The sequence below is a fragment of the Ideonella sp. genome, assembly GCF_044358605.1.
In the GTDB taxonomy this organism is placed as follows: Bacteria; Pseudomonadota; Gammaproteobacteria; order Burkholderiales; family Burkholderiaceae_C; genus Ideonella.
The window spans coordinates 1-50347 of the sequence record NZ_JBIKNQ010000037.1 but is presented as its reverse complement, the minus strand read 5'-3'; the positions used below and the strand labels follow the sequence as shown (position 1 = coordinate 50347).

Annotated in this window: 48 protein-coding genes, 1 rRNA gene and 1 pseudogene; 35 read left to right on the top strand and 15 right to left on the bottom strand. The window is 64.5% G+C overall.

All coding sequences use genetic code 11. The features are described from left to right. On the top strand, positions 1–438 hold a 438-nt coding region (locus ACIQ3Q_RS13995; protein ID WP_396269735.1), incomplete at its 5' end, for a CYTH domain-containing protein. Here ACIQ3Q_RS13995 and ACIQ3Q_RS13990 read toward each other — a convergent pair. The 4 genes and pseudogenes from ACIQ3Q_RS13990 to ACIQ3Q_RS13975 all read right to left on the bottom strand — a co-directional run bounded on the left by ACIQ3Q_RS13990 (position 439) and on the right by ACIQ3Q_RS13975 (position 5822). After that, positions 439–1041, bottom strand: a pseudogene (locus ACIQ3Q_RS13990) (DUF6159 family protein). It lies immediately after the preceding gene. 362 nt (positions 1042–1403) lie between these two features. Further along, a complete protein-coding gene (locus ACIQ3Q_RS13985; RefSeq protein WP_396269734.1) occupies positions 1404–3149 on the bottom strand; it encodes a methyl-accepting chemotaxis protein in 1746 nt (581 codons plus the stop codon). Between the two features lie 121 nt (positions 3150–3270). Continuing rightward, positions 3271–5145 carry an ATP-binding protein gene (locus ACIQ3Q_RS13980; protein WP_396269733.1) on the bottom strand — a complete coding sequence of 625 codons (1875 nt, stop codon included), beginning with the start codon at positions 5143–5145 and terminating at the stop codon, positions 3271–3273. Next, positions 5127–5822: a response regulator gene (locus ACIQ3Q_RS13975; RefSeq protein WP_396269732.1), complete on the bottom strand. Its 696-nt coding sequence runs from the start codon at positions 5820–5822 to the stop codon at positions 5127–5129. The genes ACIQ3Q_RS13980 and ACIQ3Q_RS13975 overlap by 19 nt, the downstream gene beginning before the upstream one ends. A 122-nt stretch (positions 5823–5944) precedes the next feature. On the opposite strand from ACIQ3Q_RS13975, the gene ACIQ3Q_RS13970 reads away from it, so the two are divergent. Beyond that, positions 5945–6910: a hypothetical protein gene (locus tag ACIQ3Q_RS13970; protein WP_396269731.1), complete on the top strand. Its 966-nt coding sequence runs from the start codon at positions 5945–5947 to the stop codon at positions 6908–6910. Here the strand turns inward: ACIQ3Q_RS13970 and ACIQ3Q_RS13965 are convergent. The 3 genes from ACIQ3Q_RS13965 to hutC form a co-directional block, all read right to left on the bottom strand. Next, the gene (locus ACIQ3Q_RS13965) at positions 6882–8375 is read right to left on the bottom strand and encodes an amidase (RefSeq protein ID WP_396269730.1); all 1494 of its coding nucleotides are present in this window, start codon (positions 8373–8375) and stop codon (positions 6882–6884) included. The two genes, ACIQ3Q_RS13970 and ACIQ3Q_RS13965, sit on opposite strands and share 29 nt — an antisense overlap. Beyond that, positions 8372–9361: a Bug family tripartite tricarboxylate transporter substrate binding protein gene (locus ACIQ3Q_RS13960; protein WP_396269729.1), complete on the bottom strand. Its 990-nt coding sequence runs from the start codon at positions 9359–9361 to the stop codon at positions 8372–8374. Before ACIQ3Q_RS13960 ends, ACIQ3Q_RS13965 begins: the two co-directional genes overlap by 4 nt. Before the next feature lie 128 nt (positions 9362–9489). Beyond that, entirely contained in the window at positions 9490–10206 is a 717-nt protein-coding gene (hutC, locus tag ACIQ3Q_RS13955; protein ID WP_396269728.1) for a histidine utilization repressor, read from the bottom strand. 286 nt (positions 10207–10492) lie between these two features. Between hutC and ACIQ3Q_RS13950 the strand changes: the two genes are divergently transcribed. Beyond that, entirely contained in the window at positions 10493–10804 is a 312-nt protein-coding gene (locus ACIQ3Q_RS13950) for a hypothetical protein (RefSeq protein ID WP_396269726.1), read from the top strand. Here the strand turns inward: ACIQ3Q_RS13950 and ACIQ3Q_RS13945 are convergent. Beyond that, positions 10771–11823 carry an asparaginase gene (locus ACIQ3Q_RS13945; RefSeq protein WP_396269725.1) on the bottom strand — a complete coding sequence of 351 codons (1053 nt, stop codon included), beginning with the start codon at positions 11821–11823 and terminating at the stop codon, positions 10771–10773. The genes ACIQ3Q_RS13950 and ACIQ3Q_RS13945 overlap by 34 nt on opposite strands. Before the next feature lie 281 nt (positions 11824–12104). On the opposite strand from ACIQ3Q_RS13945, the gene ACIQ3Q_RS13940 reads away from it, so the two are divergent. The 7 genes from ACIQ3Q_RS13940 to arsB all read left to right on the top strand — a co-directional run bounded on the left by ACIQ3Q_RS13940 (position 12105) and on the right by arsB (position 17727). Next, positions 12105–12983, top strand: coding sequence for an EamA family transporter (locus ACIQ3Q_RS13940; RefSeq protein WP_396269724.1), 879 nt, complete (start codon positions 12105–12107; stop codon positions 12981–12983). Between the two features lie 28 nt (positions 12984–13011). After that, positions 13012–14067: a recombination-associated protein RdgC gene (locus ACIQ3Q_RS13935; RefSeq protein WP_396269723.1), complete on the top strand. Its 1056-nt coding sequence runs from the start codon at positions 13012–13014 to the stop codon at positions 14065–14067. Positions 14068–14152: 85 nt separating this feature from the next. After that, positions 14153–15094 carry a ProQ/FINO family protein gene (locus ACIQ3Q_RS13930; RefSeq protein WP_396269721.1) on the top strand — a complete coding sequence of 314 codons (942 nt, stop codon included), beginning with the start codon at positions 14153–14155 and terminating at the stop codon, positions 15092–15094. Positions 15095–15175: 81 nt separating this feature from the next. Beyond that, entirely contained in the window at positions 15176–15532 is a 357-nt protein-coding gene (locus tag ACIQ3Q_RS13925) for an ArsR/SmtB family transcription factor (protein WP_396269720.1), read from the top strand. Position 15533: 1 nt separating this feature from the next. Further along, positions 15534–16115 (top strand): ArsI/CadI family heavy metal resistance metalloenzyme, encoded by a 582-nt coding sequence (locus ACIQ3Q_RS13920; protein WP_396269719.1) that lies wholly within the window; start codon positions 15534–15536, stop codon positions 16113–16115. A 3-nt stretch (positions 16116–16118) separates the two neighbouring features. Further along, positions 16119–16625 (top strand): arsenate reductase ArsC, encoded by a 507-nt coding sequence (locus tag ACIQ3Q_RS13915; protein ID WP_396269718.1) that lies wholly within the window; start codon positions 16119–16121, stop codon positions 16623–16625. Positions 16626–16635: 10 nt separating this feature from the next. After that, positions 16636–17727: an ACR3 family arsenite efflux transporter gene (gene arsB, locus ACIQ3Q_RS13910; protein ID WP_396269717.1), complete on the top strand. Its 1092-nt coding sequence runs from the start codon at positions 16636–16638 to the stop codon at positions 17725–17727. On the opposite strand, the gene ACIQ3Q_RS13905 is transcribed toward arsB, so the two are convergent. The 3 genes from ACIQ3Q_RS13905 to ACIQ3Q_RS13895 form a co-directional block, all read right to left on the bottom strand. Beyond that, positions 17713–19560 (bottom strand): diguanylate cyclase, encoded by a 1848-nt coding sequence (locus tag ACIQ3Q_RS13905; protein ID WP_396269716.1) that lies wholly within the window; start codon positions 19558–19560, stop codon positions 17713–17715. The genes arsB and ACIQ3Q_RS13905 overlap by 15 nt on opposite strands. 79 nt (positions 19561–19639) lie before the next feature. Next, positions 19640–20059, bottom strand: coding sequence for an EF-hand domain-containing protein (locus tag ACIQ3Q_RS13900; RefSeq protein ID WP_396269715.1), 420 nt, complete (start codon positions 20057–20059; stop codon positions 19640–19642). Positions 20060–20157: 98 nt separating this feature from the next. Next, the gene (locus ACIQ3Q_RS13895; RefSeq protein WP_396269714.1) at positions 20158–21234 is read right to left on the bottom strand and encodes a M14 family zinc carboxypeptidase; all 1077 of its coding nucleotides are present in this window, start codon (positions 21232–21234) and stop codon (positions 20158–20160) included. A 140-nt stretch (positions 21235–21374) separates the two neighbouring features. Between ACIQ3Q_RS13895 and ACIQ3Q_RS13890 the strand changes: the two genes are divergently transcribed. The 18 genes from ACIQ3Q_RS13890 to ACIQ3Q_RS13805 all read left to right on the top strand — a co-directional run bounded on the left by ACIQ3Q_RS13890 (position 21375) and on the right by ACIQ3Q_RS13805 (position 38765). Further along, complete coding sequence (locus ACIQ3Q_RS13890) at positions 21375–22844, top strand: AMP nucleosidase (protein ID WP_396269713.1); 1470 nt, start codon at positions 21375–21377, stop codon at positions 22842–22844. A gap of 238 nt (positions 22845–23082) precedes the next feature. After that, entirely contained in the window at positions 23083–23289 is a 207-nt protein-coding gene (gene hemP, locus ACIQ3Q_RS13885; protein WP_396269712.1) for a hemin uptake protein HemP, read from the top strand. Between the two features lie 65 nt (positions 23290–23354). Then, positions 23355–23825 (top strand): hypothetical protein, encoded by a 471-nt coding sequence (locus ACIQ3Q_RS13880; protein ID WP_396269710.1) that lies wholly within the window; start codon positions 23355–23357, stop codon positions 23823–23825. 7 nt (positions 23826–23832) lie between these two features. Then, positions 23833–25104 (top strand): DUF2325 domain-containing protein, encoded by a 1272-nt coding sequence (locus ACIQ3Q_RS13875; RefSeq protein ID WP_396269709.1) that lies wholly within the window; start codon positions 23833–23835, stop codon positions 25102–25104. Positions 25105–25186: 82 nt separating this feature from the next. After that, entirely contained in the window at positions 25187–25876 is a 690-nt protein-coding gene (locus tag ACIQ3Q_RS13870; RefSeq protein WP_396269707.1) for an energy transducer TonB, read from the top strand. Positions 25877–25881: 5 nt separating this feature from the next. Continuing rightward, entirely contained in the window at positions 25882–26646 is a 765-nt protein-coding gene (locus ACIQ3Q_RS13865; protein ID WP_396269706.1) for a MotA/TolQ/ExbB proton channel family protein, read from the top strand. Between the two features lie 14 nt (positions 26647–26660). Next, entirely contained in the window at positions 26661–27080 is a 420-nt protein-coding gene (locus ACIQ3Q_RS13860) for an ExbD/TolR family protein (protein WP_396269704.1), read from the top strand. 201 nt (positions 27081–27281) lie between these two features. After that, positions 27282–29585 (top strand): TonB-dependent receptor, encoded by a 2304-nt coding sequence (locus ACIQ3Q_RS13855; RefSeq protein WP_396269703.1) that lies wholly within the window; start codon positions 27282–27284, stop codon positions 29583–29585. Positions 29586–29597: 12 nt separating this feature from the next. Continuing rightward, positions 29598–30290 carry a Fe2+-dependent dioxygenase gene (locus ACIQ3Q_RS13850; RefSeq protein WP_396269702.1) on the top strand — a complete coding sequence of 231 codons (693 nt, stop codon included), beginning with the start codon at positions 29598–29600 and terminating at the stop codon, positions 30288–30290. Positions 30291–30298: 8 nt separating this feature from the next. Beyond that, positions 30299–31399 (top strand): alpha-hydroxy acid oxidase, encoded by a 1101-nt coding sequence (locus tag ACIQ3Q_RS13845; RefSeq protein ID WP_396269700.1) that lies wholly within the window; start codon positions 30299–30301, stop codon positions 31397–31399. Continuing rightward, a complete protein-coding gene (locus ACIQ3Q_RS13840; protein WP_396269699.1) occupies positions 31392–32597 on the top strand; it encodes an imelysin family protein in 1206 nt (401 codons plus the stop codon). The genes ACIQ3Q_RS13845 and ACIQ3Q_RS13840 overlap by 8 nt, the downstream gene beginning before the upstream one ends. Positions 32598–32602: 5 nt before the next feature. Continuing rightward, complete coding sequence (locus tag ACIQ3Q_RS13835) at positions 32603–34024, top strand: di-heme oxidoredictase family protein (RefSeq protein ID WP_396269698.1); 1422 nt, start codon at positions 32603–32605, stop codon at positions 34022–34024. After that, complete coding sequence (locus ACIQ3Q_RS13830; protein ID WP_396269696.1) at positions 34021–35079, top strand: imelysin family protein; 1059 nt, start codon at positions 34021–34023, stop codon at positions 35077–35079. The genes ACIQ3Q_RS13835 and ACIQ3Q_RS13830 overlap by 4 nt, the downstream gene beginning before the upstream one ends. Next, positions 35063–36142, top strand: coding sequence for a DUF1513 domain-containing protein (locus tag ACIQ3Q_RS13825; protein WP_396269695.1), 1080 nt, complete (start codon positions 35063–35065; stop codon positions 36140–36142). Before ACIQ3Q_RS13830 ends, ACIQ3Q_RS13825 begins: the two co-directional genes overlap by 17 nt. A gap of 243 nt (positions 36143–36385) precedes the next feature. After that, a complete protein-coding gene (locus ACIQ3Q_RS13820; protein ID WP_396269694.1) occupies positions 36386–36973 on the top strand; it encodes a hypothetical protein in 588 nt (195 codons plus the stop codon). A gap of 401 nt (positions 36974–37374) precedes the next feature. Continuing rightward, the gene (locus tag ACIQ3Q_RS13815; protein ID WP_396269693.1) at positions 37375–37545 is read left to right on the top strand and encodes a hypothetical protein; all 171 of its coding nucleotides are present in this window, start codon (positions 37375–37377) and stop codon (positions 37543–37545) included. 54 nt (positions 37546–37599) lie between these two features. Then, a complete protein-coding gene (locus ACIQ3Q_RS13810; RefSeq protein ID WP_396269692.1) occupies positions 37600–37845 on the top strand; it encodes a hypothetical protein in 246 nt (81 codons plus the stop codon). Positions 37846–37919: 74 nt separating this feature from the next. Beyond that, a complete protein-coding gene (locus tag ACIQ3Q_RS13805; protein WP_396269690.1) occupies positions 37920–38765 on the top strand; it encodes an HDOD domain-containing protein in 846 nt (281 codons plus the stop codon). Between the two features lie 431 nt (positions 38766–39196). On the opposite strand, the gene ACIQ3Q_RS13800 is transcribed toward ACIQ3Q_RS13805, so the two are convergent. From ACIQ3Q_RS13800 to ACIQ3Q_RS13790, 3 genes are read right to left on the bottom strand one after another with little or no spacing between them, the layout of a single operon-like run. After that, positions 39197–40150 carry an esterase/lipase family protein gene (locus ACIQ3Q_RS13800; protein WP_396269689.1) on the bottom strand — a complete coding sequence of 318 codons (954 nt, stop codon included), beginning with the start codon at positions 40148–40150 and terminating at the stop codon, positions 39197–39199. Beyond that, positions 40150–41814 carry a GMC family oxidoreductase N-terminal domain-containing protein gene (locus tag ACIQ3Q_RS13795; protein WP_396269688.1) on the bottom strand — a complete coding sequence of 555 codons (1665 nt, stop codon included), beginning with the start codon at positions 41812–41814 and terminating at the stop codon, positions 40150–40152. The genes ACIQ3Q_RS13800 and ACIQ3Q_RS13795 overlap by 1 nt, the downstream gene beginning before the upstream one ends. A 13-nt stretch (positions 41815–41827) precedes the next feature. Further along, on the bottom strand, positions 41828–42334 hold the full coding sequence (locus ACIQ3Q_RS13790) for a hypothetical protein (RefSeq protein WP_396269687.1): 507 nt from the start codon (positions 42332–42334) through the stop codon (positions 41828–41830). Between the two features lie 134 nt (positions 42335–42468). Here ACIQ3Q_RS13790 and ACIQ3Q_RS13785 point away from each other — a divergent pair, with 134 nt between their 5' ends. From ACIQ3Q_RS13785 to ACIQ3Q_RS13755, 7 genes are all read left to right on the top strand, one after another. Then, positions 42469–43164, top strand: a complete 696-nt coding sequence (locus ACIQ3Q_RS13785) for an FFLEELY motif protein (RefSeq protein WP_396269686.1) — start codon at positions 42469–42471, stop codon at positions 43162–43164. A 93-nt stretch (positions 43165–43257) separates the two neighbouring features. After that, entirely contained in the window at positions 43258–44967 is a 1710-nt protein-coding gene (locus ACIQ3Q_RS13780) for a long-chain-fatty-acid--CoA ligase (protein ID WP_396269685.1), read from the top strand. Then, on the top strand, positions 44964–45920 hold the full coding sequence (locus ACIQ3Q_RS13775; protein ID WP_396269684.1) for an MBL fold metallo-hydrolase: 957 nt from the start codon (positions 44964–44966) through the stop codon (positions 45918–45920). The genes ACIQ3Q_RS13780 and ACIQ3Q_RS13775 overlap by 4 nt, the downstream gene beginning before the upstream one ends. A 173-nt stretch (positions 45921–46093) precedes the next feature. Continuing rightward, positions 46094–47131: a hypothetical protein gene (locus ACIQ3Q_RS13770; RefSeq protein WP_396269683.1), complete on the top strand. Its 1038-nt coding sequence runs from the start codon at positions 46094–46096 to the stop codon at positions 47129–47131. Between the two features lie 71 nt (positions 47132–47202). Continuing rightward, a complete protein-coding gene (locus tag ACIQ3Q_RS13765) occupies positions 47203–48555 on the top strand; it encodes a cytochrome P450 (RefSeq protein WP_396269682.1) in 1353 nt (450 codons plus the stop codon). After that, positions 48552–48896 (top strand): hypothetical protein, encoded by a 345-nt coding sequence (locus ACIQ3Q_RS13760; protein WP_396269681.1) that lies wholly within the window; start codon positions 48552–48554, stop codon positions 48894–48896. Before ACIQ3Q_RS13765 ends, ACIQ3Q_RS13760 begins: the two co-directional genes overlap by 4 nt. A 332-nt stretch (positions 48897–49228) precedes the next feature. After that, complete coding sequence (locus ACIQ3Q_RS13755; RefSeq protein ID WP_396269680.1) at positions 49229–50146, top strand: alpha/beta hydrolase; 918 nt, start codon at positions 49229–49231, stop codon at positions 50144–50146. Positions 50147–50232: 86 nt separating this feature from the next. On the opposite strand, the gene rrf is transcribed toward ACIQ3Q_RS13755, so the two are convergent. After that, positions 50233–50345: ribosomal RNA gene (rrf, locus tag ACIQ3Q_RS13750) — 5S ribosomal RNA — on the bottom strand. Positions 50346–50347: the final 2 nt, after the last annotated feature.

Genomic DNA, 50347 nt, shown 5'->3' with positions numbered 1-50347 from the left:
CGAATTCCTCAACGCGCCCTCAACCACCAGACCCCCATCGAGGCCCTGAAAAAATGGCACGCCTCACACCCCAAGCTCTTCACAAAACGTGTGAATGATCTCCCGGGGCTTGATACCTTTCTGACCATCAAGGGCCTGACCCAAGGGGCGACGCGGGCAGAGTTTGAGTACCCCATTCCGTTGGTGGATGCACAGGCTTTGCTGCAACTCTGCGAAGGGCCGCTGATCGAAAAGACCCGCTATGTGCTGCAGGTGGGCGCCACCACCTGGGAGGTGGATGAGTTCCACGGCGAGAACGCGCCCCTGGTGGTGGCCGAGGTGGAGCTGCCCTCAGAAGACGCGGCGTTTGAGCGCCCCGACTGGCTGGGCGAAGAAGTCACGCATGATGCGCGTTACTTCAACGCCAGCCTGTCGCAGCGGCCGTTTCAGCGCTGGTGATCACGCGGCCTTGGGCACAAACTGACTGGGCAGATCGATCTCCACAAACGCGTCGGGCACCTCGCCCAGGCGGGCATAGCGGTAGAGCACCGTGTTGAAGGTTTCTTGGAAGAAGGCGCCCAGCACCCAAGAAGCCAACATGATCATCACGGCGCCATTCATCAGCGTAGGCATGGCCAGCACGGGGGCTTGCACCAGGCCCCAGCCCAGCCAGGCCAACATCACCAGCATGGTGAGAAGGCCCAGCACCAAGCCGCTGCTGACCGTGGCCACGAGGTTTTCACCCCAGGTGCGCTTGAACAGGCTCACGCTCTAGGCCAAGCCCTCTTGCCAGGTGGCTTCTTGTCGCATCACCAAGGCGGGGATGGTCAGGGACGTGGCCAAACCCCAGAGCATGGCGGCCACATTGCTCAGGATCTCGCCCAACCAGCCAAAGCGCTGGCGCAACTGCTCTAACAGCATGCCCACCACTGAGTGGATAAGGCTGAGCCAGAAGATGGCTCCCAGGTGGCGAACAATGGCCTCCCAGGCGTCCCAACCCGAGGGGCGATGGCCTTCCAAGCGGGCGGTGGCGAGCCCCGCTACTGAAAATCCAAAGCCCATGCGCAACAGGTTCAGGGCCATGTAGACACCCAAGGTCTGCAGCAGGCCCATATTGAGCGCGGTCTCATCGCCTTGCTTGGCCGTGCTGATCATCCACTCAATGACCGGCCCAGAAAGCGGCCACCAGACCGCCCACACGAGGGCGATCCAGAACACGCCATAGCCCCAGAGCCAAGGCGTGCCAGACCATAAGCGCAAGGTGGCGCCAAGCAGGCGCCAACTCTGTTGAATGCGAAACATCCGCACCATCCTTTTCAAACTGCCTGAAGGGTTTCGGCGCGGACTATAGGGCGCGGGACGCGCATGTGCGGCCCAGCAAGCCCACGCGGGCGTGATGCATTGCCCAACCCAGGGCGGTATGACTAGAAGGTCTCCCAGTCGTCCGACGCCCCCGCAGTTGCCGGAGCAGGTGCAGGCGCCAGGGGTGCAGGCGCCAGGGGTGCGGGCGCTGGCCGTGGTGCCATGGGCTTGGCGGCCACCGGCTTAGGGCTGTGGACTGCTGCGGCCACGGGTGCCGAGGATGCGGCGGGCTTCATCGATGCAAACGACGGCGTGCGAACCGGGCCTGCCGCACTCAGTTGAAACACAGACACGGCCTGAACCAGTTGATCCGCTTGGGTCTTGAGGCTGCCCGCCGCAGCGGCCACCTCTTCCACCATGGCGGCGTTTTGCTGGGTGGACTGGTCCATTTGGCGCACGGCGTCGCCAATCTCCTCCACGCCGGCACGCTGTTCGGCACTGGCATGGCTGATCTCGCTCATGATGTCGGTCACGCGCTTGATGGCGCTGACCACTTCGCTCATGGTGGCACCCGCTTGATCCACCAAGGTGGTGCCGCTTTCCACGCGCTCCACGCTGGCAGTGATGAGTTGTTTGATCTCTTTGGCCGCGTCGGCGGAACGGCCAGCCAGGCTGCGCACCTCGGCCGCGACCACGGCGAAACCACGGCCTTGCTCACCGGCACGGGCGGCTTCCACCGCAGCGTTCAGCGCCAGGATATTGGTTTGGAAGGCGATGCCGTCGATCACCGAGATGATGTCGGAGATCTTGCGGCTGCTGTCGTTGATGCCCTTCATGGTTTCAACCGCTTGGCCGACGACCGATCCGCCACGCTCAGCGACTGAGGACGCGGCCATGGCCAAGCTGTTGGCCTGCTGAGCATGCTCGGCGTTGTGGCGCACGGCCTCGCCCAGGTTGGACATGGTGGACGCGGTTTGTTGCAAGGCGCCCGCCTGCAGCTCGGTGCGCTGGCTGAGGTCCAGGTTGCCAGACGCAATCTGCGCACTGGCCGAGGCCACGCCTTCCGCGTTGCGTCGCACGGCACCCACGGTCTGGGCCAATTGACCCTGCATCTCGCACAGCACGGTTTCCAGCGCGCCGATGGCGTCTTTGCGTCGAACTTGGGTCAGCTCGCACTGGGTCAGGTCACCACTGGAAATCTTGCGGGCCATGCGGGTGCAGCGTTCTACGGGCTGCTCAATACTGCGCAAGACCCAGCGGGCCAATAGCAACACCAGCGCTACCGCCGCCAACGCCACCATCAGTGCAGTGGTGGAGGAACGCTTCTGGGTTGCTGCAAAAGCCTCCATGGACGAGGCCGCAAACGCATTGCCGGCCACCACGGTTTCATCGACACCGCCCCGGTGGGCCAAGTAAAGCTTGTGCACGTCTGCCAAGGCTTGCTTGGCCGCATCGGCTTCACCGGCTTGCAGCTTGGCAATCACTTGGGTCTGGGCCGCGGCAATAAAGGTCTTGGCCGTCTCGTGCTGACGACCCAGCAGTTGCTTTTCCAGACCATAGGGCGGGTTTTGCGTCCAGAAATCTACCCGGGCTTGGTACTCACTGGCTAAGCGATCAACTTGCTTCTTGGCTTCGGCCACGTCCAGCGAGCCTTCGACTGCTTGGGAGAGCACCAGCCGCATTTCAATCAGGTACATCGGCGGCGGCAGGATGTCGGCCACCACATCCTTGGCCACAAAGGCCGCACCGGCGTTCTGGCTCATGTGCTGCTGCGTCCACAGCCCCTGGCCGAACACCATGAGAGAAGCGACAACACCCACGGCGCCGAGAGTGGCGATGGACCAACGCAATGAATGGAGTAAGCGCATGGGGCTTCCCTTGAATCGACAAATAGACGGACTTCGAAGGGATTTTCGGCCGCAGGCTGCCAAAGCTAAGGCCTGAATACCGGCCGCGACGGGCATCATTTCGCCAAGGAAGCGGCCGCCATCAAGGGATAGGCCAGCGCATACCCAGAACAGCGCCGCCCTCATCACCCGGCGTCAGGGTGAGCGTCGCGCCCAGCGCCTGAGCCCGGGCCTGCATACTGGGCAGGCCCAGCCCCGGGTGGGTGCTGGCCTGAGGGTTCAAGCCCACGCCGTTGTCGATCAAGCGCAGCCAAATGGTGGGCTGGGGCGCCGCCTGCCAGCGGGCCTGCACCACCACCCGGCTGGCCTTGGCATGCTTGATGACGTTGGTGAAGCCTTCGAGCAAGATGCGCTGCACCTGCAGGATCTGCGGGGGCTCCAAGCCCGGAATGGGCGGCAGGGTGTCCACATCCCACTGCACCTCGATACCCGCGGCCTTCAGCCGAGGCTGCAGGCGGTAGCGCAGTGTGGCCAGCACGGCGGTGAGATCGCTTTGCATGGGCTGCAGAGAGTCCACTGCCATGCGCATTTCGTCCAGGGCTTGGCGGACCTGTTCTTCCAGCACCACAGGCTGAACCGGCTCTTGCCGCACCAGGCTGAGCAAGCCCACCAGTTGGGAGCCAATGCCGTCGTGGATCTCGCGCATGATGCGCTGGCGCTCGCCCAGCACCGCCCGCTCTTGCTGCTCTTGGCGCAAGGCCTCAAAGGCGGCGCGCAATTGCTGCTCTTTGTCGGCCACACGCTCGGTGAGTTGGTCGTTCAGCGCTCGGTAGGCCTCGGCCGTGCGGCTGAAGCGCGAGACCACCAAGGCCGCCAAGAACAGCACAAACACAAACATGGCGTGCGGTGTGAAGGCAAAAGTGGAGCCGCCCCACAAACCCATGCGCACTCGCAGCAGGTCGTGGGTGCCGGCCAGCAGCGTCACGCCGCCCGCCGCCAGCAACCACCAAGCCGCCCGGCGCCGCCGCTGCAAAGCTTCCTGCAGCACCACGCCAAAGCAGGCCAAGCCCACCACCTCTAAGAGCACCAGGGCCAAGGTCCACAGCGCGGGTATGCCCATGGAAAACGACAACACGACCAACACCACCATGCTGGCAATCACGAGGTGAATGCCGCGCACCAGCCAAGGGATGTTGCGCTCCAGCGCCAGCAATACAAACCGCGCCATCAGGCCCAACTGCAGGCCGTAGGCCATGGCCAACACCGCGCCCCACCAGGGCCAGGGCAAGGGCGTGTGTTGCAGCCATTGGTCCAAGGGGCGCACCGCGCCACACAAGGCGGCCAAGCTGAAGCAGCCAAACAAGGTCTCACGTTGCTGCCACCACAAGCCCGCCGCCAAGCCGCCCATCAGCAACAAGCAGGCCGCATAGGCGGCGGCCGGGCCTTGGGCCCAAAACTGCTGTCGCTCCTGCAAGGCCGACACCGTCGGCAGCGGGCCGACGACCACCGGGGACAAGCCGCCGCCACGCAAGGCTTGGGCGTGCAGCTCGATCACCAACACCTGCGGGCCAGGGCCTTGCAGCAAAGCAGCGGGCAAGGCCAAGACGCGGCTGAACTTGCTGGCGTCATACACGGTGGAGCGCGGCTCACCCCACTGCTGCAGCAACACCCCGTTCAAGGTGACCTGGGCTTGGTTGCCCACGCGCCCCAGGTACAAGCCCAAAGCAGGCTCTTGGGCCACGATCTCAGGCGGCAAGGTGAAGGTGTAACGAGCCTGGCCGCTGCGCCCCGGAAAAGCTTTGTCCCATCGGTGACGCAGGCTCACCTGAGCGCGCTGCGCAGGCATGCCGTCGGGCTGCAACAACGCGTCGGCCTGGGTGAAGGTGTGAACAGCGGCCGACTCGGTGGGGCTCCACTGCCAGCCCATGCTCCAGGCCAGCAGCAAACTGAAGCCCAGCAAGAAGGCCGCCGCGAGACTGCCCAGGAACAGCGCCGGCTTTAGGTCAGCAAGCCGCACTGGCGCGCCTCAAAAACAGCCTCGGCCTTGTTGTGCACGCCCAGCTTGCCGTAGATATTGCGCACATGGGTTTGCACGGTGGAGATGGACACGCCCATGCGCTCGGCAATTTCTTGATAGATGAAGCCACGCGCCACCAGGTCCAGCACTTCAGATTCGCGCGGTGACAAACCCTCAACTTTGCTGGGCTCTCCCGACAGGCTGCGCGCCGTGGCGCGGGGGCTGGGCTCTGTGGGTGCAGGGACGGGCCGCACCGCCTGCCAGCGCGCCAGGAGTTGGCGCGCAATGATGGGCGTCATGGGTGAGCCCCCAGCGTGCAAGCTTTGCACATGGCCGGCCAAGTCGGCCTCGGTACCGTCTTTCAGCAGGTAGCCTCGGGCACCGGCTTCAAAGGCGGCCAGCATGCTGGCCTCGTCACCAAACATGGTGATGACCATGGAGGAGCAACTGGGCTGCAACAGCCGGGCTTCGCGGATGACCTCCAGGCCCGAGCGATCGGGCAGGCCCAAATCCACCAGCAGCACATCGACCGCATGGTCGGCCAACCAGGACAGCACTTCGGCGGCTGTGCCTGCCGCAAACAATAACTTCAGGGAGGGCGCTTGTTGGATGACTTGGACCAGACGGTCGCGGATGCGCACGTCGTCCTCAACCAAGGCCACGGTGATCAGATTCATGGCCCGCATCTTGGCACGAGCTGAGGCCCCGCTGCATGCGTGCGTCTCCCATGAACTGAGGAGGCGCGCCCCTTGGCAAGGGTGGCGCTTGGCCGCAGCATCGGGGCCTCCGAGGAGCCCCCATGTCGATCAAGATTGCCTTCACCTCCTGCTGCGATGCTGTGCGCGACCCCGAGCAAAGCACTTGGGCGACGCTGGCCGCCCAAGACCCCAGCCACATCGTGCTGCTGGGCGACAACATCTACATGGACTACGGCCTCGGTGACCACCTCGGCAACGGCAAAGCCCTCTATTTGCCCTTGGCGGAGTTTTCGCAGCGCATGCATGGTTACTACGCGCAGCAGTGGGCGGTGCAGCACTTTCGGCAAGCGCTGGCGGGCCGGCAAGTGCATGCAATTTGGGACGACCATGACCTGGGCTGCGACAACGGCCGTTGCCTGGAGCCGCACACTGATGAGTTCACCGACAGCCGCTATGTGCCGCCGGCCTACCGGCAGTGCGCATGGGTCTTGTTCGAACAGTTCCGCAACACCCTGAAGACCCAGCCGCTGCAGTACCCCGCCAACCCTGTGCCCAACGGTGTGGCCGCGCAGGGCCTGGGCAGCATCGCCCAGACAGTGGACCTGGCGCCGGGCTTGCGCCTGCACCTGACGGATGGCCGCAGCTTCCGCCCTGTGGCGGGCTCGCAGGCCAGCTTGCTGGGTGGGGCTCAGCGAGAAGCCTTGCAAGCCGCGCTGCTGCCCGAGCCCGGTATCAACTTGGTGGCCAGCGGCACCACGCTGAACGACTGGAAGATGTACTACCGCGACTTTGTGTGGCTGCGCGCGCAAGCTCGGCAACACCGTATCTTGGTGCTGAGCGGCGACATCCACGAGCCCGATTTCCGCGAGCGCGGGCGGCTCTACGAAGCCACCGCCAGCGCCATGGCCCAACCCGCCAGCATCACCGCTCTAGTGGGCAAGAAATCGGGCGTGTTTGCGCTGCTGACACTGGAGGAAGCGCAACTGACCCTGCAGTGGTGGGTCGAGGGCCAGCCGCAAGCCACCCTGACCCAACACATCAGCCGAGCTGACTGGCAGGTGGCCTGAGCGCGTACAAGGCCGGTGCGATGGCCTCAAAACCTGCGGCCGCGCGCAGCAGGTCGGCATCGCCGCGCGGCTTTCCAATGAGCTGCAAACCCAAGGGCCAGCGGCCATTGGCATGAAAGCCAGCCGGGATGCTGACGGCCGGTAAGCCCGCAAAGGTGGCGTAGATCGTGCACTCCATCCAGCGGTGGTAGGTGTCCATGGTGCGGCCTGCAATCTGCTGCGGCCAGCGCTCGCCCACTGCAAAAGGCCAGACCTGTGCCGTGGGAAGCGCCAACACATCAAAGTGCTCAAACTGCTGCACCATGGCCTGCAAAAAGCTGCTACGCACCACGGCCGCGCGCTGGAATTCCATATACGACAAACCTTGTGCGTTGTCGTGCTCCCACAGCACCTCAGGCTTGATCTGTGCCCGGCACGCGGGGTTGGCTTGCAGCATGGGTGCAACGCGGGGGCCGACCAAGGCGCGCCGCCACATCAGCCAAGCGTGCCAGACGGCGTCGAGGTCGCTGCCCAGGCGGGTGGGCTCGACCTGGGCGCCGGCCGCGACCGCCGTTTGCAAATGAGACTCCAACCCCGCGAGGATGCCGTCCTCACACGCCAAGTGGCCGCCCATGTCTCCCAACCAACCGATGCGCAAGCCCTTCAAGCCTTCGGCAGCTGCGGGCAGGCCCGCCAGCTGGGCCACGTCAGCAATGTCGTCCACCGGGTCGGTCAAGGCCAGCGGCGTGCGCGGGTCGGGGCCAGATTGGGTGGCCAGCAAACGGGCAAGGTCGCGCACGCTGCGCGCCATCGGTCCCTCGGTGCCGAGCTGGTTCACCCAGACATCGGGCACGGGGTAGAAGGGCACGCGACCCTGGCTGGGACGAAAGCCCAGCACATGGTTCCAGCCGGCCGGGTTGCGCAAAGAGCCCATGAAGTCCGAGCCATCGGCCACGGGTAGCAGGCGCAGGGCCAAGGCGACGGCCGCGCCGCCACTGGAGCCCCCGGCTGAGACGGCAGGGTCCCAGGCATTGGGCGTGGCCCCAAATGGCGTGTTGAAGGTGTGCGAGCCCAAGCCGAACTCGGGCATATTGGTTTTACCGATGACGATGCAACCGGCAGCCTTCATGCGGGCGGTCATCAGGTTGTCTTCGCGCGGCATGCTCTTCAGCATCAAGGGCGAGCCGAAAGTGGTGGGAAAACCCAGCGCATTGGACGCGTCTTTGATGGCCTGCGGGATGCCATGCAACCAGCCCCGGCTTTGGCCCCGCGCCAGCTCCGCATCACAGGCCGCCGCCTGCGCCAGCAGGGCCTCATCCGGCGCCAAGTTGACCATGGCCACCGCCTGCGGATTGAGCCGGTGAATGCGGGCCAGATAGGCCTGCATCACTTCGGTGCAAGAGACTTGTCGGGCGTGGATGGCCGCCGAAAGCGCGGTCGCATCGAGGTCGGTCAGGTCGCTGCTGGAGCCAGTCATCATGCTCATTGGGGCTGCAGGTTCAGGCCCTTGGCAATGGCTTGGTAGCGCGCAATCTCAGCCGTGTAGAGCTTGCCCAACTCCGCCACCGACATGGGCTTGGCCACATGCTGGCCCGTGCCTTCATAGGCCTTGCGCACCTCAGCGTTTTGCAGGGCTTCGTACACGGCCTTGTTGATCCGCTCCACTGCGGCATCCGGCGTGGCTTTGGGAACCACCATGCCGGCCCAGAGATCGTATTCAAAGCCGTCCAGGGCTTGTGAGGACGCGAGCGTGGGCAGTTGAGGGAAGCCTGGGTGCGGTTGGCGCGAAGCAATGCCCAAGACCTTGACTTTGTTTTCCTTGATCAAGCCCACCACCGGCCCTGCCAAGGGAATGAAGACCATGTCGATTTGGCCCCCCATCAGGTCGGTGAGGATGGGGGCCGCCCCCTTGTAGGGCACGTGCAGGCACTTCACACCGGTCTGCTTGGCGAACACTTCGCCCATCAGGTGGTACATGGAGCCGCTGCCCACGCTGCCATAGCTCAGCTCCTTGGCACCGGGCTTGCGGGCCATCGCCACCAGTTCGTCCACGGTGTTGGCCGGCATGTCCTTGCGCACCAGCATGATCATCTCGGCGCGCACGATCAGGGCTGCCAAGCGCATGTCTTCAGGCTTGTGCTTGACCGCCGCCATGGCCATGGGCGACTGGATCAGCTCCATGGGCGAAGCCAGGGTCATCACATGGCCATCCGCCGGGGCTTGCAGCATTCTTTGGATGCCTAAGGCCCCACCCACCCCACCGACGTTCTCGACAATGATCTGTTGGCCCAAGAGGCGCTGCATCTCGCCCTGCGCGGTGCGCGCCACAAAATCGGAGCCGCCACCGGCCGGATAGGGCACCACCACCGTCAACAGCTTGCTGGGAAAGGCCTGCGCCCACGCCGGCCCAGTCACCGCCGCCCCCAAGCAACCCAGTCCCAACCCAGACACCACATGGCGACGACGAATCATGAGCGCACCTCAAACTAGCTAGCGGATGAAGAAGGCCCGATCATGGGCCCGCCCCTGACGAGGCACTAGTGCAAATCAGCAAAAACGGGCTGGCGTTTTCCCGAGTTCCGTCGCGCAAAGTCCGCCAATCAGGGTTCGAACTGGCCTTCCAGCAGATAGCGGCTGCCAGGGTGGACCAAGCGGGCCAAGGTGATGACGCCGTTGCGGCTCATGGTGCGGCGGACCACCACCAAACAAGGGTCTGCGGGGCCAATGCCCAGCCACAGCGCTTCTTTTTTAGTCGGCAAGCAGGACTCGATGGTGTACTGAGCCCGCCACAGCGCCGTGGCTTCAAACAAGTAGTGAGTGGGCGTGGTCTGGCTGAAGTCTTGGCCCAGATAGTCTGGGGCCTCCGCCGGGTTGACATAGCGGTCTTCTACCTGCAAGGGCACGCCATTCTCCAGATGAACAATGCAGGTGTGAAAGACTTGGTCGCCTGGGCTCAGCCCCAACTGCGCAGCTAAGCCCTTGGTCGCCGCCTCGGCGGTCTGCAGATGGACCTGGGCTTGGTGCACATGGCCACGCTCGGCGATTTCGTCGTGCACGTCTCGCAGCCGGAGCATGGACGACACCTTGTGCAGAGGCGCGGCAAAACTGCCCACACCTTGGACTCGGTTGACCAGGCCCTCGGCCTGAAGCTCCTTCAAGGCTCGGTTGACGGTCATTCGGCTGACGCCGAACTGGGCCACCAGCTCAGACTCCGAGGGCATCAAGGCCCCGGGGGCCCACTGGCCTTGTGCCAATCCGTCCTTGAGGTGTTGTTTGACCTGGGCATAGGGCGCCAGGTTGCGCGCTGAAACTTTCATGCCGCGATGCTAGCTGTTTGTGAACCGCCCGAGCGCAGCGCAGGACAGGCAACAGAAGGCGCATTTGTGCCGCTTTGATTTGCTTTTTGGCATCAGGGCCGTGTATGCCATCACGAGCCCTTTAAGTGATTGCGCACTACACGTTACCCCCCTACCTGTTGAAGTGCGCGGCGCAGCCTCAATGGTTGCAAACTGTAACCGCACCATTTCGGGCAGCAGAATTTGCAGCCTGACATGAGGAGGTCTCTCTCACTTGGTGTTGTCATCAACTTCACAGGAGCAACCCATGAACCACTTCTTCCGAGCCTTGGTCACCGCTGCCACCGTCGCCCTTTTGGCCGCCTGCACCACCACCGCTCAATTCAGCTCTAACCCACCCGGCGCCGAGGTGGTGTATCTGGACAAGGTGATTGGCGTCACCCCGTTTCAATACGATGTGCAGGACCAGTTTGGATGGTTCAGCGTGTATGAGTTCAAGGCCACGCGCGCCGGCCACAAGCCCAAGGTCTTGAGCTTTGCCGAACGCACGCCGCTGGACCACAACAATGTGGTCCCCAAGGCGATTCACTTTGAGCTGGAAGCCGACGCCAAGAAGTGAGCCTCGGGTTGGAGGGCACCCACCCTCAGACCCCGCCAGTTGCTCAACACAGGGTTGAGCAAGGGGGCCAGTGCATCGGCGTCGTCTTCGGTGCGCTGAACCCATTGGGCGATCAGGGCTGCCATCGCCACCTCGGCGGCGCGCGCGTTGTTGCCGTCGTCCATCTTCAGCGCCACGCCCAAGCCCTGCTCTGGAAAGGCTGCGCAATAAACGCCCTCGGCTCCCACTTTGCAAAACACCCGCTCGCCAAAGTGCTGCATCACGCGGGTGTCAAAGCGGCCCGTGCCCGCCACCATGAAGGGCTGCCGCGCCACCGCTTGGCGCAGGCGCAGCGCTGCGCGGGCCTGGTCGGCTGACAGCCCCAAGCCAGTGGCCACACGGGCAAAACCGAGGGCGAGGTGCCGCAGCGGAATGCCAAAGGTGGGGATGGAGCAGCCATCAATGCCGACCGGCGCGTCGCGCAGGGCAAAGCCAGTAGCAGCTTCTAGAGCGTGGCTGACGGCTTGCATCACCGGATGATCGGGCTGCACATAGCCACTCAAAAAGCCCCGAAACTCCTGGCCCTGCCCCTTGGCCAGCCAACAGCCCAGGCAGGCAAAGCCCGCATGTTTGCCCGAACAGTTGTTGTGCAGCGGATGCGGCTCTTCGCCCGTGCGCGCCAGCGCCAGCTTGGCCGGCTCAAAGCCAGGCCAGTGGGCACCGCACTCCAGGACCCGCTCATCCAGGCCCAGTTGCGCCAACACCCGGCCAGCCACCGCCACATGCTCGGGCTCGCCGCCATGTGAGGCACAGGCCAGCGCCAGCGCGGCGTCATCCAAACCAAAGTGATCGGCCGCGCCTGAGGCTACCAAGGGCAAGGCTTGTAAAACCTTGACGGCTGAGCGCGGAAAGATGGGCCGCTCAATGTCGCCCCCACTGGCAACGACCGTACCCGCTGCATCCACCACCGCCCAAGCGCCGCGATGAAAGGACTCCACGTGCTCGCCGCGCAGCACCTCCACCAATACAGGATTTGTCATGGGCGCGGATTATCCTAGAAGCGGTAGTTGGACACGGTCGAAAGTGCCGTGATGCGGTGCGCCAGCAAGGCGCGACGACGCAGCGGGCACCTGCCCGCAAGGAGAAGCAACGCCGCTGGCGAGCCGCAGGGCGGTGCTTGCGACCGTGTAGCGCGCTCACCCAAACGGTGAGTGTGATCGTGGCCTGTTTTCTTCATCGTGAGATGGACTCGCATGCGGAATGAAGCGGTCAACTGCCTCTTCTAGGATTTGAGGCACGGTCGCCATTGCACAATGCCCGCATGCCTTTGACCGCTCTGGCCCTGGTGTTGGTGGCCGCACTCCTGCATGCCACCTGGAACCTAGCCGCCAAGAAGGCGGGGGGTGATCATCACCTGGTGCTCTTCAACTGCCTGCTGATTGCCCTGCTCTGGGCCCCGCTGGGCGTGTGGGCAGCCTGGGATGCTTTACCCGCTTGGGGTGGGCTGCAATGGGGATTGGTGCTGGCCAGCGGCCTCATCAACCTGCTCTACCTCCATGTGCTGTTGAAGGGCTATCGCGTGTCTGATTTGACGGTGGTCTATCCCGTCGCCAGAGGCTCCGCACCCCTCTTCATCCTGCTGGGAGCCATGCTGTTTCTGGCGGAGCCCCTGCGCTGGGCGACGCTGGCGGGAGTGCTGTGCATTTCCGCAGGGATCTGGCTGATTGCGGGCGGCCCACAACTGCTCAGCAAGGCCCAAGACCCGACCCAGCGTCAGCGTGTTCACGCAGGCTTGGCCTGGGGTGGCCTGACGGGCTTGCTGATCGCTACCTACACCGTGATCGACGGCTACGCCGTGAAAGTGGCCTTGGTCTCACCGATCTTGCTCTTTTACCTCGGCAATCTGCTGCGCCTGCCCTTCACCCTGCCCCAGGTTTGGCAGGACCGCGCACGCCTTGCGCAAGCCTGGCGCACGCAATGGCGCTACGCCTTGGTGATGGCGTCCCTCGCCCCACTGGCCTATGTGCTGGTGCTGTATGCCGTGCAGCAAGCCCCTCTCTCCCATGTGGCCCCCGCGCGCGAGGTCTCCATGCTCTTCGCCGCCCTGCTGGGGGGCCGCCTCTTGGGTGAGCAAGACCGGGGCGCGCGATTGGCCGGTGCGGCGGCCATGGCGCTGGGCGTGGCCGCGCTCAGCCTCTGAGTCACAATCGCGCCCCTTGCCCAGATCCATGAGCAACTCCTCAGGGAACCCAGCCATCGTGTTCAAGAATCTCATCATCTATCGCTTGATCCCTGAATGGGATCCCACCTTGTCCTCGGCCCAAGAGGCGGCCTTCAAGCAACGCTTTGCACCCTGCGGCAAGTCTCAGCCACAGTCGCTGGGTTGGGTGCCGCCTCGGGGTGAGGCCGAAGCGCCGTTGATCGAGGTGGTGGGCGGTCATTGGCTGATGCGCTTGCAAGTGGAGCAAAAGATGTTGCCCGGCTCGGTGGTCAAGCGCCGGGCTGAGGAGATGGCGCAGCAGGTTGAAGCCAGCACCGGCCGCAAGCCCGGCAAGCGCGAGAGCAAAGAGCTGCGCGAGCAGGCCACGCAAGAGTTGCTGCCCCAGGCCTTCACCAAGATGGCCGGCGTGTCGGTGTGGATCGCGCCCAAGCAGAAGTTCGTCTGCGTGGACGCGGGCAGCACCAGCCGCGCCGAGGTGGTGATCACCATGCTCGTCAAGACGCTGGAAGGCTTTGGCGTGCAGGCTTTGCAAACTGCCTTGTCACCCGCGTCGGCCATGGCGGGCTGGCTGGAAAGCGGCGAAGCGCCGCCCTTCTTCACCGTGGACCGCGACTGCGAGCTCAAGGCCGTGGACGAAATGAAGTCGGCCGTGCGCTATGCCCGCCACGCGCTGGATGGCGAAGAGGTGCGCGAGCACATCCGCATGGGCAAGCGCCCCACCCGTTTGGCCTTGACCTGGCACAGCCGCGTCAGCTTTGTGCTGACCGAGCAGTTGCAGGTCAAGAAGATCCAGTTCGAAGACGGCGTGTTTGAAGGCGCCGGCGCCACCAAGGCCGAGGACGGCTTTGATGCCGACGCAGCCATCGCCACGGGCGAATTGATCCAACTGCTGCCCGACCTGATCGAGGCCCTGGGTGGCGAGCAGCCCTTGGGCGCTGTGCCCGGCGTGCTGCCCAACGCACCCGCGGCAGCACCAACGGCACCGGCCCCTGCCTCTGCGCCCGCCCGTCCTCAAGGTGCCTTGCCGGCCACGACGGCGGGCGACGACTCCCCACCGTGGTGAGCCCATGAGGAGCTGAGTACTGCGCAACAGGCACAATCGAGGTTTTGCTTTCGCGCCCAAGCTCGGCTTGGCCACTCTTGCGACCATGTCTGACGCTCCCAAGCCCGATCTGCCTGACACCCCAGCGGCTGCGGCCCCACAAGAAGCAGCAACCCCTGCGGCCAGCACCGGCCCTGAGGCCGCGCCCGCCGCCCAGGCTGCGAGCGCCAGCCCGGCCCAAGCCAGCACGCCGGGCACCCCAGGCATGACCGCAGCAGACTGCGCCCAAGAGCTGAAGCAGCGCTTCCCGGCCTTGTTTGCGGGCTCGCCCAAGCCCCTGAAGCTGAAGATCCAAGCGGACATCCAAGAGCGCGCGCCCGGCGTGTTCAGCAAGGCAGCACTGTCAGCCTTCTTCCGCCGCTTCACCGGCAGCACGTCTTACCTGATTGCACTGACCCGTGCGCGTCAGCGCTTTGACTTGGACGGCCAGCCCGCCGGCGAGCTGGCCCAAGAGCACCGCGACGCCGCCGAGCAAGAGCTGACCCGCCGCCGCAACATCACCCAAGAGCGCCGCGCGGCCGAAGAAGAGCAGCGCCAGCAGCGCCAGCGCTTGCTGCGCGACTTTGAGCGCACCACGCTGACGCTGGCCAACTTCTGCGCCCTCAAGGGCCTGACGCCCGAAGCGCTGGAAGAGACCCTGGCCCAGGCCCGCGTTGAAGCCGTGGAGATGGCCGCCGCACGCCCCGCCTTTGCGCCCCAAGGCGAGCGCCGCCCACCGCAAGATCGCCGCCCAGGCGCCGGCCCACGCCGCGATGGCCCTGGCGGTGACCGCCCCCGCCACGCCGGCCCTCGCAATGGCCCCGGCAACGGCCCCAGCAACGGCCCCCGTGGCCCACGCCGCGAAGGCGATGCGCCGCGCAATGGTCCGCGCCGAGAAGGCGATGCGCCCCGCCACAGCCCCCGTCGCGGGGATGACCGCCCTGCGCGGCCTGCCCCCCAAGCCGCAGCCGCCCCCGCTGCTGCCAGCGACGACCACAAGGAAGATTGAGGACGCGAGGGTTCGGTGCGCTCGCACCGAACCCACAAAAACAGCTTGCGGTCGCCCCAATATTTCCATTAAACTGGAATTATGGAAGAGCAAGACGTGATTCGCGCCCTCGCTGCGCTGGCCCAATCGGCCCGGCTGCAGGTGTTCAGGGCTTTGGTGGTGGCAGGGCCAGAGGGCCTGACGCCCGGCGCCTTGGGCGAGACCTTGGGCCTGCCGGCCTCGACCTTGTCCTTCCACCTCAAAGAGCTGACGCAGGCGGGCTTGGTGACGCCTGAGCGCGCGGGCCGGAACTTGATCTACCGCGCCGGCTTTGAGCGCATGCAGGGCCTGCTGACTTACCTGACCGACAACTGCTGCGCCGGGGCCCCGTGCGCGCCCACCACCGCTGGGGCCCTGTGCTGCCCCACCCCGCCATCCATTCCCAAGAAGGAGCCTTGAGATGAAGCGTTTTCATGTTCACCTGCATGTGGCCGATCTGGCCCAGAGCATTGGCTTTTACGCCAAGCTGTTTGGCGCTGAGCCGACCCGCCATGAGAGCGACTATGCCAAGTGGATGCTGGAAGACCCGCCGGTCAATTTCGCGATTTCAACCCGTGGCCAAGGCACGGGCATTGACCACCTGGGCATTCAAACCGACAACCCCGACGACTTGGCCGAGTTGAAAGCCCGCGCCGAGGCCGCCGACATGGCCATCTTGGACGAAGGCGCCACCACCTGCTGCTATGCGCGCAGTGAGAAGCACTGGGTCACCGACCCGCAGGGCATTGCCTGGGAGCACTTTCACACCCTGGGCAACATCCCAGTCTTCCGTGAAGGGGGTGACGCCGCCAATGCCTGCTGCACACCGTCGCCTGCAGAGGTGGCCCAAGCGGTCAGCGCCACAGACAGTGCCGACTCGTCTTGCTGCACCCCAGCGCCTGCCGCTGCCGCTGCCGCCGCTGCCGCCGCCGCTTGCTGCCCGCCCACACCGCGCGGCAAACCCATTGGTATTGCCGTCAAGAGCAACACAGGCTGCTGCTGAACCATGAGCTTCCATGTTTTGATTTTGTGCACGCACAACTCGGCCCGCAGCGTGCTGTCTGAAGGCATGTTGAACCACCTGGCGCAACAGCGCGGGCTGGACGTGAAGGCCCACAGCGCGGGCAGCGCGCCCAGCGGGCGGCTCAACCCCTTCGCACTAGAAGCTCTCAATGCCGCGGGCATTGACACCCAAGCCTATCGCTCCAAGAGTTGGGACGAGTTCACCGGGCCTGATGCGCCGCCCTTGTCGGTGGTCATCACCGTGTGCGACAGCGCGGCGGCCGAAACCTGCCCGGTGTTCTTCGGCGGCGAGGGCCAGCAGCCCGTCAAGGTGCATTGGGGCTACCCAGACCCGTCGAACGCCGAGGGTGGCGACGAAGGCAAACGCCGTGCCTTTGAGTTGACCCGCCAAGCCATTGGCTACCGCATGTTGCAGTTATTGGCCTTGCCACTGGGGCAGATGCAGCGCGATGAACTGCAGGCCGCTTTGACGGCCATTGGCCAAAGCTGAAGGCGCCGACATGAACCAAGCTGACTGCGCGGCGCCCTCACCCGCGCCCATGAACCTGTTTGAGCGCTACCTCACATTGTGGGTATTTTTGTGCATTGCTGGGGGCATTGCGCTGGGCCAAGTGCTGCCCGGCCCCATCCAAGCGATTGGCCGCATGGAGGTGGCTCAGGTCAACCTGCCGGTGGGGCTGCTGATCTGGGTGATGATCATCCCCATGCTGCTGAAGGTGGACTTTGGCGCCCTGCATCAGGTCAAAGCGCATTGGCGCGGCATTGGCGTGACGCTGTTCATCAACTGGGCGGTCAAGCCCTTTTCGATGGCGCTGCTGGGCTGGTTGTTTGTGCGGCATGTGTTTGCGCCCTACCTGCCCGCAGACCAAGCCGACAGCTATATCGCTGGGCTCATTTTGCTGGCTGCAGCACCCTGCACGGCGATGGTGTTTGTGTGGAGCCGCCTGACCAATGGCCACCCGCTGTTCACGCTCTCGCAAGTGGCGCTGAACGACACCATCATGGTGTTTGCGTTCGCGCCCCTCGTGGCGTTGCTGCTGGGGCTGTCTTCCATCGTCGTGCCATGGGACACGCTGCTGACCTCGGTGCTGCTCTACATCGTGCTGCCCGTGCTGCTGGCGCAATGGTGGCGCAAGCACTTGTTGGCCAAGGGCCAAGCCCACTTTGACGCTGTGATGGCGCGGCTGGGGCCACTGTCCATCACCGCGCTGCTGGCCACCTTGGTGCTCTTGTTTGGCTTTCAGGGCCAGGCCATCTTGAAGCAGCCGCTGGTGATCGCCATGCTGGCCGTGCCGATCTTGATCCAGGTCTTCTTCAATGCGGGGCTGGCCTATTGGCTGAACCGCCGCGTGGGCGAAGCGCATAACGTGGCTTGCCCCTCCGCGTTGATTGGTGCCAGCAACTTCTTTGAACTGGCGGTGGCGGCTGCCATCAGCTTGTTCGGTTTTGAATCGGGTGCAGCCCTGGCCACGGTGGTGGGCGTGCTGATTGAAGTGCCGGTGATGCTGCTGGTGGTGCGCTGGGTCAATGCCAGCAAGGGCTGGTACGAAGCCGGGCGCGCCACGGCGACGGATGGCTCAAGCGCTGGCTGATTGCGGGGCGCTCAGGCCCGCGCTGCGGACCTGATTACGCCCGCCTTGCTTGGCGGCATAGAGCTGGGCATCCGCATCGTTGAGCAGGTTGTGGGCCACCGGGTCTTCGGCATCACCCGCCACGCCGATGCTGACGGTGATGTGTTTGAGGTCGGGGTGCAGGTCTGAGAGGTCCAGGTCGGCGATGCGCTGACGCAGCTTTTCGCAAACGGCGATGGCCGCCGTCAGCGGGGTCTCGACCAAGACCACCACAAACTCTTCTCCGCCATAGCGGCCGACGATGTCGCCACTGCGGCAGGTGTCGCGCAGCAGGCGGCCCACACGGCGCAGCACCTCGTCGCCCACCCGGTGCGAGAAGCGGTCGTTGACCGACTTGAAGTGGTCGATGTCCACCATGGCCACCGAGAGGCCATGCCGATAGCGCCGCGCACGCTCGCGCTCGCGATCGAGTTGGGCGTCGAGCCAGCGGCGGTTGGCCAGGCCGGTCAGACCGTCTTCGCGGGCCAATTGGCGCAGCATGTCGGCCTGCTGCGAGAGCTGGGCCAACAGCTCTTGCTTTTGGCGCTCAGATTCGCGCGCTAGCCCTAAGGCCAAGGCCAGCTCGTCGCCGCGTTTGCGCTCATGCTCCACCTGAAGATGCGCCCGCTCCAGCTCGGCCCGGCCCAACAAACCCCGCACGCGGCGCTGGGTTTCTTGGCCGTGGATGCGCTGCTGGCAGGCATAGAACTCTTTGAAGTGCCGCAGCGCGGCGGCGGCATGGCCTTGCTGCTCGTGGATCTGCGAGAGCAGCTCGTGCAGCTTGCCGCTGATGTGGTCGGCGCGCAGCACCTCGGCCAGCTTGAGCGCCTGGCTGAGCAGATCGACCGCTGGGCTGGCCGCGCCGCTGAGCCAGCGGTTGCGGCCCAGCGCCAGCAGCACCTCGGCCTCAGCCCCGCGCCGGTGGCTGCGGCGAATCAGGGTGAGCGCTTCCAGGAGCAAGCGCTCAGCCCGGTCATAAGCGCCCTCATGTTGGTGCGCCAGGCCCAGGCCCAGCAGGGCGAGCCCTGTGTCGGCCAAATGGCCCACGCGCCGGGTGATGTCCAGCGCGCGCTCCAGGTGGCGCATGGCTTCGGGCAGCTGGCCACTGCGCATCAGCAAGCGGCCCAGGCTGGTCAGGGTGGAGCCTTCGAGGGCTCGGTCGGGCGTCTGGCGCACCAAGGTCAAGGCGCGCAGATGGTATTCGACCGCACGGGCACGGTCGTCCAATTCGGCCAGCACACCGCCGATATTGGACATGGCATAGGCCGTGGCGCGCGTGTCGTGGGCCGACTCGGCCAGCTCCAAGCTCATCAGCAAGTACTTGAGCGCATCGGCAAACTGGCCCATCTCCCGCAGCACAGAACCAATGTTGTTGAGCGAGCCGGCCTCGCCCACCACATCGCCCAATTGACGCCGCAGTGCCAAGCCCCGGTGGTAAACGGCCAAGGCTTGTTCGCCGTCGTTGCGGCAGGCGTGCACATTGGCAACGAGGTTCAACGCTTCGGCTTGGCCGCTCAGGTCGCCCAGCAGTTCATAGATGGCCACAGCACGCTGCAACAGCTCGATCACGCCATCGTGTCGATCCAGCAGCACGAACTGGCAGCGGGCAGCGCGCATATAGGCGCAGGCCAAGCCCCGCTGGTAGTCCAAGCGCAGCGCCAGGGCTTCGGCCTCTCGGGCCAGCACCAGGGCGCTGTGAGGGTCTTCACCCAGAAGACGGGCGGCTTGGTCGTTGAGCGCATCGACCGTGGCAACACTGGCTGGCGCGGCGGGCGCCACCGTCAGTGGGGGGATGGGAGCGCTGGAAGGAAGCACCGGACCGATCTTTGGTTGTTGCCCTTGATCTTAGCGGGGCCAGGTGCTTCGGTGAAGTCTGCAAGCGCAGACCGACCGATTATTTCTTGTGTTCTTGACGCAAGTTCTTGGCTTCTTCCTTGGTGACCTTGCCGTCCTTGTTGACGTCGGCCGCTTCGAAGCGCTTGGCCAGCTTCGGGTTGCTGGCCACCTCATCGCGGGTCAAGACCTTGTCATCATTCTTGTCGACCTTGTCGAAACCCTTACCCTTATTGGCCTTGCCGAAGCTGCGCACTTCCTTGGCGTTCAGAAAGCCATCTTTGTCATCGTCCATTTGGTCGAAGTTCTTGGACAACATGGCATGCCCCTGGGCTTCATCACGGCTGATGCGCTTGTCGCCGTCTTTGTCCAGCGACCTATAGGCCTTGACATCCATGCGCTTGCCGTCGTCAGCGGCTTGCGCCATACCGGCGGTCAGGGCCACAACAGCACACACCAAAGAGAGCGAGAGTTTGTTCATGGAGAGAGTCCTTTGCACAAGGGGAAGAGTGTGACGATAGCCCCTCAACGAGCCGCAAAGTCGCCCGGTTGAGCCCTATCCCCCTTGTTTACAGGACTTTACGGCGACTTGGTGCCACTGCCTTGTTGGGCCACGTTGATCAGACGACGATCTATCCAGCCCAACAAGTCGGTCCACATGGCGGCAGACTCATTGCTGGCGATCTGCCTCGCGTCTTTCAACTCCAAGGTCACCACTGGCACGCGTTGAACCACACCACCGTAGTTGCCCAAGGAGCCCGGGTAGATGCCCACTTGGTCGAGGTAGAGATTGCCCAACTTGTCGGGTGGGGGGGGCGGGCCGTCGAAGTCGAGCACACCGTAAGGGGCATGCACCGACACGATCAAGTTTGGTTTGAACTGCTCCAACTGGCGCTGCACCCAGCGGGTTTCGGGCTCAGACATGGCCGCAGGCCCCGGGTAGCGGCGCGGGTCTTTGCCGGTGCGGCTGACCCAGTACGAATGCGCGTTGCTGGCCCAATCGGCCGTCGGGAAATTGCGGTTCAGATCAACCCCTCGGACATTGGTCCGAGTGGCAGGCTTGCGCAGCAAACCATCGGGGTTGACCAAGGGAACGATGCGCCAATGGATCGGGGCCTCGTCGGACTTGAGGGATCGCTCCAGCCAGTTGAACACCAAGTTCACCGAAGCCATTTCATCACCATGGATGCCACCTAAAACCAGCACCCTCAGACGCGGTGTGCCACGGCTAGGCTTGATATCGCGAAACCACAGCGGAATCCCACGCACGGACCGACCATCACCAGCCTGCAGGCCGGTGTTCAGGCATTGGTGCAGGGGCAAGCCGGTCAGGCGCTCTGCAATCGTCTTGCACCACGTCGGCAGGTCGGTAGGCACGGGCGTGGGTGGCACCGCAGGGACCTTCACCGGCACAGGTCGCGGAGCAGCGGCTTTGGTGGCGGCTTCAGTCTTGGGGGGAGCGGCTTTGGGGGCGGCCTCGGTCTTGGGGGGAGCCGCTTTGCTTGGCGTCGGCTTTGCCACAGCGGCCGACGCAGCAGGTTTGGAGGGCGCGGCCGAGGCCGCCGTCTGCGGGGCCGCTGTGGGCACGGCCCAGGCTGAAGAGAGGGCCGCCAGCGGGATCAAACTCGCCAAGCAGGCCAATCGGAATGAGGTCATGAGCACGAGACTGCCCTGAGGCAGCACAGAATCGAAGGTCGGTTTATCGCAGGGTGAGAGTGTAGGCGGCGCCAGCACCGGTTTTGCCCCGGATAAAGGAGGGAATTGTGGACTGCGTCAAGACTTCGCCAGAATGGGCCATGATTGAAGCGCCCTTCACGCCCCGCCAGTCCTTTTCGGACGCCCCTGCCGCCCTGGCCCATGTGCAGGCCCTCTACCAAGCTCAGGTGGGGCATTTGCGCCATCATCTGCAGGCCTTTGTCACGGGGCAAATGCCCGCGGCCCGGGTGCGCGCCTGGTACCCGAGCGTGCGCTTGGTCACCGACACGGTGGCGCGGGCCGAGTCGCCGCTGAGTTTTGGCTTCGTAGCTGGCCCCGGAGCTTATGAGACCACGCTGACCCGCCCGGATGTCTTTGCGGGCTACTACCGCGAGCAGTTCGACTTGCTGCTGCGCAACCACGGCGTGGCCCTGGAAGTGGGCCTGGGCAATCAGCCGATCCCGGTGCACTTTTCGGTGGCCGAGAACGACCATGTGGAGGGCTCGCTCAGCACCCAACAGCGGGGCCGCCTGCGCGACTTGTTTGACCTGCCGGACTTGGCCGCCATGGACGACGGCATCGCCAACGGCACGCATGAGCCTGGTCCCCGCGAGCCTTGGCCTCTGGCCTTTTTCACGGCCCCTCGCGTGGACTATTCGCTGCAGCGCCTGCGCCACTACACCGGCACGCTGCCCGAGCATTTTCAAAACTTTGTGCTGTTCACCAATTACCAGTTCTATGTCGATGAGTTCATCCGACTCGGCCATGAGCTGATGAGCGACCCGGGCAGCCCCTATGAGGCCTTTGTCGAGCCCGGCAATGTGCTGACCCCTCGCGCTGGCAGCGCCTTGGCCATCAGCGGGCAGGCACCGCCGCGGCTGCCGCAAATGCCGGCCTACCACCTGAAACGCAGTGACAACAGCGGCATCACTTTGGTGAACATCGGTGTCGGCCCGGCCAATGCCAAGAACATCACGGACCATATTGCCGTGTTGCGGCCACACGCCTGGATCATGCTGGGCCACTGCGCGGGCCTGCGCAACAGCCAGCAGTTGGGCGACTATGTGCTGGCGCATGGCTATGTGCGCGAGGACCATGTGCTGGACGAAGAGTTGCCGCTGTGGGTGCCTATCCCTCCGCTGGCCGAGATTCAGGTCGCGCTGGAGCAGGCGGTGGCTGACGTGACCCAACTCCGCGGTCAAGCGCTAAAGACGATTTTGCGCACCGGCACCGTGGCCAGCACCGACAACCGCAACTGGGAGTTGCTGCCTCACCCAGGCCCCGAGCGCCGCTTCAGCCAAAGCCGGGCCGTGGCCCTGGACATGGAAAGCGCCACCATCGCCGCCAATGGCTTTCGCTTCCGCGTGCCCTACGGTACCTTGCTCTGCGTGAGCGACAAGCCCCTGCACGGCGAGATCAAACTGCCCGGCATGGCCAACCACTTCTACCGCGAGCGGGTCGATCAACACCTGCGCATCGGCTTGCGCGCCGTCGAGCTGCTGCGCCAAGCCGGTGCGGGCAGCCTGCACAGCCGCAAGCTGCGGGCCTTTGCGGAAGTGGCGTTTCAGTAGCCCCTGGAGGCCTCCGACTCGCACTGCGTGAAGTTCGGCGGGACAACCCCCTTGCAAATGCGAATGATTCTTATTACAGTGCGTATCCTGTGCGCTGCACCAGCTCGGTGTGGCGCGGTTTGGAGCCAAGGAATCATGATCATGTGTGTGTGTTGCGGGGATGGTTTATGGAGGCCTGCGCACCCCAGCGACAAGCGGGAGCCGCCGCCACTCGGGCTGCGGCACGGCGGGGCGCGCCATGCCTGACCATCGCTTGCAACTGGCGCCCTCTCAAGCGCTGGCCCCCTCCGCCGCCGCCCGCACTGCGGTGTCGGCAGCGCCCACGCGCACCGTGCTGGACAGTGCCCTGCTGCTTCAGGGTCAACAAGAGGTCACGATTGACCACCAAGGCCAGCACTACCGCCTGCGTGTCACCGCTTTGGGCAAGCTCATCTTGACCAAGTAATCCCCCTTCTTTGGCCTGCCAGCCAGCCGCCAGCCTGGGCCTGTTTCTCCCCATGAGGACTTTCCATGCTGCTTGCCGCTCAGGCTTTCAGCGGCGCACCTCGCGCCGCCCCTGCCGCCCCCTTAGAGGCCTGCCTCGATCTCGATGTCGATCGAACTCAAGAACTGTTGAGCCTGTGCGCCCATGAGGGCCATCCGCTCGTGGTCAGCGGGCCCTGGGTGCAAGAACAGTGCGGCGTAGGCGTCCTCCAAGGGCCACTGCTTGACTGCGCCTGGGGCCAAGGCCAGTTGACGCTGCATCTGGCTGGCGCGTCACTGCGTTGGCATGAGCGACAGGTCTCGCGCACCGAGTGGTGGCGTTGGCGAGCGGCCCTGGGGCTGCGCCACGGCCTGCGGCTGTTGGATGACCACGGCCAGCTTGCGCTGCACATCGGTGCGCCGCTGCGGTCTCCCCACTGCGAAGGCGCGCTCTGGCGTGCTTGGATGGACTGGATTGCGGACCGGCCTGTGCGGCCATCACCCCAACACACTGCTTGAGGCTGCCATGTGTACCAAACCCTCTCACATTTTTTCGGCCTTGGCGGAGCCGCAGGCTCAGACTCACGTCAGCCCGCAGGCGCTCAGCGCCAAAGCAGCGTGCGCCGTACCGCCGCGCAGCTCGCGCCGTGCACGCATCTGGGAGCTGCCCCACCATGCTCTGTGCCCGGTCATCGGTGTCTGCCTGCCCTTGCCCATGCTGCGCAAATTGGTGGGCAAAGCCGTCGGCGGCGACGTTTTGGCCGATGACTACGAACTGCATTGCGGCGTGATCAATGAATGCAAGCAGCGGGGTGCAGTGTCTGAGCGCATACAGCAAGCCCTGGACGAGCGCTACAGCCTGACACTGCAACGTCATCGCGCCCTGAAGGGCGCCGCATCCGTCGCCAAGGCCTGGGCGGCGGGCTTGCACAGCCCAGACGTGGCAGCCATTTTTTGGAGCGTGGTGACCCACCCTGCGTGCGATGCGCCCTTGCTTGAGCACGTGCTGCAAGACGTGCACATGCTCCAGCATCAGGTCGGCATGATGCAGCGCGTCGAGTCGGAACAGTTGCAGGACCTGCTGAAAGAAAACGCCGTGCTCGGACGCGCGTTGGCCGGGGCTCAAGCGCGTAGCGTGCGCCAGGCTGCGGAGTTTGCCCGGCAGATCGAACGCCTGGAGTCCTCCCACATTCGGCTGCGGGCCGACCTGCTGCAAAGAGACACGCTGCTGGCCCAAGCTCAAGAGGACATGGCGCAACTCCAAGCCAGCTTGCCTGAGTTGCCCTCTCGCCTGAACTTGGCGCAAGAGAAGCGCTGGCTGTCTGAGCGCCTTGAATCCACGCAACGTGCCCTGCAAGCCGCTCAGCAGCAGATTCTGCAACTCGAAGCCAAGCTGTGCCGTGCATCCGCCGTGCCCACCCCTCTGGCCGAGCCGGACCCGATCACCAATGCCAACGCGAAGCCGGATCTCAGCCAGAAAGCCGTGCTGTGCGTGGGCGGGCGCAGCGCCAGCGTGCCCATCTATCGCCGCTTGGTGGAGCACACCGGCGGTCAGTTTTTGCACCACGACGGGGGCGACGAACAGGGCGTTCACCAACTCGACGCCGCCCTGAGCGCGGCCGACTTGGTGCTGTGCCAAACCGCTTGCATCAGCCACGACGCCTATTGGAAGGTCAAGGACCACTGCAAACGCACCGGTAAGCGCTGCGTGTTTGTGGAAACGCCCAGCCAAAGCGCACTCCAGAAGGCCTTGCGGGTGGCAGCAGCCCAGGATGACGTCCCCATGGGACGCCTCTGAGCCCGCCGTCACAGTCCGATGTTAATTTGATTGCGAATCGTTCGCATTTGCAATATCATGTGAAGCCAACCATCGCTGCACCATGTCGCTCATTGCTCTCAACCCTCCTCTGGCTCAGCCCTCAGACCTGAGCACGCCTCAAAGGCGTGCTCTGACGGCGGCTGCGGTGCTGGCCCACTTGGGTGGTGCCTGGGCCTTGTTGCAAGTGGACGCCGTACAGCATGCCTTGGCCCCAGCTGCGCCCTTGTTGGTGCAGTGGGTCGCACCGCCGGCACCGGTGCCTCAGGCCCCTCCGCCACCGCCCGCCCCGCGCCCCAAAGTGCAGCCCACGGCCGCACCGGTGTTGGCGGCTGCGCCTGCGCCCGCCCCCCAGCAAGCGCCCAGCTTTGTGGTGCCAGAGCCCCCAACGCAGCCCGCCCAAGCCCCGCAGCCGCCCAGCCCACCGGCGCCACCCGCACCCGTGGCGCCGCCCGCGCCGCCCGCCAGCCCCGTCACCTTGGCGGCCACCGACTTGCGCTACACGGTGCCGCCCGCGCAGGTCTACCCCCGCACCTCGGTGCGCTTGGGTGAACAAGGCACGGTGCTGGTGCGCTTGGTGGTGGACGCCCAAGGCCTGCCCACACAGGTCAGCGTGCACAAAAGCTCGGGCCACCCGCGCCTCGATGAACAAGCTCTGCAGGCCCTGCGGGCTGCACGCTTTGCCCCCTACACCCGCAATGGCCAGGCGCTGCCATGGACGGCCATTGCGCCTCTCGAATACAGCTTGGAGTAAACCTGATGACCCCCGCCACTGACACCACCTTGGGCTTTGGCCACTTCATTGCCCAAAGCGATGTGGTCGGCAAGACCTTGCTCGCACTGCTGCTGCTGATGTCCGCTGCGTCTTGGGCCTTGATCTTGGCCAAAGGCGTGGCACAGGCCCTGCGCGCCAGGCGTTCGACAGACTTCCTGAACCACTTCTGGAATGCCAGCACGCTGGATGAGGTGCGGGCAGAAATTGCGACGCATGGTGCCCGCGACCCCTTCTCTCACTTGAGCGCCCACGCCCTGCATGCGCAGGCCCACCACGCCCGCCATGGCGCCGCCAAGTTGGCCGAAGCCGGCACGGCCAGCGAGTTCATCACCCGCACCATCAAAAAGGTCTTGGATGAAGAAACCACCCGCATGGAATCCGGCCTGACCACGCTGGCCACCGTGGGCGCCACCGCCCCCTTTGTGGGCTTGTTCGGCACGGTGTGGGGGGTCTATCACGCCCTGCTGGCCATTGGCATGAGCGGGGCCGGCACGCTGGACAAAGTGGCTGGCCCGGTGGGTGAGGCGCTGATCATGACTGGCATCGGCTTGGGCGTCGCCATTCCGGCGGTCGTGGCTTACAACGCCTTTACCCGCAGCAACCGGGTGCTGGGCGGCAGGCTGGACGCCTTTGCCTTCGAGTTGCACAGCCTGTTGACCTTGGGCGAAGCGCCGGGCGCAGGCCGGGCGGGCGCGGCGCCGGTGGCCCCGCCTGTTCCAGCAGCAGCGTTGAAGGCCGTCGCGGCCTGAGCCGGAGAGACAGCATGGCCTTCGCCTCTTTTGACAAGCAACGCGCGGCTGCCCCAGTGGCCGAGATCAATATGGTGCCGCTGATCGACGTGATGCTGGTGCTGCTGGTGATCTTCATCGTCACGGCCCCGCTGTTGACACACGCGGTGAAGCTGGATTTGCCCACCGTGTCCTCCATCCCCAACCCTGCGGTGCCCATCAAAGTGGAGTTCGCCATCAATGCCCAAGGCGAGCGCTTCTGGAACGGCGAGCCGGTCAGCCGCGCTGAAGCCGCGCTGCGCTTTGCTGCGGAAGGGCAGAAGCCCTCACAGCCGGAGATTCACCTCAAAGCCGACCAAGCGGTGGCCTACCGCGTGGTGGCTGAAACCCTGGCCGACACCGCCACCGCCAAGCTCAGCAAGGTGGGCTTTGTGACGCAACCCGAATCGCGCTGAAGCCGCGTCGCCCACCGCCCCTCAGGCCCGCTCTCACACCCCTTCCTCTCTCACCCGCTGCGCCAGCCCGGCCCAGGTGTTTGGGCCTACCGCTCAGACCCTAGGGCCGCTTGAGCCCGGCCCCTGCCGTGACCTCAAGGCTCAGCCAGCCCATCGACTTGCTCGACAGCGGCCCTCCTCCCTCTTTTGATCAAGCCTCTCATGAAAAAGCTCTCCCCCAGCGCGTCCGCAGCGCGCACTGCCCTCTTGCCTCTGGGCGCCTTGGCTGCTGGTTTTGCACTGGCCCAAACCCCCGCCCCCGCCAAGCCCGACACGCCCACGGTGCTGCCCGCGGTCAAGGTCAAGGCCCAAGCCGAGCCGCAAGGCAAAGACGCTGTGCAAGCCAGCACCACCACCATCGGCAAAGGCCAGCAAGAGCTGCGTGATGTGCCGCAGTCCATCACCGTGGTCACCGAAAAGCTCATCGACGACCGCAACCTCGACACGCTCAAAGAGACCCTGAAGAACACAGCGGGCATCACCTTCTTGGCCGCAGAAGGCGGCGAAGAAGACATCCGCCTGCGCGGCTTTGCGCTGCAATCGACCGGCGATGTGTTTGTGGATGGCCTGCGCGACCCGGCCTTCTATGAGCGCGACACCTTCTTCATGGACCGCGTTGAGGTGATGCGCGGTTCGGCCTCCATGCTGTTTGGCCGGGGCTCCACGGGCGGGGCGGTGAACCAGGTCAGCAAGGTCGCGCGCGGCATCAACGAAGGCAGCGTAGAGGCCACCGTCGCCAGCCACAACTACTTGCGCGTGGTCGGCGACATCAACCGCCGCATCGACGACCGCAGCGCGCTGCGCATTGGCGTGATGAACACAGTGGCGGACAACAATGGCGCCGGCTCGTCGCTCAACAAAACCGGCGTGGCTGGCACCTACCGCACCGGCATCGGTGAGCGCGACGAGTTCTCGTTCAGCCTCTCACACCTGGACAACAAGAACGGCATGAACTACGGAATGCCGTGGATACGGCCCACACCCGCCCAAAGTGCGACCAACCCCAACGGCTCTACGGTGGACCAAACCACCACCCTGCCGCTGGACCCGAGCACCTACTACGGCATGGCCAGCGATGTGAACGCCGGCACGGCCACCACGGCCACCGCCACCCACACCCACCGCTTTGCCGTGAACTCAGAGCTCAGCACCAAGCTGCGCTTGGGAGACTACAGCCGAGATCAGCGGGCCAGCACGGTGCGCTTGTGCGGCCCCACAGTCAACAGCAGCACGGGCGCGATCACACTCAACCCGGCCTGCCCCACGCAAACGGTGCCCGCGTCCTTGCAGACCTTCAGCAGCGCTTCGGTGCTGACCCGCGGCACGCAACTCAAGATCCAAGACCTGCAAACGGCATTCCTGCAAAGCGACTACAGCGGCAAGTTCACCGCCATCGGCCTACGCCATGAAGTCTTGGCCGGTGTAGACGCCGCCCTGGAAAAGAAGACCGTCTACGCGGCCCGCAATGCCGCCCAAGGCGGTGTCACCTTGACCAAGCCCACCACCACCATCGGCACGCCGGACGACGGCGCCAGCATCGACGAAGCCAGCCGCATCCTGCGGGTGGCCAATGACTACACCTCCACAGGTGTGGGCGCCTATGCACAAGACTTGATCACCCTGACCCCCACCTGGAAGCTGCTGCTGGGCCTGCGCTTTGACAAGCTCAAAGGTGAGTACAACACCAGCACCATCCCCACCACGGCCGCAGGGCCGGAGACCAGCGCCAGCTACACCATGAATGTGAGCGAGTGGAGCAAGCGCGCAGGCCTGCTCTACCAGCCCTCGGAGCGGCTGTCTTTCCACCTCTCCGGCGCCACGTCGTTCAACACTTCGGGCGACGCCTACTCGCTCAGCGCGGCCAACGTGGACATCCCGCCCGAGCAGTCCATCAATGTTGAGCTGGGCGGGCGCTGGGAGTCGTCCGACGGCCAGTTCAGCCTGCGGGCAGCGGCCTTCCGCTCGACCAAGCTGCATGAGCGCAACACCGACCCGCTGGTGAACTTGGTGACGCTGTCGGGCAAGCGCCATGTGGCGGGTGCCGAGCTGGATGTGGCCGGGCGCATCACCCCGCAGTGGGAGGTGTTTGGCTCCTACATGTGGCTGCCGGTGGCCAATATCGACATTGGCGTCGCGGGCTCTGAAGGCCAGGGCACCCGGCCCTCGCTGACGCCGCGCCACTCGGGCACGATCTGGACGACCTATCAAGTCACACCCACCATCCGCGTGGGTGGCGGTTTGAACGCCCGCAGCTCACAAACGCCCAATCGCAACCCTGGCTGGGCCGCCGAAAGTTTTGTGACGGCGGACCTGATGGCGGAGTGGGTGGTGGTGCCTAACCAATTCAAGCTCAAGGCCAACATCAGCAATGTGGCCAACAAGCTCTATGCGGACCAGATCTACAGCGGTCATTACATCCCCGGGCCGGGTCGCATCGTGGCGCTGACCGGCACCTACAACTTCTAAGACTGCGCCCTCATGATGCTGCACATCCCCCAACTGCTCTCCCCTGAGGTGCTGGCGCAAGCCCGAGACCTGCTGCGCGAAGCGCGCTGGGTGGATGGCGGCGTCTCTGCCGGCTCCCAAGCCACGCAAGCCAAACGCAACGAACAACTGCCGCTGGACAGCCCTGCCTTGGCGCGCATTCAGGCCATGGTGCTGGCGGCGGTGGAGCGGCACCCGCTGCTGTTCTCTGCCGCCTTGCCCAAGCGCATCTTCCCGCCCATGGTCAACCGCTACAGCGGGGCGCTCAACACCTATGGCGACCATGTGGATGCGGCCATTCGCCACCTGCGCGATGCCCAGGGCCAAGCGCAGCGCCTGCGCACCGATCTCTCCGCCACGGTATTTCTGGCCGAGCCCAGCGAGTACGACGGCGGCGAGCTGGTGATCGACGGCCCGCTGGGGCCGCAGCGGGTCAAGGGGGCGGCGGGCGACATGGTGCTCTACCCCGGCAGCACCGTGCACCGCGTGGAGCCCGTGACGCGGGGCACGCGCTTAGCGGCCTTTTTGTGGATCGAAAGCATGGTGCGCCAAGACGCCCAGCGCCAGCTGCTGTTCGACCTGGACATGAGCCTGATGGCGCTGCGCGAGCGCCACGGCGACTCCGCCGAGACCGTGCGGCTGACCGGCGTTTATCACAACCTTTTGCGCCAATGGGCGGACACCTGAGGCGCCCCATGGCAGCAACAGCCTTCAACCTGCGTGACTTTGAGTCCCAGGCCTTTCGCACCCTGCCTGCAGCCCACTGGGCCTATCTGCATGGCAGCGCTGCCGACGGCGACACCGCCTGCGCCAACCAGCAAGACTGGCAAGACTTGCGCCTGTGGCCAAGGGTGCTGAACGACCTTCGCCCAGGCAACGAGCCTGCAACCGCGATCCAAGTGGCGGGTCGCACGATGGCCCACCCCATCTTCCTCGCGCCCGTCGCCTACCAGCAGTTGGCCCACCCGGAGGGCGAGCGCGCCACCGCCTTGGCCGCTGCGGCTCAGGGCGCGGGCATGGTGCTGTCGGCCCAGTCGAGCACCGCCATGGAGGTCGTGGCGGAGATCTTTGCGGCCGAGCCTGAAGCGGGGCCGCTGTGGTTCCAGCTCTATTGGCAAGGCGGGCTGGAACGCAGCCTGGCCTTGGTCGAGCGAGCTCAATGCTGTGGCTTTGAAGGCATTGTGCTGACGGTGGATGCGCCGGTCCACGGCGTGCGCGACGCCGAGCGCCGCGCCGGGTTTGTCTTGCCTGCAGGCATTCAGGCCGTCAACCTCGCCCCCACACCTGCCCGAAACTTGAGCGAGTTGCTGGCCCAAGCGCCCCGCTGGGACGATGTGCGTGCGCTGCAAGCCGCCTGCGCCCAAAGGGGCCTGCCGCTGTGGCTCAAGGGCGTGCTGCACCCCGACGACGCCCGCCGCGCTGTCGAGTTGGGCGTATCCGGCCTGGTGGTGTCTAACCACGGCGGGCGCACCTTGGACACGGCGGTCAGCACCGCCTGGGCCCTGCCCCGCGTGCGTGCGGCCGTGCCAGCGGACTTTCCGCTGCTGGTGGACGGTGGCATCCGACGCGGCACCGATGTCTTCAAAGCCTTGGCCCTGGGGGCAAATGCGGTGCTGGTGGGGCGGCCCCAGGTGCATGCCCTGGCCAGTGAAGGGGCGATGGGGGTGGCCCGCATGATCCGCCTGCTGCGTGATGAGTTCGCAGCCACCCTGGCACTGTGCGCTTGTGCCGCTATCGCCGATATCCACACCAGCCACTTGGTGCCTCCGCCCGCTGACAATATCCGCCATGCGTGACCCCAAGTTTGCACCGCGCCCGGGCCTGCGCCGCCGCAGCCTCCTGGCCCCGATCGCCCCCATCGCCCTGCTGGGCCTCACACCGGCCTGGGCCAAACAGGCCGCCGCGCCGGTCGGCCTCCAAGCCTTGCTGACGGACGTGGTCAAGCACCACGCCGAGCTGGTGCAGGCCAGCTATGCCGACAGCCTGGCTTTGGCGCAAGCACTGAGTCAGCGCATTGAAGCCCTGGTGTCTGCCCCCAGCGCCAGCACCTTGGCCGCGGCACGTGAGGCCTGGACACGGGCGCGGCAAACCTATGGGCAGACAGAGGCCTATCGCTTTTACGGCGGCCCCATCGACGCGGAGGACGGCCCGGAAGCGCGCATCAATGCCTGGCCGCTGGACGAAGCCTATATCGACAGCGTGGCGGAGCGCCCAGGCTCGGGCTTCATCAACAACCCGGCCATCAGCTTGGACAAGGCCAGCCTCGCGGCCATGAACGAGCGCCACGGTGAGGAAAACATCGCCACCGGCTGGCATGCGATTGAGTTTTTGCTGTGGGGCCAAGACGAGCGGGACGACGGCCCCGGCCAGCGCCCGCCCGAAGACTTCATCGACGGCAAGGCGCCGAATGCGGCACGACGCCGCCAAGCACTGACGGTGATGATGGCGCTGTTGTTGGACGACTTGAACAGCGTGTTGGCGGCCTGGGCGCCCGGGGCCAACAACTATCGCGCAGCCTTTGAGCGCGGCGGCTTGGAGTCGGTGCGCAAAATCATCGTCGGGGTGGGCACGCTGTCGCGCGGTGAGTTGGCGGGCGAGCGTATTGAAGTGGCTTTGGCCAGCCGCCAGCAAGAGGATGAGCATTCCTGCTTCTCCGACACCACGCATCATGACGTGGTGGCCAACGCCCTGGGGCTGCTCAATGTCTGGCAAGGGCGCTATCAACGCGTGGACGGCAGCGTGCTGCAAGGCCCGGGCCTGCTGCATTTGGTCGAACGCGTGGACGCCAAACTGGCCCAACGCATTGACCGGCAAATGCAGCAGTCCTTGCGCTTGGCGCAGGCCATACCGGCCCCGTTTGACCAGCAGATCCGCGCCAGCAACAAGGCCGGGCGGGCTCGCCTCAAAGCATTGGCAGACAGCCTGAGCGCGCAGGCGCGCGACTTGGCCCGTGCGGCTCAGGGCCTGGGTTTGCAACATCTTCAAAAGGGCTGAGCCCGATGCGCGCGTGGGTGTTAGGGGCGGTGGCGGTGGCGGCGTTGATGGGGCTGGGGCTGCCGCTCTCGGCCAAGGCACCCGCGCTCAACAGCGGCGGCGCGACCACCGTCGAAGTCCGCGGCCGGAATGCGTTTTCCATGCCCTTGGCCACGCTGTCTGAGGCCGAGCGCACCCGGTTTGCGGTGGGCAATTCATTTTTTAGGCGCAACTGGGTAGAAGCCCCGGCCTCCACCACCGGCCGCGACGGCCTGGGCCCGCACTTCTTAGCCCGCTCCTGCGGGGGCTGCCATGTGCAGGATGGCCGCGGCGCACCGCACGACTTCGACAAAGGCCTCACGCCGGAGGCCCAGACACCCAGCGCCGCCCTGCTCTTGCGCTTGTCGGTACCCGGTATCGGGCTGCACGGTGCCCCCGTGCTTGAACCCCACTATGGCGAGCAACTCAACACGGCTGCGGTGCAAGGGGTGCAGCCGGAAGGGCGGGTGGTGCTGAGCTACAGCGAGGTCAAGGGCAGCTTTGCCGACGGCACGCCCTACACCTTGCTCCAACCGCACTACAGCATCGCCGACCTCGCCTATGGCCCGTTGGCGGAGGGCACGATGATCGGCCCGCGCATCGCGCCGCACCTGGCCGGGGTGGGGCTGCTGGAGGCCATTCCAGAAGCCGAATTGCACCGGAACGTCGCCCGCCAAGCGGCGCAGCCCGGGCCGATCAAAGGCCAGCTCAATCGCGTGTGGGACCCCTTCGCTGGCGCCATGAAGATCGGCCGCTTTGGCTGGAAGGCCAATTCCGCCTCGCTGGCCCACCAAACGGCAGCGGCTTTTCAAGGGGACTTGGGCATCACCTCGCGCCACTTTGCCCGCGAGGCCTGCATGCCGAAGCAAGCCGATTGCTTGGCCGCGCCCAAAGGCGCCAAGGGTTCAGCCCACGAGATTGATGACCACACCTTGGGCGACGTGGTGCTCTACCAAGCGGCGCTCGCCCCGGCGGCTTGGCGCGAGCCGAATAACGAGACCGTGCGCTTAGGGCAGCGTCTGTTTGAGCAAGCGCAATGCGCTCAGTGCCACCGGCCGAGCTATGTCACCGGCCAGCCCCCGTTTCCACGCTTATCGCCGCGCAGTGTGGCGGGGCAGCGTATTTGGCCTTACACCGACTTGTTGCTGCATGACATGGGCGAGGGTCTGGCCGACGGCCGCCCGGACCACTTGGCCAATGGACGACAGTGGCGCACGCCGCCACTGTGGGGCATTGGCTTGATCAAGGAAGTGAACGGCCATCAACGCTTGCTGCATGATGGGCGCGCCCGGGGCGTGTTGGAAGCCGTGCTGTGGCATGGCGGAGAGGCTGAAGAAGCGAAACGTTTGGTGCTAGGCATGAGCCGCAGCGAGCGCGACGCCTTGGTTCGTTTTGTGGAGTCGCTATGAACAAGCTGTGGCACTGGTGTGCGGCAGGAATGCTGGGCTTGTGTGCGAGCGTTGCGAGCCTGGCACAGCCCAGCTTTCGACCCATGCCCGGGCCTGGCCCGGCTGCGGTGACGCCGGCTTGGGATGCCAAGACCGTGGCCAGCCGCCGGGAGTACCTCCAGCAACTGTGGACCCAGCACTATGGGCCGCAAGCAGACCAGGTGCTCGCATCCTCGAAGGCCTTGCATGCCGCCGCCACGGCCTATTGCCGCAAGCCCGGCAGCCGAGGCGCGGCCCAAGAGGCTTGGCGCAAGGTCTTGGCACCATGGACGCGGCTGATGACGGTGGACGGCGGGCCCATGCGTGAGCGCTATGCCCTGCGCCTGCTGGACAGCCGGCATCCGGTGCCGGAGTTGATCCGCAGAGCCATGCAGCAAGAGCGCGATGGCGCCAAGGTGGTCGATAAAGTGGGGCCGGCCTCCAAGGGCTTGGGCGCCTTGGAATGGATGCTCTTTGCACCAGAGTCGGCCATGGAAGGCGTGCCGCTGTGCCCTTATCTGCAATCAGCCACTGGCGAGTGGCTGCGCGAGATCACCGAGCTGCACCCGCTGATCAAGGCCCAAGCACGCAAACGCCGCTCTGCCGAAGCGGTGGTGCTGGAATATGAAGAGTTCATCAACCAGTGGCAGTCGGGCTTGAACAAGCTGTGGGTCGGCGGCATTGAGCGCCCCCTGAAGGTGATGGAGTCCAAACCGCCTTTTTCGCCCTGGCCTCGGCCTTACAGCGACAGTACTGCCGCAGAACGCGCGCTACGCTGGCAAGCCTTGCGCGAGATAGCGGTGCTGCCCAACACGCTCTCCATAGAGCGGCAATTGCGTCAGCAGGCGAGCGAGACCGTCGCCACAGCATGGCGCTCCCAAGTGCTGCAGTGCGACCTGGCCCTGAAGCGTGGAGTGGACCCCAAGGCACTGACCGCTGCGGCGGCTTGCCTGAATCAGTTGGGGCAACTTCTCAACACCCAGGTCGCACCGGCCCTCAAAGTCACCATGGGCTTTTCCGATGGCGATGGCTCTTGAGCGGCGCAGTGTCCTGACTGCGCTGCTGGGGGTTGGTCTTTGGCCCGGCAGCGCCTGGACTGGCACAGGCGCCGAAGCCCATGCCCGTTGTGTCGCCGCGTGGGATGGCCATGATGGTCGGCATTGGGTGGGCGTGCTCCAGGCAGGCAGCGGCCCCACCCTGGAGGTGCTTGCCGAACAGGCCCTGCCCACCCGGGCCCACGGCCTGACGCTGGAGGCCGATGGCAGCGTGTTGGTGGTGGCACGACGGCCCGGTGAATGGCTGTTGCGCTGGCATCCACAGCAGGCCCGCCCACCCCAATGGCATTGGCTCAGCGGCCCACGTGTGCTGGGTGGGCACGCGCTGGTGGCCGCCGGGTCTGAGGTGATCTACACCATCGAGCAAGATGCCAACACCGCGCAAGGCTGGCTGGTGGCCAGAGACCGCCAGAGTTTGGCCGAGCAAGCGGCCTGGCCCACGGGCGGGCCGGACCCACATATGGCGCTGGCTGACGGCCCGCAGCATGTCTTGGTGGCCAATGGCGGTGCGCTGCTGCCCACTCGGGCGCAGCCCCGTAAACCTCTGCACTCCTCTCTGGTGCGCCTGTCTCTGCGGGACGGATCAACGCAAGCCGCATGGACCTTGGCCGACCCGCACCTGTCGCTTCGACACCTGGCCCGCCACGCAAGCGGGTGCGTGGGGATAGCTTTGCAGGCCGAACATCCTGAGGCTGCGGCGCGCCTAGACGCCCCCCTGCTTGCACTTTTTGATGGCCATAGACTGACCACCGCAGAAGCTCTCCCAAGCTTGGGCGGTTACGGTGGCGACATCTCGGCTGACGCCGAGGGTTTTGTGGTCAGTGCAAACCGCGCGGCGCTGCAAGCAGGGCTGTTGGGCGCCTTGGCGCGCTGGGATGTGAGAGGGCGAAACCTGCAGGTGCGTGCCTGGCCGCAGGCCGGCGCCTTGGCCGCTGGCTGGGCCGCTGGCCGCGCGTGGCAAACACCGTTGAATGCCGCCGTGCAGCCCCCTCGCACCGCCAAGGCCTGGGACAACCACTTGGGGTCTGGCCTTGGGCTGCCCTAGAAAACCAGTGGCACGGAAGCCGTCACGGCAAAAGCCAGCACCACCGCGCGCGCATGGCGTAATGCACGGCGCAAACCTTGGCAATGACGAGTGAATCGCGGGGGCGAAAGCATGGGTGCCTCTGTCTTGGCCCCCTGAAACAGGACGGCTCGGATGCAGATACTGCCACGCACTTTGCGGGGCGGTAGAGGGGAACCACCATAAGAGCCGAGCCAAGCGTCGGGCGGCTTTATCATCTCGCCCATGCAAGCACCCCGCGACGTGGCCGCTATTCGCCTCGAAAACGCGCTCTCTTTGTTCGATGAGTTCGTCCGTTTGACCGCCAAACATGCCGATGCCGCCACACTGCGGGGCTTGGAAGGCCGCTTTGCCGAGCGCTTGCAGATCCAGCCCAGCTACTGGAGCCAGATCAAAGGGCGCTCACGACAGATTGGCGAGCGTCTGGCGCGGCAGTTTGAGCAGTGTTGCCACAAGCCCGCCGGCTGGATGGATCAGGTTCACAGCACACCGCCCAACACAGCCACCGCCGAAGCTCAGGAAGCCCCGCCGCTGCCCCAGGATGACGACGAGCGATTCATCGTGGGGTTGGTGCTCACTTACTACAGACGCCACCCAGCCCGCGCCAAGAAGGCCTTGCTGAACTTGCTGGGCGACGTGCTGGAAGCGCCAGGCAAAGAGGTGCCGCTGGCCTCCACGACTCGCGCAGGCACAGCGCGCTCCGCAGCCACAGGCACAGCCGTTGGCCCAGCGGCTGCCCCTGCGCCCGATGTAGACCAAGCGCTGTGGCAACAAATGCAGCGGGGCATCGCGCCCTTGAAGTCCAAACGCTGAAGTCGCCCGGCCCCCAAGCCCCGGGCACGTGTTCACACTTTGAAAGCGGCTTCCTGCGCGCCCATGATGTTGCTCAAATGATAAATTTCACTTGCGCAAGATAATCTTTTGTTTATCATAGCGACTCTTCGCTCCAGGGCCGCTTCTAGCCCCCCTGGCCCTCCACCTCACCAGCGCCAGCTGATGTCCCTGTTGTCACCTTGCTGTGTTGACACCCCGGCCGTGGTGGAGATGCAGCCCTTGCCCACTTTGACGGCCTGACCAGCGCTGAACTGCCGACTCTGCCCCGCCGGGCAAGCTATCGGCAAGCTCAGTGCATCTACATCACTTGCTTTGTCAGCCGCACCAGGCTTGGCCGCCGCATGGCCAAACCATCGGCACTTTCCTTCAAGGAGCCTTTCATGACCTTCCGTCTGCCCACTTTCAAGCCGCGCAACCCCTTGGTGCCCGCCAGCCTTAAGCGCCGCGCTGGCGCACACCGCAGCAGCACCGCCGCAGGCCGCCAAAGCGCAAAGCGCGCACTCAACAGCGAATTGCGCCAACTCGATTTGCGACAACACCGCAGCCTCTGAATCCACCCAGCGTACGGGCCTGAATCCCGCGACGCCGCCCTGGGAGAAGAGAACATGACCAGAACTTTGATCAGCCCCCATGCCACGTGGCCGCACGGTGCGCGCCACACCTTGGCCAAGGCCTTGGCTCGGGCCAGCGCTTGGGCTTGGCGCAAGGCCAGGCAATGGACAGCCACCGCCCGCCGCCCTGCGCCCCAAGCGGACCCCATTTGGGAGTTCCACGCCGAAGCGGGCGCCCCAGAAGGGGCCTTGTATGTGAACGGCGAGTTGGTCGGCCATGTGGGTGTCAAGCGCCTGTGATGCACCCCGCTCAAGTTCCAGCGCTTGTGCGCCGATAGAGGGATGGCGAGGGTTGTCCTCGCCATCTCTCTGCCATGAACATCGCGCCCGCCTCTCCAGCCCCCCCTCGCTTCCCGCATGACCTGGCGGGGTGGGTGCGTTACTTCCGCCTGGTTGAACTGCCGGTGCTGCGCCGCACCTCGGCGCATCTGGAAGACTTGCGCGACATCGAAGATGCGGTGGACGCACGCATGATTGCCGACGTAGTCTCGGCCGACCCCTTGATGACGCTCAAGCTACTGGCCTACACCGCCACATTGCACCGCGAGCGCAGAACCACCGACGTAGAGACCGCCCGGGAAGCCGTTGTCTTGATTGGCATCACCCCGTTTTTCAGAACCTTCGGTCCACAGCCCACGATTGAGGACCACCTGCACGGCCAAGCTGAGGCACGGGCGGGCTTGATCGCCGTGCTGCGCCGTGCACGGCGGGCCGCCCGTTTTGCGATGGCCTTTGCTGCGCATCGCGGTGACCATGACGCCCCGGTCATCCACGAGGCCGCGTTGCTGCATGACTTTGCAGAGATGCTGCTGTGGTTGCATGCACCCGATTTGGCCTTGCAGATCCAGCAACGGCAGCGCCTGGACCCCACCTTGCGCAGCAATACGGTGCAACGCGAGTTACTGGGCGTAACCTTGCCCGAGATACAGCACGCCTTAATGGTCGAGTGGCGCCTTCCTGAATTGCTGATCCGCATCACTGACGACAGCCACGCTGAAGCCAGCCAAGTCCGCAATGTCTTGCTGGCGATACGCATCGCACGGCATACCGCCCAGGGTTGGGACAACCCAGCCATCCCAGACGATGTGACCGACATCAGTCGCCTGCTGAACATGAGCCCAGAGCCCACACTGACACTGCTGCACGACATCGAGCGCTGATCCCCCATCAGGGTGATAGCCAAGAAGCATCGGCTTGCTGGAAACTACTGGCTGGATCAACTTGCGCAGTACCCTCGATGACTCCAGAACTGCGTCGTCGCAGTGCTTTGGCCCTGTTTGTCGCCATGGCCTTGGCCACGGCCTGTGGCCTGCCACATCTCCCCTCTGTAGACCCGCTCTCTTCGCTGACCGAAAGCTCATGGGGCGGCGCGGTGTGCGCTGCTCTGCTGTATGCAGGCCTTTCCTGGTTCTTCGCTTCACGCGCTTTGCAGCAAGTCTGGCGGGGGCGCCATGCCTCGCTGGCTTTGTGGCTGAGCGTGGTGTTGGTCACTGCAGCCTTGTCCGTGTGGGCCGTGGCTGTGCTCAAGGGCGAGACGGGAGACGCCCGCCTGCTGTGCTGGCTCATCACGCTGCCCCTCTGGAGCTGCCTCTCAGGCCTGACGCGCTCCGGCGCTTTGTGCCACAGCTTGCGCCGCATGGATGGCGACGAGGACTTCGTTGAACACCTCGGCGCGGCCTACCATGTCCACATGCGCCGCAGCTCGGATCAGTACCGCCCGCGCACCTGGCAATACAGCAGTCATCGCGGGGAAGACGATGTTGTCACAGTGGCCGAAGCAGCATACAAAGCGACCCGCTCTTGATGCCGGCTCGCTGGCCGCGAGTTGCGTTAACCAAGCGCCACCGGGAATCATCTGTCGCGCATTTGGGGTCGAACCCCCATGCGCCAACCAAGTGCCTTGATGTGGCGTGCCGATGGTGACAACACTGGCAACCCGGTCATCCGCCCGATAGCGCTGTAACCAAGCCCGAACCGCCAAGCCGCCCATGCTGTGGGCGACAAGCACAGGTGGCCGCCCTGTGGCCTGCGTCACGCGCTGCACCGCCTGCTCGATGATGGCGGGATAGTCGTCAATCACGCCAAACACCGGTTCCAAGTTAACCGCAAGGTAAGGCACAGCTTGCGCGCGCAAGCGCTTCATCCAGGGGTTCCACAAGCCCCGGTTGCACACAAAGCCATGCACCAGCACCACGCCCACGGTCGGCAGCTCGTGATGTGAGGACGTATCAGTGGGCAGGTAGTCCGGCACATGCCGTGAGCGGAACGGCTGTAGCCAGCCAAAGACCTTGGGGGCAGCGAGCACTTCGCCCCACCAAGCACGCAGCCATTCCGCCCCACTGGGCTTGGGAGCTGCATCTGGTCGGTTGCGCCAAGTCATGATCGCAAAGGTCAGCGTCAACCACAGGGCATGCCAAGTCACGGCCAAGATCACGACGGCGAGCCCGAGCAGCAGACTGGCGTGTTGCACCAAGGCCCAGTGCAAGCCCCAGCCTAGCGTCAGCAGCCAAGCGAACACCAGTGCGGCTTGCAGACGCGCCAGCATCAGGCGGCAAGGCGCACAGGGCGCCCCCCTAAGCGCTGGGCCAGCGCGGTGGCTAAGCGGGTCGTCAGGCCATAGATACTGAGTTGCGGGTTGGCGCCCACGCTGGTCGGGAACAGCGAGCCATCGTGGATAGAGAGATTCTCGACCTGCCAGTGGACGCCGTCAGGACGCGTCACTCCACCCGCTTCGGTGCCAGAGAGTCCGCAACCGCCCATCACATGGGCACTGACCACCCGTGTCTTCAGGGGCACCATGGGCAGCGCCTTGATCACCGTCTGCGCTTCGGCCCAAGACCGCATCACGGGCGCCTGCTCGTGAATCACCTGAATCTCTTGAGCCCCCGCCGCAAACTGAATCTCGGCCATGCTCAACAACGCACGGCGCGCACCGTCCATCACAAAGTCATTGAGGGGGTAATGCAGCTCGGGCGAGCCATCACTGCGCAGGCGGACCTGCCCGCCCGGCGATTGCTCGTGGAAACCATCCCGCAGCAAGGCCAACAAGGTGTGGATGTTGGGAAAGCGGCGCAAGGTCTCCGCCTGCGCCAAGCCGAACCCCGCCAAGGTTGACGTAAAAATGAGCGGGTGTATGGGTGGCGCTTCCAGCTTGTAGCCCATCGGTCCATCAATGGCCTGGGTGTGCAAGAAATGGTCGCTGTAAATGGTCTGCGGTGCGCCTTGCCAACCCTCTACCTTTTGGCTGAACACGCCCGCCGACATCACCACGGGGTGCAAAAAGGTGCGCTTCCCCAGGCGCTGGTGCGGGTCGGGCAATGCTGAGCGCATCAGCAGCGCGGGTGAATTGATGGCCCCTGCCGCCACCACCACATGCTTGGCGACGATGCGGCATGGCGAGTTGGCGTCCGGCGTTCCGTCCGGCTTGATCGGATGGCACAGCACCGACTCCACCTTTTGGCCCATCACCTGCAGCCGCTCAGCCCGCGTTTGGACCAGCAAGGTGGCACCGGCATCCAGAGCTGCAGGCACGGTGGTGACCAGCATGGACTGCTTGGCATTGGTCGGGCAGCCCATGCCGCAGGAGCCCAGGTTCCAACACCCTTTAACGTTGCGCCGGATGGCCGAGGCTTCGATGCCCAGCTTTTGCGCCCCCCGTCGCAGCAGCTCGTTGTTCTCGTTGGGCGGGGTCAACCAGTCGCCGATGTTCAAGCGCTGCTCGGCCTGCTCAAACCACGGGGCCATGGCCTCGGGGGAGAAGTCTGACAAGCCGAAGTGCTGGCCCCAATGTTGAAGCGTGTCGGTCGGTGTCCTGAAGGAGCTGGTCCAGTTGACCGTGGTCGAACCCCCGACGCAGCGCCCTTGCAAAATCGTGATGGCCTTGTCCGCCGTCTTACGCCCAGCGCTCTCTTGGTACAGGGCCGGATAGGCCTCGGACTCCAGTTGCTTGAAGTCGCTGCTCGACTTCAAGGGGCCTTCTTCGACCATCACCACTGACAGGCCCGCCTTGGTTAACAGTTCGGCCGTGATGCCACCGCCGGCCCCCGTGCCGATGATGACCACGTCGCAATGCAGCTGTGCCGGCAAGGCGCCATGCGGCCCTCCTTTAACCTTCCAGCCCCGGGCCAGACCGGCCAAGATGGGGTCGGGCACGCCGCCGCTCTGCGCCGCAGGCAATGCTTGGTGAGTCAGCGGGAGTCCTTCTGCCATGGGGTACTGCCTTTCAGATCGCCACGGGGCCGGGATAGCCCAAGGCCACCCATGTCCCTGCGTCGGCAAACCATGCCGCGTTGGTGAGGTCTCTCAGGGCGTGATAGACCTGTTGACGAGTGTCACTGTCGGACACGCGCATGGCTTGTAAGGCCGCTTGAATCTCTGGCACCGTGGCTTGTGCCCACGGCACCGACAAGCCCGTCAAGGCCAAGCGCCCCGGTGCCGTGCCCAGCAGGGCCATCAGCTCAGACAACTCCCCCCGAGTGGCGGGCGCTAGGCCGGCGATGGCCGTTTCAAGGCGGGCCAAGTGGTGCTCCAAGGCGAGCTTTTGCACACCGGGGTCTGACGGCAAAACGCCCTCCAGCACCGCCCGCGCCAAAGCAGCCCACATCGGCTTAGCGTCGGCGGACAGGCGCCCGTCGACCCAACCCGGCCGCCACACAGCCGCCCCCCAGCCCGCCAGCGCCACGGCCACGCCGGCGCCTACGCCAAGCTTGAGTAGAGTGCGTCTTTGCATGGCGGGCAGTGTTGCATCAAAGCAGTCTTGGGGCCTAGAGCCGTTGCACTAAGGCGAATCAGGTCAATCCCTGCAGAGGCGCGCCAGGTCAGGCACTGGTTCAATGTGGCCTTAAGGCACGCTAGGATGTGCACATGTCGCAAGTCGCTGCATCCATCTTGGCCCATTTGATGGCGGTCGACGCTGAACGCCAGCGGCGCTGCCAAGACGCGGGCTTGGCGCACAAAGTCAATGCCCTGAAGGCCTGGCAGCAAGCTCGCTTCGCAGCCACCCATGAGGACCTGCTGCGTGATGCGCGCTATGGCCCGGCCGCGCGGTTCTTCTTGGATGACCTGTACGGGCCGCAGGACTTTGCGCAACGCGATGCTCAGTTCGCGCGCATCGTGCCGGCCTTGGTGCGACTGTTTCCGGCGGAGGTGGTGGAGACGGTGGAGGCCTTGGCCGCCTTGCATGCTCTGTCTGAGTCGCTGGACTCTCAGATGGCGACCCACCTCGCCGATGGCCCCATCGACGCTGGGGGCTATGGCGTGTGCTGGCGCAACACGGGGCGCCGTGAGCAGCGCTTTGCGCAGTTGGAGATGGCCCTGGGTTTAGGCCGTCGCTTAGAGAAATTGACCCGAAAGCCACTGCTGCGCCACAGCCTGCGCTTGATGCGCGGCCCCGCCCGCGCCGCAGGCCTGGAAGCCTTGCAGAACTTTCTGGAGCGGGGCTTTGACGCCTTTGCCACCATGGGTCGGGCAGACCATTTCTTGGCACAAATTGAGGCCCGCGAGCGGCAATTGATGACGCAGCTGTTTAGCGGTGTCTCCAGCGCGACAACTGTGCCCTGATTTCTGCCACAGAGTTGGGACAAGCCCTGTTGCGCTCGCCCCTCTGCGCACCGACGATGGGGTTTGGTCATCAACGCGGTTGGATCTTTGCACGTGTCTACTTCGCCCACTGACGCCAAGCCTTGGCTGGCCCACTATCCGCCCTCTGTCCCCGCCACTGTCGATGTCTCTGAGCACGGCTCCTTGGTGAGCCTCTTGGAGGCTGCGTGGCGGCGCCACCCACAGCGCACGGCCTCCATCTGCATGGAGGCGCGCATGAGCTTTGCGCAGCTGGACGAGCGTTCTGCCGCCTTAGCGGCGTGGCTGCAGTCCAAAGGCCTGCAGCGCGGCGACCGGGTGGCGGTGATGATGCCCAACTTGCCGCAGTACATGATCGCCATCGGCGCGATCTTGCGTGCCGGCTGTGTGGTGGTCAATGTCAACCCGCTGTACACCGCGCGGGAGTTGGAACACCAACTCAAGGATTCCGGCGCGCGCGCCATCGTGGTGCTGGAGAACTTTGCCCACACCCTGGAAGAGGTCATTGACGCCACCGCCATTGAGCATGTGGTGCTGGCGGCCATGGGCGATCAGCTGAACTTCTGGTGGGGGCAATGGATGAACTTTGCCGTGCGCCATCTGGCCAAGATGGTGCCGGAGTTTCGGCTGCCGCTGGACGGAAGCCGCAGCGTGACGCGCTTCAATGCCGCTTTAGAGGCCGGCCGGGGCATGAGCTTGCGGCCGGTGCCGCTGGGGCCTGAGGATGTGGCCTTCTTGCAGTACACCGGGGGCACCACGGGTGTGAGCAAGGGCGCAACCCTGCTGCATCGCAATGTGGTGGCCAATATCCTGCAAACAGAAGCCTGGTTCAAGCCCATGTTGGACAAGCTGGGTGACAAGCCAATGACAGTCGTCTGCGCGCTTCCGCTCTACCATATCTTTGCGTTAACCATCTGCTACATGATGGGCGGCCGATTGGGCATGACGAATCTGCTGATCCCGAACCCGCGTGACATCACCGGCCTGATCCGCACCTTGGCGCAGTACCGCATCAATATGTTCCCGGCGGTCAATACGCTGTTCAATGCCTTGGCCAATGAGCCGGAGTTTGCGCGCCTGGATTTCTCGGAGTTGGTCGTCTCCAACGGCGGCGGTATGGCGGTGCAGCAGGCGACGGCAGAGCGCTGGTTGAAGATCACCGGCTGCCCGGTGGTCGAAGGTTATGGCTTGTCGGAGACCTCGCCGGTGGCCACCAGCAACCGCCTGGACGTGACTGACTTCAGCGGCACCATCGGCCTGCCCATTCCCTCCACCGACATCGCCATTCGTGACGATGTCGGACGCGATGTGCCCTTGGGCCAGACGGGTGAGATTTGCATCCGAGGCCCGCAGGTGATGGCGGGCTATTGGCAGCGGCCGGACGAGACGGCTTTGGTGATGACGCCTGATGGCTACTTCAAGAGTGGTGACATCGGCATCATGGATGAGCGCGGCTATGTCCGCATTGTCGACCGCAAGAAGGACATGATTCTGGTGTCGGGCTTCAACGTCTACCCGACCGAGATCGAACAAGTCGTCAACCTCCATCCGGGCGTGCTGGAGTGCGCGGCGGTGGGCGTGCCCGACGCGCGCTCGGGGGAAGCCGTGAAGCTCTACGTGGTGCGCAAGGACATGGGCTTGGACGAAGAGGACATCGTGGCCTATTGCCGCGACAACTTCACCGCCTACAAGCGACCCAAGTATGTGGAGTTCCGCGATGAGTTGCCGAAGTCCAATGTCGGCAAGGTGCTGCGTCGCGAGTTGCGCAGCACCGTGGCGGCGTGACGCCCATTCCTGGCGCGGCCGGGGTCTTGGCCTCATTGGGTTTGACGGTCCTGCAGCGGGATTGGTTGTCGTCTAACCAGGCAGTGTTTCGCGCGGTGGGCTCAGTGCCAGCCAGTCTGGTGGACAGCGGCTATGCCCGGCACGCGCCCATGACTTTGGCCTTGCTTGAGCATGTGCTGGAGGGGCAGGCTCTGGCGCGTTTGCTCAATACCCACCTGCACTCGGACCACTGCGGGGGCAACCATCTGCTGCAAGCCCGGTATGCCGGGTTGGCCACACTGGTGCCAACCGGCCATTGGGAAGCAGCTTCTGAATGGGATCGGTCGCGTTTGAGCTACGACGCGGTCGGTCAGTTTTGCGAGCGCTTTGCGGTGCACGGCGTGTTGGCTGCAGGAGATGAGATTGAGTTGGGCGCGGGCCGCTGGCAGGTCCACGCGGCCCCTGGGCACGATATGGACGCGGTGATGCTGTTCGAGCCGCAGAGCCGCACCTTGATTGCGGGCGATGCACTCTGGGAGCAGCGTTTGGCCATCATCTTCCCCGAGTTGGAAGGAGGCCCCGGCTTCAGCGCCACTCGCGCCACACTGGCCCTCATTGAGCGCTTGGCACCCAGGCTGGTGGTGCCTGGCCACGGCGCGGTGTTTGAAGACGTGGCCGCGGCCCTGGCGGCCAGCCGTGAGCGCCTGGACGTGTTTGAGCGCAAGCCTGAGCGCCATGTGTTGCATGCGGCGCGAGCCTTGCTGATGTTTCATCTGATGGAGGTGGAGCAGATTGGAGAGGCCGCACTGCTGCAATGGCTGGTGGACACGCCGCTCTATCGCACCATGGCGCAGCATTTGGGCCACGACGCTCCGGTCTCGCTCGCGCGTTGGAGTGCCGATCTCGTGAGTGGCCTGGTGGATGGCGGCCATGTGCAGCGCACAGAGTCGATGTTGTCGGTCCAGCGCAATTAGGGGGAAATTTGGGAGCAGGGCTCGGCCACAATGCAGGTATGCAGTGGCATCGGCTCGTTTTCTTTGTGGGGGGATTTGATCCCAAGAGTCCTCGTCACTATCACCGCCTGTATCGGGGTGCTGCCAAGCATCGCTGCCTGAGCGCAGATCAGGAGACGGTGGCCGTTGGGCCCTTGCGCCAAGTCAGCCCCTGGCAGCAGTTTTGGGACGTGCGCTGGAGCGGCCCTTCGGGCAGCCATGACAGCCGATTCACCGTACTGGCCTGGGACGATATCGTGCGCCAGCATTGGCACCGAGACCTCTGGCATGCCCTGGGTGCGTATTGGCGCTACTACGTGGGTGGCACACGGCAAGGCCTGTTTGGTCGAGTCTGGCCGGTGGCCAAAGACACTTGGCTGTTGGGCATGTTCCCCTTGTTGATCGCCTTGGGCGTGGCGCTGATGTGCGCTGTGGGGGCTTTTATCGCGGCCAGGTTATTGCCTGCTTGGTCGACCTGGATTTGGCTGCTGGCTCCCTGCCTTTGGCTGGCCGGGTGGCGTCAGGTGGAGACGCGGCTTGATTCAGAGTGGCTGGTGCGGCTTTATGGCTTCAGCCATCTCCAAGCAGCCGGACGCGTGCCGGACTTGGACGCCAGGGTCTCCGACATGGCAGACGCCGTGGTGGCTGCGGCAGACGCGGCTAGAAGTGACCCAGAGCGCCGCTGCCAAGAGGTTTTGATTGTCGGCCACAGCACCGGCTCCATCGTGGCCGCTAGCGTGTTGGCACGTGCACTTGAGCGTGCGCCCTGGTTGGGGCAAGACGGTCCGCGCTTGAGTTGCTTGACCCTGGGGCATTGCACACCGGCGGTTGCGTTCTTCTCGTCGGCCACTGCGTTTCGTCAAGACCTGGCGCAAGTGGTGGCACACGCACCGCTGACGTGGCTGGATTATTCGGCACCCGGTGACTGGGCGGCCTTTCATCGCGTCGGACCGTGGCTGAACGCTGGCGCTGCAACGACCTGGCAAGGTTCGCCGCGCTTCCATGCGATCATGGACTCAGCCGCCTATGAAATAGTGAAGCGCAATCGTCTATCCATGCATATGCAGTATCTGCGCTCGTCCACGCGCCCCGGCGCTTACGACTATGTGCGCTTGACCGCGGGGCCACTGACACTCAATGCCCACTGGCGCCAACATCATGCGCCAGGCGCCATTGAGGCCACTTCCTCTTAACCGCCATGGTCGCGCCAAAGTTTTGCCCTCACTACCCAGCGCCTGTTGAGCGACGCCCGCCTTGGTGGCGGATGTTTTTCAGCAAGCAGCACTCCTGGCTGGACGGCTTGTATGTGCGCAGCTATGCCATGAAGATGGGCGAGCTCCATCTGCCGGGGCTGGACCTCTATATGGTGAACGAGCCGAGCTTGGTGAAGCGCGTCTTGGTGTCAGAGGCCGATGCTTTTCCGAAAAGCGACTTGCTCGGGCAGGCGCTTCGCCCCTTGTTGGGGGACAGCATCTTCACCACCCATGGAGAGCAATGGCGCCAACAACGGGCACTGATGGAACCGGCTTTTGAAGCGGCGCGCGTTCGCCACGTCTATGGCCATATGCAGGCCGCAGCTCAGGCGATGGTGGCGCGGCTCAGTGATCGTGCGCAAGTTTCAGTTGCGATCGACATGGAGGCGGAGATGACCCACGTTGCCGCCGACATCATTTTGCGGACCATCCTCTCCCAGCCGCTCGAAGCGGGTGATGCCACCAAAGTCTTCGAGGCCTTCTCGCGCTACCAAGAGCTGGCGCCCAAGATGGTCTTGCCAGCGCTCTTTGGACTGCGCTGGTGGCGCCCTTGGCGGGGCCGGGCGAAGAGTGAGGCCGCCGCAGTTGAGATTCGGGCCTTGCTGGTGAAACTCATCAGGCCTCGCTACGAAGCGGCGCGGGCAGGGGACGGCGCTGGCGGCCCCGTGGATCTGCTGAGCTATCTTCTGGCGGCCCGAGACGCCCAGACCGGAGAAGGCTTCAGCTTTGAGGAGTTGGTGGATCAGGTGGCGATGCTCTTCTTGGCCGGGCACGAGACCTCCGCGAGCGCCTTGTCTTGGGCGCTGTACTTAATGGCACAGATCCCAGATATTCAGGAACGAATGCATCTCGAAGCACAGGCCGGTTTGGCGGATGCATCGTCTGACCCGTCTGAGTTGCGCGCTTTGGTGCTTTGCCGAAATGTATTCAAGGAAACTCTGCGCCTCTTTCCTCCGGTAGGCTTCTTGGCGCGCCAAGCAGCTGGGGCATGCACCATGCGGGACAAGACCCTCAAGGCAGACGCTACCGTGGTGGTGTCGCCGTGGTTGATTCAGCGCCACCGACAGCTGTGGGCTCGCCCCGATGAGTTCGATCCGGATCGCTACGAGTCCGACAGCTCTGACGATCACCCCACCGCTCAAGAATCTACCCGCAGCGGTTATTTGCCCTTTGGAATGGGGCCTCGGGTTTGCATTGGCGCAGCGTTCGCGCTCCAAGAGGCGGCATTGATCTTGGCCAGCATGGCCCAGCACTTTGTGCTGACGCCAGTCCCGGATCATGTTCCCAGGCCCGTAGGACGGCTCACCATTCGGTCCGGCAATGGCATTTGGCTTCGGCTCCGTCGGCGGGAAACGATGCCATGAAGGAAAGGTTTGCAGGCTTTTTGCTGATGTCCGCCATCGTTCCTATGGCCATTGCCGGCTACCTCTTGCTGGTGATCGTGGGGATTGCGGGCTCTACGGCGCGGGGGCGCGCCGGTGTGCGTGCCTTAGATCACTTCGTGAACGCCACGCTTTTCAATGGCTATGCTTGGGAGTCGGTGTCTTCACACGCCTGGCGCGCACGTGAGAAGCGTTGGGCCAAAGTCGTCATTCGGGTGACGGATGTCTTTCAGCGCGGGCACTGTCGGCGTGCGAATAAGAGAGAGCAGCCTTTGGTGGATTTGATGCTGGCCAAGGGTCTGCATAAACAAACCATTTTCTGAACCCGATGCCTGCATCTGCGCCTCATGATCAGGATGATTCCGGTCGGCCACAGTCGACGGTAACAAAGCGCGTTGTTTTCTACGTCGCAGGTTTTGACCCCCAAGGGCCAGGGCACTATCACCGACTCTTTACTGAACAGGCAGCAGCGCAGTGCGCGGTCACGGACTATGACTTGTCGGTAGGACCACGTTCCTCGCCGCGGGCCCATGTTTCCGCATGGGACGTAAGCCTCACAACCGCTGACGGTCACACCGTTGAGACTCACTATCAGTTCTTGCGGTGGGACGATGTGGTTCGGCAACATTGGCCACGTGGCCTTTGGCGCTTAGCCATGGTCACACTGGGCACGACAGCACGATTAGTGTCCAACGGTTCATGGCTCAGTATGTGCCGACTCAGTTGGGTGGCAGGTCTGACCCTCGCATTGCCGGCTGCCGTCGGCTTGATGGGCTTCAGCGTTGCTTTGGCGGGATGCGCCTTCCTCTGGGCACTAGGAGGCAGCGCTACTCAACCCACGCTTGCGCTACTGGGCTACAGCCTAGGAGTGCTGGCCTCGTTGGGTTCTGCATTGATGCTGCCCAAACTGTGGCGCTTCGGGCAGGGTGACTGGCTGATGCGAAGCACAGCCAGCTTGCTACGCTATGCCCGAGGCCAAGCGCCGGAAGTGGACGCACGGGTCGCAGACTGGGCAGAAGCGATAAAGCAGAGCTTAACGAGCGGCGATCACGACGAGGTGCTCGTGGTGGCGCACAGCTCGGGCTGCATCGCGGCTGTTGCCGCCTTGTCTCAAGCAGTCAAGGACACTGAGGAAAAACAGAGGATCACAAAGCCTCTGAGCCTCTTGACCCTCGGGCAATGCATCCCAGTACTCAGCCACCAACCCGAGGCAAAGGCGTTCCGAATGGCGCTCAGCCATTTGGGTGGAACCGAGGCGCTGACATGGGTCGATCTAAGCGCACCACCTGATGCATGTTGCTTCGCATTAAGCGATCCCTGCGCGACCCCACACGCCGTGGGTGGACCCACAGTATCCGTGAAGCGACTATCGCCTCGCTATGCCGAGCAAATGGACAGTAACAGCTATCGTGAACTCAAAAGTAACAAGCTGCGCTGCCATTTTCAATATCTGATGGCTTTTAAGTCGCCCAAGTACTACGACTTCTTCAGCTGGGTTTGTGGGCCTCAGACGCTGGCGCAAACCACTCAACAATTCCAAAGCGTCACCAACTTCAGCCGCTTTCGTTGGTGATCTGAGTCAGGCTCGTTGAAGAAGGGCAAGATGGCGAGCAAATAGAAAAAGGGCACCGTCATTGACGGTGCCCTCTTCGATTATTAGCCTGACGATGTCCTACTTTCACACGGGAATCCGCACTATCATCGGCGCTGAGTCGTTTCACTGTCCTGTTCGGGATGGGAAGGAGTGGGACCAACTCGCTATGGTCATCAGGCT

What these genes read in the sequence shown, in the direction of transcription:
- ACIQ3Q_RS13985 (WP_396269734.1), bottom strand. Translation starts at nt 3,149, where the DNA reads ATGCGCTTACTCCATTCATTGCGTTGGTCCATCGCCACTCTCGGCGCC.
- ACIQ3Q_RS13975 (WP_396269732.1), bottom strand. Translation starts at nt 5,822, where the DNA reads ATGAATCTGATCACCGTGGCCTTGGTTGAGGACGACGTGCGCATCCGC.
- ACIQ3Q_RS13970 (WP_396269731.1), top strand. Translation starts at nt 5,945, where the DNA reads ATGTCGATCAAGATTGCCTTCACCTCCTGCTGCGATGCTGTGCGCGAC.
- ACIQ3Q_RS13965 (WP_396269730.1), bottom strand. Translation starts at nt 8,375, where the DNA reads ATGAGCATGATGACTGGCTCCAGCAGCGACCTGACCGACCTCGATGCG.
- ACIQ3Q_RS13960 (WP_396269729.1), bottom strand. Translation starts at nt 9,361, where the DNA reads ATGATTCGTCGTCGCCATGTGGTGTCTGGGTTGGGACTGGGTTGCTTG.
- hutC (WP_396269728.1), bottom strand. Translation starts at nt 10,206, where the DNA reads ATGAAAGTTTCAGCGCGCAACCTGGCGCCCTATGCCCAGGTCAAACAA.
- ACIQ3Q_RS13950 (WP_396269726.1), top strand. Translation starts at nt 10,493, where the DNA reads ATGAACCACTTCTTCCGAGCCTTGGTCACCGCTGCCACCGTCGCCCTT.
- ACIQ3Q_RS13945 (WP_396269725.1), bottom strand. Translation starts at nt 11,823, where the DNA reads ATGACAAATCCTGTATTGGTGGAGGTGCTGCGCGGCGAGCACGTGGAG.
- ACIQ3Q_RS13940 (WP_396269724.1), top strand. Translation starts at nt 12,105, where the DNA reads ATGCCTTTGACCGCTCTGGCCCTGGTGTTGGTGGCCGCACTCCTGCAT.
- ACIQ3Q_RS13935 (WP_396269723.1), top strand. Translation starts at nt 13,012, where the DNA reads ATGAGCAACTCCTCAGGGAACCCAGCCATCGTGTTCAAGAATCTCATC.
- ACIQ3Q_RS13930 (WP_396269721.1), top strand. Translation starts at nt 14,153, where the DNA reads ATGTCTGACGCTCCCAAGCCCGATCTGCCTGACACCCCAGCGGCTGCG.
- ACIQ3Q_RS13925 (WP_396269720.1), top strand. Translation starts at nt 15,176, where the DNA reads ATGGAAGAGCAAGACGTGATTCGCGCCCTCGCTGCGCTGGCCCAATCG.
- ACIQ3Q_RS13920 (WP_396269719.1), top strand. Translation starts at nt 15,534, where the DNA reads ATGAAGCGTTTTCATGTTCACCTGCATGTGGCCGATCTGGCCCAGAGC.
- ACIQ3Q_RS13915 (WP_396269718.1), top strand. Translation starts at nt 16,119, where the DNA reads ATGAGCTTCCATGTTTTGATTTTGTGCACGCACAACTCGGCCCGCAGC.
- arsB (WP_396269717.1), top strand. Translation starts at nt 16,636, where the DNA reads ATGAACCAAGCTGACTGCGCGGCGCCCTCACCCGCGCCCATGAACCTG.
- ACIQ3Q_RS13900 (WP_396269715.1), bottom strand. Translation starts at nt 20,059, where the DNA reads ATGAACAAACTCTCGCTCTCTTTGGTGTGTGCTGTTGTGGCCCTGACC.
- ACIQ3Q_RS13895 (WP_396269714.1), bottom strand. Translation starts at nt 21,234, where the DNA reads ATGACCTCATTCCGATTGGCCTGCTTGGCGAGTTTGATCCCGCTGGCG.
- ACIQ3Q_RS13890 (WP_396269713.1), top strand. Translation starts at nt 21,375, where the DNA reads ATGATTGAAGCGCCCTTCACGCCCCGCCAGTCCTTTTCGGACGCCCCT.
- hemP (WP_396269712.1), top strand. Translation starts at nt 23,083, where the DNA reads ATGCCTGACCATCGCTTGCAACTGGCGCCCTCTCAAGCGCTGGCCCCC.
- ACIQ3Q_RS13880 (WP_396269710.1), top strand. Translation starts at nt 23,355, where the DNA reads ATGCTGCTTGCCGCTCAGGCTTTCAGCGGCGCACCTCGCGCCGCCCCT.
- ACIQ3Q_RS13875 (WP_396269709.1), top strand. Translation starts at nt 23,833, where the DNA reads ATGTGTACCAAACCCTCTCACATTTTTTCGGCCTTGGCGGAGCCGCAG.
- ACIQ3Q_RS13870 (WP_396269707.1), top strand. Translation starts at nt 25,187, where the DNA reads ATGTCGCTCATTGCTCTCAACCCTCCTCTGGCTCAGCCCTCAGACCTG.
- ACIQ3Q_RS13865 (WP_396269706.1), top strand. Translation starts at nt 25,882, where the DNA reads ATGACCCCCGCCACTGACACCACCTTGGGCTTTGGCCACTTCATTGCC.
- ACIQ3Q_RS13860 (WP_396269704.1), top strand. Translation starts at nt 26,661, where the DNA reads ATGGCCTTCGCCTCTTTTGACAAGCAACGCGCGGCTGCCCCAGTGGCC.
- ACIQ3Q_RS13855 (WP_396269703.1), top strand. Translation starts at nt 27,282, where the DNA reads ATGAAAAAGCTCTCCCCCAGCGCGTCCGCAGCGCGCACTGCCCTCTTG.
- ACIQ3Q_RS13850 (WP_396269702.1), top strand. Translation starts at nt 29,598, where the DNA reads ATGATGCTGCACATCCCCCAACTGCTCTCCCCTGAGGTGCTGGCGCAA.
- ACIQ3Q_RS13845 (WP_396269700.1), top strand. Translation starts at nt 30,299, where the DNA reads ATGGCAGCAACAGCCTTCAACCTGCGTGACTTTGAGTCCCAGGCCTTT.
- ACIQ3Q_RS13840 (WP_396269699.1), top strand. Translation starts at nt 31,392, where the DNA reads ATGCGTGACCCCAAGTTTGCACCGCGCCCGGGCCTGCGCCGCCGCAGC.
- ACIQ3Q_RS13835 (WP_396269698.1), top strand. Translation starts at nt 32,603, where the DNA reads ATGCGCGCGTGGGTGTTAGGGGCGGTGGCGGTGGCGGCGTTGATGGGG.
- ACIQ3Q_RS13830 (WP_396269696.1), top strand. Translation starts at nt 34,021, where the DNA reads ATGAACAAGCTGTGGCACTGGTGTGCGGCAGGAATGCTGGGCTTGTGT.
- ACIQ3Q_RS13825 (WP_396269695.1), top strand. Translation starts at nt 35,063, where the DNA reads ATGGCGATGGCTCTTGAGCGGCGCAGTGTCCTGACTGCGCTGCTGGGG.
- ACIQ3Q_RS13820 (WP_396269694.1), top strand. Translation starts at nt 36,386, where the DNA reads ATGCAAGCACCCCGCGACGTGGCCGCTATTCGCCTCGAAAACGCGCTC.
- ACIQ3Q_RS13815 (WP_396269693.1), top strand. Translation starts at nt 37,375, where the DNA reads ATGACCTTCCGTCTGCCCACTTTCAAGCCGCGCAACCCCTTGGTGCCC.
- ACIQ3Q_RS13810 (WP_396269692.1), top strand. Translation starts at nt 37,600, where the DNA reads ATGACCAGAACTTTGATCAGCCCCCATGCCACGTGGCCGCACGGTGCG.
- ACIQ3Q_RS13805 (WP_396269690.1), top strand. Translation starts at nt 37,920, where the DNA reads ATGAACATCGCGCCCGCCTCTCCAGCCCCCCCTCGCTTCCCGCATGAC.
- ACIQ3Q_RS13800 (WP_396269689.1), bottom strand. Translation starts at nt 40,150, where the DNA reads ATGCTGGCGCGTCTGCAAGCCGCACTGGTGTTCGCTTGGCTGCTGACG.
- ACIQ3Q_RS13795 (WP_396269688.1), bottom strand. Translation starts at nt 41,814, where the DNA reads ATGGCAGAAGGACTCCCGCTGACTCACCAAGCATTGCCTGCGGCGCAG.
- ACIQ3Q_RS13790 (WP_396269687.1), bottom strand. Translation starts at nt 42,334, where the DNA reads ATGCAAAGACGCACTCTACTCAAGCTTGGCGTAGGCGCCGGCGTGGCC.
- ACIQ3Q_RS13785 (WP_396269686.1), top strand. Translation starts at nt 42,469, where the DNA reads ATGTCGCAAGTCGCTGCATCCATCTTGGCCCATTTGATGGCGGTCGAC.
- ACIQ3Q_RS13765 (WP_396269682.1), top strand. Translation starts at nt 47,203, where the DNA reads ATGTTTTTCAGCAAGCAGCACTCCTGGCTGGACGGCTTGTATGTGCGC.
- ACIQ3Q_RS13760 (WP_396269681.1), top strand. Translation starts at nt 48,552, where the DNA reads ATGAAGGAAAGGTTTGCAGGCTTTTTGCTGATGTCCGCCATCGTTCCT.
- ACIQ3Q_RS13755 (WP_396269680.1), top strand. Translation starts at nt 49,229, where the DNA reads ATGGTCACACTGGGCACGACAGCACGATTAGTGTCCAACGGTTCATGG.